Annotated in this window: 58 protein-coding genes, 1 pseudogene, 1 riboswitch and 1 other annotated feature (2 of these 61 running past the window's edge); of the genes and pseudogenes, 26 read left to right on the forward strand and 33 right to left on the reverse strand. The window is 37.5% G+C overall.

Annotated features, from left to right (window positions below):
* Both ACYQ73_RS12705 and ACYQ73_RS12710 read left to right on the forward strand, forming a co-directional pair.
* A protein-coding gene (locus tag ACYQ73_RS12705) for a methyl-accepting chemotaxis protein (RefSeq protein ID WP_460012822.1) crosses the window boundary here: on the forward strand, nucleotides 1-1,237 show its 3' portion. It extends 473 nt beyond the left edge of the window; 1,237 of the gene's 1,710 nt are visible here — the last part of the coding sequence; its start codon lies off the left edge, out of view; its stop codon occupies nucleotides 1,235-1,237.
* 333 nt (nucleotides 1,238-1,570) lie between these two features.
* On the forward strand, nucleotides 1,571-1,774 hold the full coding sequence (locus ACYQ73_RS12710; protein ID WP_460012823.1) for a hypothetical protein: 204 nt from the start codon (nucleotides 1,571-1,573) through the stop codon (nucleotides 1,772-1,774).
* 388 nt (nucleotides 1,775-2,162) lie between these two features.
* Here the strand turns inward: ACYQ73_RS12710 and ACYQ73_RS12715 are convergent, their stop codons facing one another.
* Entirely contained in the window at nucleotides 2,163-2,534 is a 372-nt protein-coding gene (locus tag ACYQ73_RS12715) for a winged helix-turn-helix transcriptional regulator (protein ID WP_460012824.1), read from the reverse strand.
* Nucleotides 2,535-2,700: 166 nt separating this feature from the next.
* On the opposite strand from ACYQ73_RS12715, the gene ACYQ73_RS12720 reads away from it, so the two are divergent.
* Complete coding sequence (locus ACYQ73_RS12720; RefSeq protein ID WP_268636047.1) at nucleotides 2,701-3,417, forward strand: 3-ketoacyl-ACP reductase; 717 nt, start codon at nucleotides 2,701-2,703, stop codon at nucleotides 3,415-3,417.
* Nucleotides 3,418-3,904: 487 nt separating this feature from the next.
* Nucleotides 3,905-5,023 carry a hypothetical protein gene (locus ACYQ73_RS12725; RefSeq protein WP_460012825.1) on the forward strand — a complete coding sequence of 373 codons (1,119 nt, stop codon included), beginning with the start codon at nucleotides 3,905-3,907 and terminating at the stop codon, nucleotides 5,021-5,023.
* Between the two features lie 535 nt (nucleotides 5,024-5,558).
* Here the strand turns inward: ACYQ73_RS12725 and speB are convergent.
* Entirely contained in the window at nucleotides 5,559-6,431 is an 873-nt protein-coding gene (gene speB / locus ACYQ73_RS12730) for an agmatinase (RefSeq protein WP_460012826.1), read from the reverse strand.
* 387 nt (nucleotides 6,432-6,818) lie between these two features.
* Between speB and ACYQ73_RS12735 the strand changes: the two genes are divergently transcribed.
* Nucleotides 6,819-8,873: a transglycosylase domain-containing protein gene (locus ACYQ73_RS12735; RefSeq protein ID WP_460012827.1), complete on the forward strand. Its 2,055-nt coding sequence runs from the start codon at nucleotides 6,819-6,821 to the stop codon at nucleotides 8,871-8,873.
* A 345-nt stretch (nucleotides 8,874-9,218) separates the two neighbouring features.
* Here ACYQ73_RS12735 and ACYQ73_RS12740 read toward each other — a convergent pair whose 3' ends face one another.
* Nucleotides 9,219-9,734, reverse strand: coding sequence for a YwhD family protein (locus ACYQ73_RS12740; protein ID WP_460012828.1), 516 nt, complete (start codon nucleotides 9,732-9,734; stop codon nucleotides 9,219-9,221).
* Between the two features lie 358 nt (nucleotides 9,735-10,092).
* Between ACYQ73_RS12740 and ACYQ73_RS12745 the strand changes: the two genes are divergently transcribed.
* Nucleotides 10,093-10,278, forward strand: coding sequence for a 2-hydroxymuconate tautomerase (locus ACYQ73_RS12745; RefSeq protein ID WP_053484500.1), 186 nt, complete (start codon nucleotides 10,093-10,095; stop codon nucleotides 10,276-10,278).
* Between the two features lie 225 nt (nucleotides 10,279-10,503).
* A complete protein-coding gene (locus tag ACYQ73_RS12750; RefSeq protein WP_460012829.1) occupies nucleotides 10,504-11,172 on the forward strand; it encodes a class A sortase in 669 nt (222 codons plus the stop codon).
* A 50-nt stretch (nucleotides 11,173-11,222) separates the two neighbouring features.
* Here the strand turns inward: ACYQ73_RS12750 and ACYQ73_RS12755 are convergent, their stop codons facing one another.
* Nucleotides 11,223-16,463, reverse strand: a complete 5,241-nt coding sequence (locus ACYQ73_RS12755) for a collagen binding domain-containing protein (RefSeq protein ID WP_460012830.1) — start codon at nucleotides 16,461-16,463, stop codon at nucleotides 11,223-11,225.
* A gap of 494 nt (nucleotides 16,464-16,957) precedes the next feature.
* Complete coding sequence (locus ACYQ73_RS12760) at nucleotides 16,958-18,331, reverse strand: HD domain-containing protein (protein ID WP_460012831.1); 1,374 nt, start codon at nucleotides 18,329-18,331, stop codon at nucleotides 16,958-16,960.
* A 101-nt stretch (nucleotides 18,332-18,432) separates the two neighbouring features.
* On the opposite strand from ACYQ73_RS12760, the gene ACYQ73_RS12765 reads away from it, so the two are divergent.
* Both ACYQ73_RS12765 and ACYQ73_RS12770 read left to right on the forward strand, forming a co-directional pair.
* Nucleotides 18,433-18,654 carry a hypothetical protein gene (locus ACYQ73_RS12765; protein WP_460012832.1) on the forward strand — a complete coding sequence of 74 codons (222 nt, stop codon included), beginning with the start codon at nucleotides 18,433-18,435 and terminating at the stop codon, nucleotides 18,652-18,654.
* Nucleotides 18,651-18,839: a hypothetical protein gene (locus ACYQ73_RS12770; RefSeq protein WP_460012833.1), complete on the forward strand. Its 189-nt coding sequence runs from the start codon at nucleotides 18,651-18,653 to the stop codon at nucleotides 18,837-18,839. Before ACYQ73_RS12765 ends, ACYQ73_RS12770 begins: the two co-directional genes overlap by 4 nt.
* Before the next feature lie 150 nt (nucleotides 18,840-18,989).
* Here ACYQ73_RS12770 and ACYQ73_RS12775 read toward each other — a convergent pair whose 3' ends face one another.
* Nucleotides 18,990-19,214 carry a YuzB family protein gene (locus ACYQ73_RS12775; protein ID WP_049667962.1) on the reverse strand — a complete coding sequence of 75 codons (225 nt, stop codon included), beginning with the start codon at nucleotides 19,212-19,214 and terminating at the stop codon, nucleotides 18,990-18,992.
* A gap of 239 nt (nucleotides 19,215-19,453) precedes the next feature.
* On the opposite strand from ACYQ73_RS12775, the gene ACYQ73_RS12780 reads away from it, so the two are divergent.
* Nucleotides 19,454-20,101, forward strand: a complete 648-nt coding sequence (locus ACYQ73_RS12780) for an RsfA family transcriptional regulator (RefSeq protein ID WP_370082788.1) — start codon at nucleotides 19,454-19,456, stop codon at nucleotides 20,099-20,101.
* 45 nt (nucleotides 20,102-20,146) lie between these two features.
* Here the strand turns inward: ACYQ73_RS12780 and ACYQ73_RS12785 are convergent, their stop codons facing one another.
* Nucleotides 20,147-20,980, reverse strand: coding sequence for a lipoate--protein ligase family protein (locus ACYQ73_RS12785; protein WP_460012834.1), 834 nt, complete (start codon nucleotides 20,978-20,980; stop codon nucleotides 20,147-20,149).
* A 157-nt stretch (nucleotides 20,981-21,137) separates the two neighbouring features.
* On the opposite strand from ACYQ73_RS12785, the gene hemQ reads away from it, so the two are divergent.
* Complete coding sequence (hemQ, locus tag ACYQ73_RS12790; protein ID WP_460012835.1) at nucleotides 21,138-21,887, forward strand: hydrogen peroxide-dependent heme synthase; 750 nt, start codon at nucleotides 21,138-21,140, stop codon at nucleotides 21,885-21,887.
* 484 nt (nucleotides 21,888-22,371) lie between these two features.
* Nucleotides 22,372-22,707: a cyclic-phosphate processing receiver domain-containing protein gene (locus ACYQ73_RS12795; RefSeq protein WP_460012911.1), complete on the forward strand. Its 336-nt coding sequence runs from the start codon at nucleotides 22,372-22,374 to the stop codon at nucleotides 22,705-22,707.
* Between the two features lie 435 nt (nucleotides 22,708-23,142).
* Here the strand turns inward: ACYQ73_RS12795 and ACYQ73_RS12800 are convergent, their stop codons facing one another.
* The 4 genes and pseudogenes from ACYQ73_RS12800 to ACYQ73_RS12815 all read right to left on the reverse strand — a co-directional run bounded on the left by ACYQ73_RS12800 (nucleotide 23,143) and on the right by ACYQ73_RS12815 (nucleotide 25,187).
* Nucleotides 23,143-23,499, reverse strand: a complete 357-nt coding sequence (locus ACYQ73_RS12800; RefSeq protein ID WP_460012836.1) for a DUF3221 domain-containing protein — start codon at nucleotides 23,497-23,499, stop codon at nucleotides 23,143-23,145.
* Between the two features lie 214 nt (nucleotides 23,500-23,713).
* The gene (locus ACYQ73_RS12805) at nucleotides 23,714-24,187 is read right to left on the reverse strand and encodes a hypothetical protein (protein ID WP_460012837.1); all 474 of its coding nucleotides are present in this window, start codon (nucleotides 24,185-24,187) and stop codon (nucleotides 23,714-23,716) included.
* Nucleotides 24,153-24,839 (reverse strand): annotated as a pseudogene (locus ACYQ73_RS12810) (site-specific integrase); the annotation flags it as partial. The pseudogene ACYQ73_RS12810 and the gene ACYQ73_RS12805, both read right to left, overlap by 35 nt.
* 165 nt (nucleotides 24,840-25,004) lie before the next feature.
* Nucleotides 25,005-25,187 (reverse strand): hypothetical protein, encoded by a 183-nt coding sequence (locus ACYQ73_RS12815; protein WP_460012838.1) that lies wholly within the window; start codon nucleotides 25,185-25,187, stop codon nucleotides 25,005-25,007.
* Between the two features lie 903 nt (nucleotides 25,188-26,090).
* On the opposite strand from ACYQ73_RS12815, the gene ACYQ73_RS12820 reads away from it, so the two are divergent.
* Together ACYQ73_RS12820 and gerQ are read left to right on the forward strand one after the other, a co-directional pair.
* The gene (locus tag ACYQ73_RS12820; protein ID WP_460012839.1) at nucleotides 26,091-26,516 is read left to right on the forward strand and encodes a cell wall hydrolase; all 426 of its coding nucleotides are present in this window, start codon (nucleotides 26,091-26,093) and stop codon (nucleotides 26,514-26,516) included.
* Nucleotides 26,517-26,537: 21 nt separating this feature from the next.
* Nucleotides 26,538-26,879: a spore coat protein GerQ gene (gene gerQ, locus ACYQ73_RS12825; RefSeq protein WP_082172840.1), complete on the forward strand. Its 342-nt coding sequence runs from the start codon at nucleotides 26,538-26,540 to the stop codon at nucleotides 26,877-26,879.
* A 276-nt stretch (nucleotides 26,880-27,155) separates the two neighbouring features.
* Here gerQ and ACYQ73_RS12830 read toward each other — a convergent pair whose 3' ends face one another.
* Together ACYQ73_RS12830 and ACYQ73_RS12835 are read right to left on the reverse strand one after the other, a co-directional pair.
* Entirely contained in the window at nucleotides 27,156-28,334 is a 1,179-nt protein-coding gene (locus ACYQ73_RS12830; protein ID WP_460012840.1) for a M20 family metallopeptidase, read from the reverse strand.
* A gap of 224 nt (nucleotides 28,335-28,558) precedes the next feature.
* Nucleotides 28,559-28,939, reverse strand: a complete 381-nt coding sequence (locus tag ACYQ73_RS12835) for a DUF423 domain-containing protein (RefSeq protein ID WP_460012841.1) — start codon at nucleotides 28,937-28,939, stop codon at nucleotides 28,559-28,561.
* Nucleotides 28,940-29,180: 241 nt separating this feature from the next.
* Here ACYQ73_RS12835 and ACYQ73_RS12840 point away from each other — a divergent pair, with 241 nt between their 5' ends.
* Nucleotides 29,181-29,330: a hypothetical protein gene (locus tag ACYQ73_RS12840; protein ID WP_460012842.1), complete on the forward strand. Its 150-nt coding sequence runs from the start codon at nucleotides 29,181-29,183 to the stop codon at nucleotides 29,328-29,330.
* Nucleotides 29,331-29,340: 10 nt separating this feature from the next.
* Here the strand turns inward: ACYQ73_RS12840 and ACYQ73_RS12845 are convergent, their stop codons facing one another.
* From ACYQ73_RS12845 to ACYQ73_RS12855, 3 genes are all read right to left on the reverse strand, one after another.
* The gene (locus ACYQ73_RS12845; RefSeq protein ID WP_370082800.1) at nucleotides 29,341-29,607 is read right to left on the reverse strand and encodes a YwdI family protein; all 267 of its coding nucleotides are present in this window, start codon (nucleotides 29,605-29,607) and stop codon (nucleotides 29,341-29,343) included.
* Nucleotides 29,604-29,783, reverse strand: a complete 180-nt coding sequence (locus tag ACYQ73_RS12850; RefSeq protein ID WP_068985233.1) for a uracil-DNA glycosylase — start codon at nucleotides 29,781-29,783, stop codon at nucleotides 29,604-29,606. Before ACYQ73_RS12850 ends, ACYQ73_RS12845 begins: the two co-directional genes overlap by 4 nt.
* A 133-nt stretch (nucleotides 29,784-29,916) precedes the next feature.
* Nucleotides 29,917-30,594 (reverse strand): uracil-DNA glycosylase, encoded by a 678-nt coding sequence (locus ACYQ73_RS12855; RefSeq protein WP_460012843.1) that lies wholly within the window; start codon nucleotides 30,592-30,594, stop codon nucleotides 29,917-29,919.
* A gap of 158 nt (nucleotides 30,595-30,752) precedes the next feature.
* Here ACYQ73_RS12855 and ACYQ73_RS12860 point away from each other — a divergent pair, with 158 nt between their 5' ends.
* Entirely contained in the window at nucleotides 30,753-30,878 is a 126-nt protein-coding gene (locus ACYQ73_RS12860) for a hypothetical protein (RefSeq protein ID WP_460012844.1), read from the forward strand.
* Between the two features lie 196 nt (nucleotides 30,879-31,074).
* Nucleotides 31,075-31,905 (forward strand): bifunctional hydroxymethylpyrimidine kinase/phosphomethylpyrimidine kinase, encoded by an 831-nt coding sequence (gene thiD, locus ACYQ73_RS12865; protein WP_460012845.1) that lies wholly within the window; start codon nucleotides 31,075-31,077, stop codon nucleotides 31,903-31,905.
* 57 nt (nucleotides 31,906-31,962) lie between these two features.
* Here thiD and ACYQ73_RS12870 read toward each other — a convergent pair whose 3' ends face one another.
* Nucleotides 31,963-32,487, reverse strand: a complete 525-nt coding sequence (locus tag ACYQ73_RS12870; protein ID WP_460012846.1) for an acyl-CoA thioesterase — start codon at nucleotides 32,485-32,487, stop codon at nucleotides 31,963-31,965.
* 184 nt (nucleotides 32,488-32,671) lie between these two features.
* On the opposite strand from ACYQ73_RS12870, the gene ACYQ73_RS12875 reads away from it, so the two are divergent.
* Entirely contained in the window at nucleotides 32,672-33,007 is a 336-nt protein-coding gene (locus tag ACYQ73_RS12875) for a hypothetical protein (RefSeq protein ID WP_460012847.1), read from the forward strand.
* Nucleotides 33,008-33,105: 98 nt separating this feature from the next.
* Here the strand turns inward: ACYQ73_RS12875 and ACYQ73_RS12880 are convergent, their stop codons facing one another.
* The 3 genes from ACYQ73_RS12880 to exaC are packed head-to-tail and all read right to left on the reverse strand — an operon-like array spanning nucleotide 33,106 to nucleotide 35,305.
* Nucleotides 33,106-33,396, reverse strand: coding sequence for a hypothetical protein (locus ACYQ73_RS12880; protein WP_460012848.1), 291 nt, complete (start codon nucleotides 33,394-33,396; stop codon nucleotides 33,106-33,108).
* A 4-nt stretch (nucleotides 33,397-33,400) separates the two neighbouring features.
* On the reverse strand, nucleotides 33,401-33,763 hold the full coding sequence (locus ACYQ73_RS12885; RefSeq protein ID WP_460012849.1) for a DUF779 domain-containing protein: 363 nt from the start codon (nucleotides 33,761-33,763) through the stop codon (nucleotides 33,401-33,403).
* A gap of 21 nt (nucleotides 33,764-33,784) precedes the next feature.
* The gene (gene exaC / locus ACYQ73_RS12890; RefSeq protein WP_049667948.1) at nucleotides 33,785-35,305 is read right to left on the reverse strand and encodes an acetaldehyde dehydrogenase ExaC; all 1,521 of its coding nucleotides are present in this window, start codon (nucleotides 35,303-35,305) and stop codon (nucleotides 33,785-33,787) included.
* A 282-nt stretch (nucleotides 35,306-35,587) separates the two neighbouring features.
* Between exaC and ACYQ73_RS12895 the strand changes: the two genes are divergently transcribed.
* Together ACYQ73_RS12895 and bshB2 are read left to right on the forward strand one after the other, a co-directional pair.
* On the forward strand, nucleotides 35,588-35,938 hold the full coding sequence (locus ACYQ73_RS12895) for a YojF family protein (RefSeq protein WP_460012850.1): 351 nt from the start codon (nucleotides 35,588-35,590) through the stop codon (nucleotides 35,936-35,938).
* Between the two features lie 13 nt (nucleotides 35,939-35,951).
* Entirely contained in the window at nucleotides 35,952-36,641 is a 690-nt protein-coding gene (gene bshB2, locus ACYQ73_RS12900; protein ID WP_460012851.1) for a bacillithiol biosynthesis deacetylase BshB2, read from the forward strand.
* 51 nt (nucleotides 36,642-36,692) lie between these two features.
* Here bshB2 and ACYQ73_RS12905 read toward each other — a convergent pair whose 3' ends face one another.
* Complete coding sequence (locus tag ACYQ73_RS12905) at nucleotides 36,693-37,436, reverse strand: TerC family protein (protein WP_460012852.1); 744 nt, start codon at nucleotides 37,434-37,436, stop codon at nucleotides 36,693-36,695.
* 244 nt (nucleotides 37,437-37,680) lie between these two features.
* Here ACYQ73_RS12905 and ilvA point away from each other — a divergent pair, with 244 nt between their 5' ends.
* Nucleotides 37,681-38,943 (forward strand): threonine ammonia-lyase IlvA, encoded by a 1,263-nt coding sequence (gene ilvA / locus ACYQ73_RS12910; RefSeq protein WP_460012853.1) that lies wholly within the window; start codon nucleotides 37,681-37,683, stop codon nucleotides 38,941-38,943.
* A 211-nt stretch (nucleotides 38,944-39,154) separates the two neighbouring features.
* Here the strand turns inward: ilvA and ACYQ73_RS12915 are convergent, their stop codons facing one another.
* From ACYQ73_RS12915 to ACYQ73_RS12935, 5 genes are all read right to left on the reverse strand, one after another.
* Nucleotides 39,155-40,114 (reverse strand): nuclease-related domain-containing protein, encoded by a 960-nt coding sequence (locus ACYQ73_RS12915; protein ID WP_460012854.1) that lies wholly within the window; start codon nucleotides 40,112-40,114, stop codon nucleotides 39,155-39,157.
* Between the two features lie 195 nt (nucleotides 40,115-40,309).
* Nucleotides 40,310-41,104 (reverse strand): ABC transporter ATP-binding protein, encoded by a 795-nt coding sequence (locus ACYQ73_RS12920; RefSeq protein ID WP_460012855.1) that lies wholly within the window; start codon nucleotides 41,102-41,104, stop codon nucleotides 40,310-40,312.
* Nucleotides 41,097-42,125, reverse strand: a complete 1,029-nt coding sequence (locus ACYQ73_RS12925) for an ABC transporter permease (RefSeq protein ID WP_460012912.1) — start codon at nucleotides 42,123-42,125, stop codon at nucleotides 41,097-41,099. The genes ACYQ73_RS12920 and ACYQ73_RS12925 overlap by 8 nt, the downstream gene beginning before the upstream one ends.
* A gap of 248 nt (nucleotides 42,126-42,373) precedes the next feature.
* Entirely contained in the window at nucleotides 42,374-42,640 is a 267-nt protein-coding gene (locus tag ACYQ73_RS12930) for a hypothetical protein (RefSeq protein WP_460012856.1), read from the reverse strand.
* Nucleotides 42,641-42,844: 204 nt separating this feature from the next.
* Nucleotides 42,845-43,867 carry an ABC transporter substrate-binding protein gene (locus ACYQ73_RS12935; protein WP_460012857.1) on the reverse strand — a complete coding sequence of 341 codons (1,023 nt, stop codon included), beginning with the start codon at nucleotides 43,865-43,867 and terminating at the stop codon, nucleotides 42,845-42,847.
* A gap of 599 nt (nucleotides 43,868-44,466) precedes the next feature.
* Here ACYQ73_RS12935 and ACYQ73_RS12940 point away from each other — a divergent pair.
* The 4 genes from ACYQ73_RS12940 (at nucleotide 44,467) to trpB (ending at nucleotide 47,559) form a co-directional block, all read left to right on the forward strand.
* Nucleotides 44,467-44,712, forward strand: coding sequence for a hypothetical protein (locus ACYQ73_RS12940; RefSeq protein ID WP_460012858.1), 246 nt, complete (start codon nucleotides 44,467-44,469; stop codon nucleotides 44,710-44,712).
* 68 nt (nucleotides 44,713-44,780) lie between these two features.
* Nucleotides 44,781-45,176 (forward strand): DUF1259 domain-containing protein, encoded by a 396-nt coding sequence (locus ACYQ73_RS12945; RefSeq protein ID WP_460012859.1) that lies wholly within the window; start codon nucleotides 44,781-44,783, stop codon nucleotides 45,174-45,176.
* A gap of 331 nt (nucleotides 45,177-45,507) precedes the next feature.
* Nucleotides 45,508-45,552, forward strand: a riboswitch (PreQ1 riboswitch).
* Nucleotides 45,553-45,558: 6 nt separating this feature from the next.
* Nucleotides 45,559-46,041, forward strand: coding sequence for a QueT transporter family protein (locus ACYQ73_RS12950; protein ID WP_460012860.1), 483 nt, complete (start codon nucleotides 45,559-45,561; stop codon nucleotides 46,039-46,041).
* Between the two features lie 93 nt (nucleotides 46,042-46,134).
* Nucleotides 46,135-46,335 (forward strand) — a binding site (T-box leader).
* A 60-nt stretch (nucleotides 46,336-46,395) separates the two neighbouring features.
* Nucleotides 46,396-47,559: a tryptophan synthase subunit beta gene (gene trpB / locus ACYQ73_RS12955; RefSeq protein WP_460012861.1), complete on the forward strand. Its 1,164-nt coding sequence runs from the start codon at nucleotides 46,396-46,398 to the stop codon at nucleotides 47,557-47,559.
* 44 nt (nucleotides 47,560-47,603) lie between these two features.
* On the opposite strand, the gene ACYQ73_RS12960 is transcribed toward trpB, so the two are convergent.
* The 4 genes from ACYQ73_RS12960 to ACYQ73_RS12975 all read right to left on the reverse strand — a co-directional run bounded on the left by ACYQ73_RS12960 (nucleotide 47,604) and on the right by ACYQ73_RS12975 (nucleotide 52,852).
* A complete protein-coding gene (locus tag ACYQ73_RS12960; protein WP_460012862.1) occupies nucleotides 47,604-49,229 on the reverse strand; it encodes a long-chain fatty acid--CoA ligase in 1,626 nt (541 codons plus the stop codon).
* 302 nt (nucleotides 49,230-49,531) lie between these two features.
* Complete coding sequence (locus tag ACYQ73_RS12965; protein ID WP_460012863.1) at nucleotides 49,532-49,726, reverse strand: hypothetical protein; 195 nt, start codon at nucleotides 49,724-49,726, stop codon at nucleotides 49,532-49,534.
* Nucleotides 49,727-49,902: 176 nt separating this feature from the next.
* The gene (locus ACYQ73_RS12970) at nucleotides 49,903-50,856 is read right to left on the reverse strand and encodes an L-threonine 3-dehydrogenase (protein ID WP_460012864.1); all 954 of its coding nucleotides are present in this window, start codon (nucleotides 50,854-50,856) and stop codon (nucleotides 49,903-49,905) included.
* 325 nt (nucleotides 50,857-51,181) lie between these two features.
* The gene (locus tag ACYQ73_RS12975; protein ID WP_460012865.1) at nucleotides 51,182-52,852 is read right to left on the reverse strand and encodes a methyl-accepting chemotaxis protein; all 1,671 of its coding nucleotides are present in this window, start codon (nucleotides 52,850-52,852) and stop codon (nucleotides 51,182-51,184) included.
* Between the two features lie 450 nt (nucleotides 52,853-53,302).
* Between ACYQ73_RS12975 and ACYQ73_RS12980 the strand changes: the two genes are divergently transcribed.
* Complete coding sequence (locus ACYQ73_RS12980) at nucleotides 53,303-54,487, forward strand: FtsW/RodA/SpoVE family cell cycle protein (RefSeq protein WP_460012866.1); 1,185 nt, start codon at nucleotides 53,303-53,305, stop codon at nucleotides 54,485-54,487.
* 167 nt (nucleotides 54,488-54,654) lie between these two features.
* On the opposite strand, the gene ACYQ73_RS12985 is transcribed toward ACYQ73_RS12980, so the two are convergent.
* The 3 genes in view from ACYQ73_RS12985 to ACYQ73_RS12995 are tightly spaced (at most 24 nt apart) and all read right to left on the reverse strand, a layout consistent with a single transcriptional unit that may run on beyond the window.
* Nucleotides 54,655-56,007, reverse strand: a complete 1,353-nt coding sequence (locus ACYQ73_RS12985) for an aminotransferase (protein WP_460012867.1) — start codon at nucleotides 56,005-56,007, stop codon at nucleotides 54,655-54,657.
* A gap of 24 nt (nucleotides 56,008-56,031) precedes the next feature.
* The gene (locus ACYQ73_RS12990; RefSeq protein ID WP_460012868.1) at nucleotides 56,032-57,561 is read right to left on the reverse strand and encodes a CoA-acylating methylmalonate-semialdehyde dehydrogenase; all 1,530 of its coding nucleotides are present in this window, start codon (nucleotides 57,559-57,561) and stop codon (nucleotides 56,032-56,034) included.
* Nucleotides 57,562-57,585: 24 nt separating this feature from the next.
* Nucleotides 57,586-57,671, reverse strand: partial view of an amino acid permease gene (locus tag ACYQ73_RS12995; RefSeq protein ID WP_460012869.1) — the 3' portion only. It continues 1,324 nt past the right edge of the window; the window shows 86 of its 1,410 coding nt (coding positions 1,325-1,410); its start codon lies beyond the right edge, outside the window; it ends in the stop codon at nucleotides 57,586-57,588.

Raw genomic sequence — 57,671 nt, forward strand, 5'->3', positions numbered from 1 at the left:
TATGGCAAATGATGCACGCGAACTTATGACTCTAAGCTCTGAACATGCCAATCAGCTAAATAAAACAAATGAGCAAAATCAATTTACTACTATTATTATTTCAATCATTCTCGCTGTTGTCGCAATTATTTTCTTTATTACATTGGCAACATGGATTGGACGTTTGATTGTAAATCCAGTTAAAGAGTTGCAGGCTAATATGTTAAAGGCAGGCGACGGTGATTTGACTGTGCAAGGTACCTATTCATCCATGGATGAACTCGGTCAATTAACCCAATCATTTAATTCGATGATTAATAATATTCGTAATACAGTAACAAAAGTCACTGAAACTGCTACTCATGTAGCCGCAGCATCTGAAGAATTGAATGCTAATGCAGCAGAAACTACAAAAGCAACAGAGATGGTTGCCAATACGATGGAAACTATCGCTCATGGATCAGTAGAGCAACTAAAAAATGTTTCTAACACATTCAATACAGTTAATGAGCTTTCGACAGGTGTTCAACAAGTGGCTGGAAATGCACAAGCTGTAAGCGAACTTTCGGGGGATTCATTATCCTTGGTGATAAATGGTATAAATGCTGCAAATCAAATAAATCAACAAATGATAGACATTACAGATCGAGTAAAAGGCTTATCGGAAGTTGTCGACTTGTTAGGAAAACGATCTAATGAAATTGGTCAAATTATTGATTCAATTACAGCGATTGCTGAACAAACAAATCTTCTTGCTCTGAACGCTGCAATTGAAGCCGCACGTGCTGGCGAGCATGGAAATGGCTTTGCTGTCGTTGCAGATGAGGTTAGAAAATTAGCAGAACAGTCTGCTGTTTCTTCTAACCAAATTGAAGTGTTGATTTCAGAGACACAGAAAGATACTCAAAAGGCTGTTGAATCAATGAAGTTAGTAACAGCGGGAGTTACAGAAGGGATTAAAACAACAGAACATACACGTACAACTTTCGCATCAATTCAAAATGCCATTCAAAGTGTTACAACGCAAGTAGAAGAAGTATCAGCAGCAGTCGAGCAAATGGCAGCGGGAACTGAGGAAATTGTTGGTAGTATGAATACAATCCACACTATAACTAAATCTACTACCGCAGGCACAGAGAGTATTTCTGCTACGTCCGAAGAACAAATGGCATCAATGGAAGAAATTTCATCATCCGCTTATGCACTCGCTAACTCGGCAGAAGAGTTAAGAAACTTGGCAGCTCAATTCCGAGTTTAATATGATTATCACGGACAGCACCACTTTTAACATTTAAATATGACTTTACATATCTTCAGCGATAGGTCATATAAAAAAAGATACGGCTAGAACTAAAATGTACCCTATAAGATAGACACTTAAAAAGGTCTCTTACAGGGTACTTTTATTTATAGTGAATACGACGACTAGATGGAGCAACTGGTCTAGAACAAAAATTACTCAAGAAATATCCTTATGTTAAGGCTGTTAGTGAACAAGGAATTACTTGCACAGATGAATTTAAAGCAATAGCCATTGCAGAATATGAAAAAGGAAAATGTTCACGTGAAATCTTTGAAGATGGACGTCCACTTGAAAGCTAAAGAAGAAAACGCTAGATTCGAAGCACAAATCGCCCTTCTACGTACAAAAAATGAATTTCTAATAAAGCTAGAATTAGCAGAAAGTGTGTTGAGCAGGAGAAAGAAAAAAAACAAAACTAACGCGGAGCAAAAATCCCAACTGATATACACCGTCATTAAAAAAGGCATTTTTATCTTTTCGAGTGTTGTATAGTCTTGTAAAAGCCGCTGGATTACCTGCTACTACAATTCAAGGATTAGCTACGGTTCTAATGAGTAATGGTATCTCTGTAGAAACCATTGCCGAAATATTAGGAAATACGCCTGAAATGATTCATTCAGTTTTCAGGAGATGTAGGCAAAACGGTATTTGTATTTAGGGAAAGTGGGGCTAGCTCATAGCTCCCCCCCACTAAAACAGCTTCTTATCGCCTAAAATCATTTCTCTTAATAACTTTGAAGCTGTGTTTGTGACTAGCGTTTCACTTTCGTCGCAGAATGCATTAGTAATTGTTTCTGGCTTTTTTAAAACTTACTTCTCTTTCTCTTAAATTCTAACAACGCCGGAAATTTAAATCATTGAAGATGGCCACGTTATTTTCCTAATTGCTTTCTTGTTTAATTTGATCAATTCTCTTTTTGCCCCAATCATACATCATCTCAACGATCGGTAATAACGTCATCCCAAGTTCTGTCATGGAATATTCGACTTTTGGAGGAACTTCTGGAAACACTTCTCGATGAACAATCCCATCTTCCATCAGTTCACGTAATTGGTTTGTTAATATCTTATGAGATATTTTCGGAAAAAGTCTTTGAAGCTCACTGAAGCGATGAGGTCCTTCTACACCTAAATGCCACAAAATAACAACTTTCCATTTCCCACTAATAATTGATAAGGTAAGTTCCTTTTCACAATGGTAATCGTTATTTAATATTCTCTCTTTTATCTCTTCTCTTAATTTATCTGACATAGAGCTAACTCCCTTTTCGTATAAGTAACTTTTAGTAACCTCCGCACCAAAAAGTGCACTCTTCACAATGTATAAAACCATAGTAAAATGAGGATAGTCTTAAAGACAAATTTTAATCTATTTTTTCGTCTAAATAAAATAATCTCAACTAAGGGAGAGAAAAAGCATGCAAACAATCGCAGGAAAAGTGGCGTTAATTACAGGCGCTGGGCGTGGAATCGGACGTGCAACAGCAATAGCTTTTGCACAAGAAGGTATTCACGTAGGTCTTGTTGGGCGTACTCTTGAAAATTTACAACAAGTAGCAGAGGAACTTAAGCAGTATGATGTGAAGGTTGCAATCGCTGTGGCAAATGTGGCGGATTTAGACTCTATTACTACAGCCGTTGAATCTATTCGCGGAGAGCTTGGCGCCATCGACATTTTAGTAAATAATGCCGGCATTTCAAAATTCGGTAGCTTCATGGACTTAACGCCTGAAGAATGGACAAATATTATCGATGTTAACGTAAAAGGTGTATACTACACAACACGCGCTGTATTACCAGAAATGTTAGAGCGCAATACAGGCGACATCATTAATATCTCATCAACAGCTGGTCAAAAAGGTGCACCGATTACAAGCGCATACTCGGCTTCAAAAGCTGCGGTTATCGGACTAAGTGAATCATTAATGCTTGAAGTGCGTAAGAAAAACATTCGCGTTACAACATTAACGCCAAGTACAGTTGCTACAGATATGGCGGTTGAGCTTAACTTAACAGACGGCAATCCAGAAAAAGTGATGCAAGCAGAAGATTTAGCAGATTTAATGGTTGCACAGCTAAAACTTCATCCGCGTGTTGTATTAAAACATGCTGGACTTTGGTCAACTAACCCTTAATAGAATGAGGCGCTATCCGATGTATTTGGAATGGCGCCTTTCTTTTTTAACAATATGCTCTATGAGATCTATACAGCTTATGGCTACTTTCCCTAGGAATTGGATGAGCAAATAATATCTGTAGTTAGAGCTTAAAGTTAACCCCGCTCACCCGCTTCATTTCGAAAACCTACTTACTTTACCATTCTGATTACTACATCATATAAACGTTCTTCTTTATTAATAAATCGAAGTACTTTACTAGCACCTTCTTCCAGCACCCCACTTAAGCCCTAATCCATCATTCATTAAATGTATAGCTTCTTTTTTCGCCTTCAATTTAACAACCATCCCTCAAATGTTCGGGTAGTCAAAAGGGAAAAGTTTAAGTATTGATCTATACCTTCCAACTATTTAAAAAATTTTTTTAACTTTAACTAACTTTTTATTTATGGAAATACGTCTAATAATTAGTAATTCAACCATTTAAATAAAAGGAGAAATCATTATGAAAAAAACAATTAAAAAATCTTGGATGATTGTATCAGCACTAACAATAGGAATGGCTGTCTTCACGCCACATCAAGCTGAGGCAACAACAGCAAAAACAACAAACGAAATAACTGTTAAAGCTGAGCAGCAAATTAAAGGAACGATTAAAAGCGTTTACGGAGATAGCATCACAATTAAAGGGAAAGATGGCAAAAACTATTATATCGACCTTCAAAAATTTTCAGATAAGCAATTAGAAAAAATGAACTTAGTAGAAGGTCAGGAAATCTCTGTAGAAGGTAGCTTAGTACAAGATTATTCAGACTTCTACACGTTTGACGTATATAAAAAAAGCTTACCTAAAGAAATAACAAAAGAAGACCTAGCAAAATTAGAAAAGTTGTTTAATCAAACGAAGAAGTTAGAAAAAGAAGAGAAATATGATGAAGTAGAAAAAGTTAATCTTGAAATGGATAAAATCACAAAGCCGTATATTTTAGCCAGCTGGGTACCTGCAACCTTTGAAGAGTTCATTGAAGCATATGGATTTAGTGAAAAAAATATTGTTATTAAAGAAAAAGATCAAAAACAACTGAAAGATATTTATCAACAGTGGATAAAACTAGAGAAATCTGGTAAAGAGGAAGACGCACAAGTAAAATTTGATGAATTCCAGAAGGTTCTTCAACCTTACTTAGAAGTTCTAAATCCACCGTTAACATTTGAAGAATACATCTCAGATTTGGAATTAGATATTCCGGCTGAAGCCATGCCAAAACTAAAAACTTTATACAATAATGCTAAAAAAGCTGATAAAGATAATAATCATCAATTAGCTGAAAAGCTATGGGGTGAATTCGATGAAATGATTAATCCTTATTTTAAGCCACTTAGCTTTGAAGATTACTTGTCTAACTTTGATTTCGAAATCAAGGCAAATGATCAAAAACAATTAAAAAAGCTTTATGAAGAAGCAACAGCTCTTGATAAAAAAGGTGACTATGAAAAATCTAAGGAAAAATGGGATGCTATCGACAAAATTTTAAATCCATATTTTGAAGCAAATAAAGAAATACTAATCTCAGCTTCTAAAGTAACGATAAACGGTAAAGTTTATAATTCAAAGCATAAATAAATATATTTCGGGGTTATCCCAAAAGTCATTAAACAATGATTTAGGGATTAACCCCTTTCTTGTTTCCTTATAGAACCGCCCTAGACGCTCAATGTGAGTATTCCCTCGCCATAATTCCGTGGTCATTACGAGTCTGTAATTTTGTCAAGTCCCAAATTGTCCCTTTCAACTACCCTTAAAATTCCGAGTTGGTGACAACTTTGCGCTAAGCAAAAAATGGATTACGGTATACACATACTACGATTCTAATGAATAATGGTATCCCCGTAAAAGCCTTGCCGAACGATAAGGAAATACTTCTGAAATGATCCATACAGTTTATGGACACATATTCTAGGATACGGAAGCACAAACGGTATTTGTATTTAGTCAGAGTTTAAAGGAAAATGGGGCTAGCTTATCGCTAACCCCACTCCAACCGCTTCATTTCGAAGACCCTACTTATTTAATCCAACCCAAAATCATTTCTCAACTCGCTGTATTTGCGACTGGCGTTTCACTATCGTCGCAGAATGCATTATGAGTGTTTATTGCTTTATTTTACCCAGCCTAAAATCATTTCTCTTAGCAATTTAGAAGCTGTATTTGCTGTCATTTCGGATGAGTCGTAGATTGGCGCTACTTCAACTAGGTCAAAGCCCACTACATTGACGTTACTTGCTGCAATCGCATGGATTGACGCTAGTAATTCTTTTGATGTAATGCCTCCGCAATCTACTGTTCCTGTACCTGGTGCATGTGCTGGGTCAAGTACATCTATATCAATCGTTACATAAACATTACGTCCTGCTAAAGACGGTAACACTTCTTTTAATGGTTCTAGCACTTCAAATTTCGAGATGTGCATGCCATTTTCCTTCGCCCATTCGAACTCTTCCTTCATACCTGAACGAATACCAAATGAATAAACATTTTTTGGTCCGATATGTTCTGCAATTTTGCGAATTGGCGTTGAGTGAGAAAGTGGCTCCCCTTCATATTCTACACGTAAGTCTGTATGTGCATCGAAGTGGATAATTGCTAAGTCATCATATTTTGCAGATACAGCTTTCATAACAGGCCACGATACTAAATGTTCGCCACCCATACCTACAGGAATCTTGTCATCTGCTAAAAGCTTCTCGATATACTTTTCAATTTCATCTAATGAGCGCTGTGCATTGCCGAATGGTAACGGTATATCACCCGCATCAAAATATTTCACTTCATCTAGCTCACGGTCTAAATATGGGCTATATTCTTCTAGCCCAATAGATACTTCACGAATACGTTGCGGTCCAAAACGTGAGCCCGGACGATAACTAACTGTCCAGTCCATTGGCATACCATAAATGACCGCCTGAGCATCCTCATATGTAGGATGACTTTTTATAAAAACATTACCTGAATAAGCTTCATCAAATCGCATTACTCAACCTCCACTTTATTAGAAATTAATCCTATTAAATTCATTTTCATCACTATAAATTAACTTATCCAAATGGCATACGTTTTAGCAAAATATTATCCAAAACTTTCAGTGATGAACCTTTTTATCATTACTCTATTAAGGACTTACAGGAATGTAATGAAACCTCTATCCTTGTATCCTCGTATACATTATTGGAACGTCTAGCAGAATTCGATTAAAATCAACAATGTGTTATTTTTTTGTCGAACACTAGCATTTCAAACAGTACAAAAAAAGTATAGATGTTTTTGAATAAAGTGCAATAGTTTTTACCAATAATTTCGATTAAATATGAATGTTCAGACACATACTATACGCAAGTGTGAGAAAACGAGGTGAAGTCGGATGCAGAGAAAAAGCTATCAACGTAAACAAAAGCGTGTAAAGCGTACGCGTAAAGCACTTACCCTTTTTATCGCCTTTACATCTGCAATTGTAGTAGCATTTATAGCTTTACGCGTCTATGTTCAAGTGGCTGGTGCCCCACCTTTAACCGTACCTAAAGCCTCTATTTTCTTAGATGAAAATGAGAACCAAATTGGGGATCACTTTACGAATGAACGACGTTATTGGGTTGGGCGTGATGAGATGTCCCCCTATTTAGCAAAAGCAGTAGTTGCTGTTGAGGATAAAGATTATTATAAGCACAGCGGTTTTGATTTTTCTCGTATCGCTGGTGCAGTATTAGTTGATATTAAGGCTGGAGGTAAGGTTCAAGGAGCAAGTACAATTACGCAACAGTATGCTCGAAATCTATATCTTTCACATGAAAAATCATGGACACGAAAATTAAATGAAGCACTGTATGCTTATAGATTAGAAGTTTTTTATGATAAGGATGAAATATTGGAAGGCTACTTAAATACTGTTTACTACGGACATGGTATGTACGGCGTAGAAGCAGCTAGTCGATTTTATTTCGGAAAGTCAGCAAAAGATTTAACATTAGCAGAATCTGCAATGTTAACAGGAATTCCAAAAGGGCCAAGTATTTACTCTCCTATTGTCAATTTAGATAAAGCAACTAATCGCCAACACGTTATTTTAAAACTGATGGCCGATCAAGGTGCTATTACGCAAGATGAAAAAACACGTGCAGAAAGTGAAAAGCTTGTCTTAAAGAATGATAGCTGGGTAGCAGCAAAATCTGTAGCACCATTTTTCCTAGACGTAGCATGGCAAGAAGCTAGTGAAATTTTGAAATCAAAAAATCTCGATATTAGTGAAGGTGGCTGGACTATCCAGACAACTCTTAATCTAGAACACCAAAAGGCAGCAGAAGAAGCTGTAGCCAAACATATGCCTGCTGATGATCTTCAAACTGCTTTTGTTAGTATGAAATCCAAAACAGGCTCCGTTACAGCATTAGTTGGAGGTCGTGACTATGCTGCAAGTTCATTTAACCGAGTTACACAGGCAAAACGTCAGCCAGGCTCAACCATTAAACCTATTTTATATGCGGCAGCTTTAGAGAATGGTTATAACCCTTTAACCTATTTAAATGTAGGTGAGACAACTTTCACTTATGATAAAGGACGGGCCACATATTCACCCAAAAATGTTAACGGTAAATTCGCAAATCATGATATGTCAATGGCCCAAGCTATTGCTATTTCTGATAATATTTACGCTGTGAAAACTTTAGAGGAAATTGGATTTAAAGCATTCCACGAAATGGCTAATCGCTTCAACGTGAATATCGGTACTAAGGACAATTTATCCATCGCGCTTGGAACGACTGAAACAACATTATATGAAATGACGAATGCTTATAATATTTTAGCATCGCAAGGTAAAAAAACTACGCCTACTACTATTGTTTCTATTAAAAATGCTAATGGCGATATCATCTATGAAAATAAAGAAGTTGATAAAGAAGATGAGACTGTTCTATCAAAAGAAGATACGTATATCTTAACAGAAATGATGACGGGTATTTTCGATCCAGTCTTTAGTGATTATTCTCCAGCTACAGGGATTGGCATTCGCTCTCGCATGACGCATACGTATGCAGCCAAATCTGGCTCTACAAATAGCGATCAGTGGCTAATTGGATTTACACCTAGCTTAACTGCTGGCGTGTGGAACGGCTATGACCAAGGAAAAAATCTAACAGCAAGAGAAGATACTGCATCTACAAAGCAAATTTGGATCGACTTTATGGAGGCTGTTAATAAAGGAACAAAGAACGAAGATTTTGCAAAGCCTAAAGGCGTTAAAGGTGCGGTCATCGATATTGAATCAGGTAAGTTAGCAACAGATGCCTGCCCGAAACAACGTCTCGTCTATATGGATGCGAAAGATGTACCAACTGAAAAATGTTCTAACTTCGATATTCTCGATACGAATACGTGGGGAAAATTCTGGAACATGCTTCCATTCTCCATTTTTAAAGATTAACATGCGGAACCTTTCTCAGAGATAGACGTTTTAATTAACGAAGGCTCTCGACAAAGTACAGACATATACGAAAAAGAAAAGCTTTCTCTTCCCCGGAGCCGTGTCCGTGGGAACAGAAAGCTTTTCTTATTTATGGTTCGCGAAGTAGATGAGCATCATGGGGCATTCGGCTTGGGTTTAGGTTGTTCAAATGCCGCATAGCGCTCATCACATTCGCAGAACCAAGTGTCCTAGCTTACTAAAATGTAAGCTCTGCATCAAGTTTACTTTGTTTCAAATCCACTTTCAACCTTATATCGAAAGCGATTGCAAAATGTCACAGATTGTTCAATCATTGTAGGTCTATTAGACAAATAAATCTTGACGCAATTGCTCCTCACTACGTGCCCACAAATCCGGATTAAGCTCTTCTAGGAAAGACGCTAACACCTTTTTAGATGGTGCATCCATATGTTCTACAATAATATGACGCTTCATAGATTTATCCATTTTATTCACATGATCAGCTAAAATTTTAAAGCCACGACGTTTTTCACGATTGACTACCATTTCACACGCCGTTACACCCGCGTAGTAAGGTCCATCCGCTTTATGGTCTATTGTCACCCATACCAACCAATACGATTTCCCACCTTCTGAATCAGCACGATCTGTCGTAAATTTAATACCTCGTTCCACATCACTACGAGCATGCATAGCACCAATCTCAACTGATGCCGTCCCCTCTTCTATATCGATAATGACTGGCGATACGTTTTCAAGCGAAAGCGAACCGATACCAAATCCCTTATGTCCGTCTGTTGGGTCATTTTTAATAATCGTAAAGCCCATTTTTTGTTTTGCTTTTTCTTCATTTGCCATACTTTAACTACCTCCGTTCTGCTATTATAAAAGTAAAGCATAGTTAAGCGCATTAGCACCGTAATGAACACGACACTGGCATTGCGCATATGCCTATATACAAGTAAGAAGTTTATACTTTCTTATCAATTTCGCCTTGGCGTAATTGCGTCTGGATTTTGAATTGTGCACGCACAATTCATTCCTTTCAAAATCCATGACATCCCGCCGGAGGCTTTATCTTCATTCAGTTGATGTTTGGGCACCCACTGAAAAGGAATCACGCTTGCATTCATCTTACCACCTTAAGAGGTTGAAGTCTTCTACTGAATGGAGATAAACTTACTATACAACATTATTCAATAAAGGAGGCAATATTATGCCATACGTAACAGTGAAAATGCTTGAAGGTCGTACAGAAGAACAAAAACGCGCACTAGTAAAAGAAGTAACAGAAGCCGTTTCTCGTACAGTTAATGCGCCACCAGAAAATGTAACAGTCTTCATCGAAGAAATGTCTAAAAACCATTACGGTGTTGCAGGCGTGCGCTTCAGCGATAAATAAAGAGTAGATTGGCACGGGTAGAGCACATAAAGCTCTACCCATTTTTAACGTATGGGTATCGGTGTTTTTCAGTTTTAGCGGCGGTACTTGACTTTTTAGCGGCGATTCTCACGGTTTTAGCGGCGGTACATGGCCTTCTACCAGTGATTCCCACGGTTTTAGCAGCAGAACAGGATCTGTTGTACCGGCAACTCGTAATTTCAATACTAGGATGTGATTTATGAAATGAATAAATTTAAACTATCACTACTTATTTGTATGCTCATCGTTGGCCTCTTACTTATTTTTATTAATCCCATTCAAAATGCAATTATCGCTCATTTGAGTAAACAACTAAATACAACTGATTACAGTGTAGACGATATTGAAAAAAACAATAATGCGGATGCCGATTTTGAATTTGAAGCAGTGCAATCTCTATCCATTGCTGAAGTTTTAAAAGCTCAAACAACCGCAAATAAAATGCCTGTCATTGGTAGTATCGCTGTTCCTAGTGTTGGTATGAAACTTCCTATCGTCAAAGGAGTTGGTAATGCCTCTCTTGCCGTTGGAGCAGGCACTATGAAGCCTAATCAAAAACTCGGGCAAGGAAACTACGCATTAGCAGGTCATTACTTTGAGGAAAAAGATATTTTATTTAGCCCCTTATACAAAGCGAACATCGGAGATACGATTTATTTAACGGATTTAACGAATATTTACGAGTACAAAATAACGATCAAGGAAATCATCGCTGCAACGGATGTTTATGTTATTAATGACACCCCTGATAAAACTATTTTAACCCTCGTGACATGCGCTGATAGGGGTACGAAACGACTTGCCGTACAAGCAGATTTTGTCGAGCAATATCCATTCGACCAAGCACCTGCAAAACTATCAGAAACTTTTTAGTATAAGAAAAGCCCCAAGATTTTATCATCTTGGGGCTTTCTTATTGAAAATTATTTCACTTCTGCATTGCGACGACGCAATAAGAATAATGCGCCTAGAACGAGAGCCACACCAATTAGTGTAAGAGCTGTTTGGTTTGCCCCATTTGTTTGTGGCAGTTTACCTTGCGCCCTTAACTGCGCTTCCATTTCTTTAGCATCTGCTTTGATTTTGTCAATATCAAGAGATTTTGCTACTTCTTCCTGTTCCTCTTTAGATAACTTGTTGTATTTATCGAGGAAATCCTTATATGCATCTAAAGTGTCTTTATTTGCTGTAGAAGGATTGTATGGCTTTAAGTCTTTCCCTTGGTCAATGACTTCTTGTACAGATGGTTTTCCAGGTTTAGGTGTTTCAGGTTTTCCAGGATTTGTTGGATTTTTCGAATCTGTTGTTGGGTTACCTGGATTTTCTGGATCAACTGGTTTCTCCGGATCTGGATTTGGTTTGTTTGGATCAACCGGTTTCTCTGGTTCTGGATTTGGTTTGTTTGGATCAACTGGTTTCTCTGGTTCTGGATTTGGTTTGTTTGGATCAACCGGTTTCTCTGGTTCTGGTTTTGGTTTGTTTGGATCAACTGGTTTCTCCGGTTCTGGTTTTGGCTTGTTTGGATCAACTGGTTTCTCCGGTTCTGGTTTTGGCTTTTCTGGATCAGGAGTCCAGCCACCGCCACCTCCACCGCCTCCACTTGTTGATGAAGGTTTTACTGATGCAGAACATTTATCTTTTACAGTAAATGATCCAATTAATCTACTTCCCTCATATACATAGTACGTACCTTGTTTAATGGCTTTGTTTGGTAATATAACCGTTCCGGCAATACTAGTTGTAAGAACTTCATTGTCGTCTACACCTTTAACGATATTACCTTTAGCATCTTTTATTGTTATCATTGCATTCGCATTAGGCGTACCAAATTCAGTTAGTACTGTCAATGTAAATGCAGGACAAGCAGGTGCTGCTGATACTTCTGTATTACAACTTTCTGAGTATTTAACAGTTATGTTACCGATGAATAGATCACCTTGATACACACTATAGTCACCTGAAGGAATTTCTTTAGGGTCAATAGTAATTTGACCTGATTCATTTGTTGTTTTGTTTGTGGCAATAATTGCACCTGTTGTTACATCTTTGATTGTGATATTGCTAACTTCAGAGAGCGGATTGCCATTTTCATCCTTCACCGTTAATGTAAATAGGTCACATTTTGGTGCTGGTTGAACTGTTTTTTCACATTCGATATTTGTTTGGAAGGTACCAATTTTTTCACCATCAACTTCAACTGTATAAGTATCTGGTTCTAAATTCGTTAATTCAATAACGCCTGTCTTAGTTGTCGTATTAATAATTTCTTTACCGGCAGCATCTTTAACAACGATTTTTGTAGTATTATCAGTAATTTTATTACCATCAACATCTTTTACAGTTAATTTGAACTCTTCACATTTTGGTAATTGTTTAACGATAAATTCATGCCCACAGTCTTTTGTATACGTTAAATTTACTGTTCCTAAGAATTGTTTACCTTCGTACACCAAATACTCACCTGGCTTCACGCCATTTTTAGGATTATTTTTGTTTGATTCAAAAATAAACTTTCCTGATGCGTCAGTTGATGCTTTTACTTCTGTAGTACCTGATTTTAATGTTAACTCTTTAATATTTGTACGGATATTTCCTTCTGAATCTTCAACCACGATAGTGAAGTTATCGCATTTAGGTGCTGGTTGAATATTAACACTACACTTGTCACTGTACTCAACTGTAATCGTTTTTGTCACACCATCATAAACAACATCGTACTGACCTGCTTTAACTTGGTCTGGAGTAAAAGTAGCTTTACCGTTTTTTACGATATGCTCTTCTGATAAACCCGTCGCTTTACTTACTAATGTTACTGTTCCATCTTTAACTAATTTACCGTCAATATCATATACCGTTAATTCAAATTCTGTACACGCTAAACCACTTAATGGTTTGTTTTCAATTTCAATCACTTGGAAACCTGCATACTTACCTGATGTTTCGATTTTATTAGCATCAAGTTCAAATGTTTTTGTTAATGGTTCATAACCTGGCTGCGTTTCTTCAATTACTTTATATTTCTTACCAGCAGTACTTGGTGCTAATTTTAAACCGTAGTTTAAATAGCCCTCTGCATCAGTTGTTTTTGAGGCTAACACTGTGTTACCTGTGTATGGTCCTTGTAAGTCAAACTTAACGTTTTCCATTGGTAAACCTGTTGCTGCATCTGTTTTAATAATGACGAATGGTACTTTACCAACTTTACCACCACCATCATAAGTGAAGTTTGCTTTATTAAACACATCAGTGCCTTGATTACCCTCTTTACTAGTATAAGCAACATTTACTGTGTTGTTTAAATTCTCACCTGATGCTCCCATAAATACTGTAGAGTACGTAACATAATAGGCTTTATCACCATCAGGTAATTTTAATGTAAATGTACCTTTTTCAATATCAACATTTAAATTAGCATCTGATAAAGTAATTTTTTGACCACGAGTTGGTGTTGAATTAGTCCCTTTAAAATTCATTTCATATACTTCAAATGAATCTTTTAAAATTAATTGGTTGGGATTACCTTCGCTGTCTTTACCTATAGTGTCAGTAATAACGATGTTATTTAACTGTGACTGCGCATAGTTAAACTTAAAATTCCAGTTAACTTGCGGAGAAGTACCTACTTGATTTCCTGTTTTATCTAAGATTTTCTTAGTATGAGCAACCGGTACATCTTTCTTCCATTCTGCGTTTGGTGTCGTACTTGTTGTCCCTTCATACAATGCTGCTTTATTACTAATAACAATGTCTGAACCATGTGGGAATACACCATCAGCGTCTACTGATGTATACGTCACCTTATAAGGTCCTTTAATCGGTCCTAATACAAGTACTATTTCATGATCGTTACCTGAAGTATTAGGGATATTTTTTGTTGAGCCTGGTACAAATTGTCCTGCCGCATTTAATGTGCCTTCAGTTACTGTAATACCAGTCACTTTTTGAGAAGGATCTAGTGTATCTTTAAATACCGCTTCCTTGAACTCATTGTAGTTAAAGTTTAGCTCAACATCCCAATGGAATGTTTTTGTTTCGTAGTCGTAATAACCATCTTTTTTACCATTTGATTTTTGTTCATCTTTAATTGTTTGCGTTGCTGTATCAGACGACTCCTCTGTAAATACCCCAGTGTCTTTCAATTTCACAGTATTAGTGTAAGTACGAGTATTTGTACCAGCATCTTTAATTTCATAGTCTGTTGTATACTTAATTTCAATTACACCACTAACATCTTTATTCAATTCAAGAATAAATCCTGTTTCTTTACCATCAACTACTGTTGTATTTAAAGTGAATTCTGTAAAATCAGCACCATCAACAGTGACTGTTAAACCATCTTTTAACGTTAGTAACGAACCATCATACGTATCTTCAAATGTTGTACCTGATTTCAACGCATATTTCGCTTGGTTCGCCACGATCTTCCATGACATTGTTTTGTTATGATAGTCAACGCCCACAGGAGATTTGACTAATACTAGAGCTTTCTTTTGATAAGTAGAATATGCAATATTTTTTAGACCTGTGTAATCAGTAATATCCGCACGAATAACTGTATTTGTTACTGTTAAGTTCTTTGTTGGATATACACCGTCGGAAGGCTTTGTTTTATATTTAATAACATATGCTCCTGTTACATCGCTATTAAATGACAATATGAAACCATTTGTTCCATTAGGAGTTAATTTATAACCTCCAGTAACACGAGTGCCATTTTCTTCATAAACCTCTACATCTCCAGCTAAGATTTGAGTATCGTCCCATGTATCAGTTAATACTGCTTGGGCTGCTGGAATATTACGTTTATTAAAGTTGTATTTAATTGTCCATTCTGTTGTTAAATCAGCAATATTAGGACCTGAACTTGACTTTTCTAAAGGTGTACCGAAATTAACAGGTACATTTATTGTTGCTGTTGGTGTTCCATTATAATTAGCGACGTTACCAAATTCCGAACGATTAACATTACCTGGGTCACCAATTTTTGTTGTGTAAGTAATACGGTAACCTGTATGCTCTTTATTAGGTAAGTCAATTGACATTGTATTACCACTAATTGTTGTCGTTGGTGCTGGTGTTAATTCGTTACCTTCTGTTATAGCCCCTGTTGGAGAAATGCTCAATTCTGTTATAGTTGGGCTACCTTCGAAACTATGTTGACCTGTTAACGTGTCAGTAAATGTTGTATTACCAGTGCTTGTATCAACATTTAAGTTTGTATTGACATCTACTACCCATTTAATAAATTCACTGTTTTGACCATCACGGTCTGCTGTACCTAATTTAGTAATTGTTTGACCGCTATTAGCTGGTTTGAAATTCAGTTCAATTGTCTGGAATCCTGGCACTTCGATATTCTGTAACCAATCATTACCTACAGATTGTAGTTTACCTTTAATAGTGAAATAAACATCTTCTACTATTGTACCCGCATTAACTTCATCACGAATTTTATCCGTGAATGTAAGTGTAGCAGTTTGCCCTGAAACTACTACGTTACCAATTAAAACACCTTGATAATATAAAGGTGTGTCTCCACTTAGACCTGCAAATTGACTCGGCAATGTATAAGTTAAAGTAGAGCCTGCACTATATTGGTGACCTGGGACTAAACCTAAATCCACTCTAAATTCTACGAAATCTCCAACTTTGCCTTGTGCCGATGTTCCTGAAACTTCTGCCCCATTAATTTTTAAAGTGATTGTCTCTTTAAAATTAGGGTCTTCTCTATCAACAGGTAAACCCGGTGTTGTTTGTTCATTCGATAGCTGTGGTGATTCACCTTCTACTGGTATTTCAGCATCGGCCCCTTCTCCCTTAAGGTCATCTGTGCTTGGATTTTTATCTTCTGTACTTGGATTTTTATCATCCTCACTCGGATTTTTATCGTCTGCACTTGGATTTTTATTCTCCTCACTCGGATTTTTACCGTCTGCACTTGGATCTTTATCTTCTGTGCTACCTTCTTCTTTTGTGATACTAGTATTATCACTAGGTTTTCCGCTATCTGTTTCAATTTCTTGGTTATGATCCACTTGTTGCTCTATCTCTGACGGTGTTGAAGAAGTGTCTTCAATCGCAAACACTGATATCGGTGATAGCACTGTTTGGAATACTAGTAGCATTAAGATCATTGCTATGTTTAGTTTTTTTAATTTCCTCATGTTTCTCTCCTTTTCTAAGATCAGAGGGATACCTGTTGGTGTTTGGCTGACGACGTTGCATCCTTTCTGCATGTTGCCAAAGTATGCCACAAACAATCGGTTGGTCTCTCTTTCCTTCTATCCAGATGTCGTCATACATTCTATTAAGTACTCACGAGTAGGTATTCATGATGACTTATGTATGTTCGATGTACAATTCGAATGTATATATAGTACTTTTGTGACACCTTCAATAATAGGCCTCACCCCCTCTTAGGGTTTTAGGCTCATTATAAAAGATAATACTAAACATTTTCTAAACAATCACGGACTTTCTATTTAAAAAATTCTAAAAAAATCTATAATTTTTCCACTATTTTCATCTTTATACACGACAAAAAAACAGTGAAAATAACTCAATTAGAGTACTTTCACTGTTTTTCACTATTTGTATGTTGGAATACTATTTAATTTAATTATTTTGTATACATATTTTTATACATAAAAAAATTTTTTTAATTTTTCCCTTTTCCTTGTAATAAGGCTAATATTTGCTTCTTACTATCGGAATGGGTACTGTTGTCTTCTAAGAAATCTAGTGGGAAATAGACTTTATGATCTCGCTTCATGCGGCCAGAAATAGAATCAACAATAATAGATTCACGCGATAGTTCTCTTAGCTCTCCATTTTTCATTTCTAAGAAAATAGGAACACGCACTTCTTCCTCTCCAGGTCGATAAAAGTCATAAGGTAAATCTGCCGTCGTATCGTGGACAAGGTAATATTCTGGATTTAAATCAGCTTGCTTGAAGAGTTCTTGGAGTTTTTGATATTTATCTAGCTCTACACCTGGGTCTAAATCGATGTATTGAAATAACTTTCGATTAACAAAACGGCGGCTTAAGTCACTTAATATAGCATCTTCCTCTTGCATCCAAAGCTGAAAATATGTAAAAAGAATACTTTCATCTAATGCAAGATAGTCCTCAAGGGTAATTGAGTTGCGGAAAAACGCTAAAAAGTGTGTAGGCTCGTGTTTAAATATGTAGCCTTCCAAGTTTAGTTGTTTAGCACGTTTTAAAATATTATTTAAAACAACCTCTGCGCTGCGAGATACTGGGTGGAAATAAATTTGTAAGTACATTTGATAGCGGCTCATTATATAATCCTCTACCGCATGCATGCCCGTCGTCTTAATAACGACCTGATTTTTTCGTGGACGCATCACTCTTAAAATACGTTCCATATCAAAATGACCATAACTTACGCCAGTGAAATAAGCATCACGCTGTAAGTAATCCATACGATCTGCGTCTATTTGGCTCGATATTAAACTGACGACCTGCTTATTCGGATATGTTTTTTCAATTACTTGTGATACTTTCTCCGGAAAATCAGCCGATACTTTTTTTAATACTGCATTCACTTCTGTATCGCCAAGCAAAATTTGTCTTGTATAAAATTCATGATCAAGCTCAAAGACATTTTCAAAAGCGTGTGAAAATGGCCCATGCCCTAAATCGTGTAATAGGGCTGCACAAAGCACAAGCAATCGTTCATCCTCATCCCATTCAGGTCGACCTGCAAATATATCATCTACTATGCGGCGTACAATTTCGTAAACGCCAAGCGAGTGACTAAAGCGGCTATGCTCCGCTCCATGGAATACTAAAAACGTTGTACCGAGCTGGCGAATTCGCCGTAATCGCTGAAATTCTTTCGTGCCAACTAGATCCCAAATCGCTTGATCCCGTACATGCACATAGCGATGCACTGGATCCTTGAATACTTTTTCCTCTTGTAATTTAGCTTTTGCATAATGTGTCAATTGTACAGCACCCCCGTTTCCTATTTGTTCTATTATATGCGATAAATATAGGACTAGCATACATATTTACTTTTAATTATAGAGACTATCAACCTAACTCGCTGTATTCTCGTCTTAATTTAGGATTCTATTGACCTAATTTCCATGCTCACCACCATAACGTGGGGTTGATTTCCGTTCCAACTGGGCGCTTTCTTGAGGGTCTATCCGTCGCTCTGACTCTTCTTTCCGTCACTCTGATGATTTTATCCGTCGCTTCGATGATTCTTTCCGTCACTTTGATGGCCTTCCGTCGCTTTGACCCTTCTTTCCGTCACTCTGATGATTTTATCCGTCGTTTCGACTCTTCTTTCCGTCACTTTGATGGCCTTCCGTCGCTTTGATGATTCTATCCGTCGGTCCGGCTCTTCTTTCCGTCGCTTCAATGATTCTTTCCGTCGCTTTGGTTCTTCCTTCCGTCACCACAGAGTCTTTCCGTCGCTCTGACCCTTCTTTCCGTCACTTCGATGATTTTATCCGTCGTTTCGACTCTTCTTTCCGTCACTTTGATTGCCTTCCATCGCTCTGACTCTTCTTTCCGTCACTCTGATGATTTTATCCGTCGCTTTGACTCTTCTTTCCGTCACTTCAATGATTCTATTCGTCGCTATATTAAAAATGCAGAAAAAAACAAAAAACTATCTCCAACTAGACTAGTGAAGATAGCGTTTTGTTTTACTTATTTTTTTAACTTTGCTAAAACCTTTTCCATTAGTTCTTCTTCCGTTAATGCAGCAACAGGACGGCTATTTACAAATGTAAATGTTTTTTTACGTCCTGGGCCACAATAAGAATGACAGCCAATTTCGATGGTTGCATCAGGATCGATTTCCTTTAATTTTGGAATTAACGTTTTTAAGTTAACGGCCTGACATTCATCGCAAACTTTAAATTCGTTTGCCATTTTGTCAACAACCCTTTCTATATAGTATTTTTTTCAATCAAAAGTCGCTTCTATTGAACGTATGACTTTCACATAGTTAAGTATGTAGCATACGTACAAACCTACATCGGGTATTGTATCGCATTTTTCCCCTTGTATTCAAGCATAATAATTCCTTTCACATAGATGAATAAAAGGTTAAAAGATTGGTCATGCTAGTTGTAAATAAAAGTTCCAAATAAAGGTGGGAGGATTTTAATATGAGTAAAGTAAGACAAGATGCTTGGTTAGAAGAAAACGATGAATTATTAGCAGAGGCGGTCATTCGCCATGTGACGGAAGGTAGTACACAATTAAATGCCTTTGAAGAAGCTGGTGATGCTTTAAATCGTACTGCTGCTGCATGTGGTTTTCGTTGGAATGCTGTTGTTCGTAAAGAATACGAGGAACAATTATCAGAAGCCAAGAAAGAAAGAAAAGAAAGAATGCGAGTGTTAGGAGCTCCAGCAAGACGCCGTGCTTCTAGTATGTTTACAGTTAATAGTAGTGCTGCAGAGGGTAAATCAATTCCTCTTTCTGCATTAAATCTTGATATTGTTATAGCCTATTTACTACGTTTACAGCACTCTGGTGAAATAGGTAATGAGTCTTCAAAATGGAGACAACTAGTACACGTAACATCTGAGAAAAATAAAAAACTAGAGAAAACAATTACACAACTAGAAGAGGAAAATAGAGCTATTCGAAAAGATTACGAGCAATTTGTTCAAATTATGAACCGTGCTAGACGTCTAGTAACACTAGATGAAGAGGAAGAACGAATTGCACCTGTTTTCAAAATGGAGAAAAACGGAAATCTTGTTGTAAGTAGCACTTATACACAAGAAAATGGCGATGCGCTTAATTAGCAGCATCGCTTTTTTCTTTGAACGTGGTACTCTCACTGATTATGCTTACTTTGGTTCAAGCATTTTCTTATTCCGATCTAAAACACGTTGTAAATAAAACGCATATAGCGTCAATTCTTCATCATGAAAAGATTCAGCTCGAATTTCTTCTGCCATATTGTGAAGAAGCTGCTGTAAACGAATAACAACGGCTTCCACTGTTAATGATGCATCAATAAGTTCAGATAATGACGCCATCACATCAGGGACAATGTTTGGATACGTAAATTTTGTTTCTTCTCCTCTAAGACTTTCCTCATAAAAGTCACGAATGAGTGCAGCTCGATCCGAACCGCTTCCTTCAACACATAAATAAATTTGCACTGCTACCCCTTGACGTAAGCGTCTCTGAGAAATACCAGCAAATTTCTTTCCTGCAATACTTAAATCATAGGAACCTGGACAATAGGAGCCTACAATTTCATAGGCTTCAATTTGATCTGCTACTTCAGGGAACAATCCTTTTACTAGAGCTACCATGACATCATAGCCATCATCAATGCTTAGCGCTTCCGTTTGTTCAGATAAAACAATAGAAATATTCAGTACACCTTCATCAAGCACAACTGCTAATCCGCCTGAATTGCGTACAATAGGATCATAGCCACGTTCTTTAAGCAAGTCCATGCCCTGCTGCACATATGGTAAACGGTGATCCTGAATACCAAGCACAACCGATGCATCATGTACCCATGTACGAATAGTTGGTGGAGAAGCTAATTGCCCTACTAACTGACATAAAGTATCGTCTGTTGCAAAGGATTCAAGTGGCGATCTTTGCTTTGCGCTAATCGATTGATCGTAAAAACGCCAAATCGGCTGTTGTAAAATACTTTTCATGATTGGAACTCCTCTATCTACATCTATTCTCTTTAGAATACATTATCTATGGAAGGTGTCAAATTCGTGAAATGCAATCATGAACTTAGGGAATTTGAACAAACTATGATAAACTAAAATTTGAATGGTATTCACTTATAAAGGAGTGTTTTTAATAATGAATGAAGCAGCAATTACTTTAGATGGTTGGTACGCTTTACATGATTTTCGCTCAATTGACTGGGCTTCATGGAAACTAGTTTCAGCTGAGGAACGCCAAGCAGCAGTAGAAGAATTCATTGCATATTTAGAAAAATTAAATGAAGCTGATATCGCTAAAACAGGTGCTCATGCATTTTACGCAATCGTTGGTCAAAAAGCTGACTTTATGATTATGACATTACGTGAAACAATGGATGAGCTACAAGAGCTTGAAGCTGAATTCAATAAATTAGCGATTGCTGATTTTACAATTCCTACATATTCATATGTATCTGTTGTAGAGCTTTCTAACTATTTAGCAGGTGATTCAGACGAAGATCCTTACCAAAATCCACATGTGCGTGCTCGTCTATATCCTGAACTTCCACGTGCTAAGCATGTATGCTTCTATCCAATGGATAAGCGTCGTCAAGGCGATGACAACTGGTATATGCTTTCAATGGATGAACGCAAATCTCTAATGCGTTCTCACGGTATGATTGGTCGTGGCTATGCTGGTAAAGTTAAACAAATTATTACTGGTTCTGTTGGCTTCGACGATCACGAATGGGGCGTAACACTATTCGCAGATGACGTACTACAATTCAAAAAATTAGTATATGAAATGCGTTTTGATGAAGTTTCAGCTCGCTACGGTGAGTTTGGTGCATTCTTCGTTGGTAACCTTCTTGATAACGAAAAACTTGTGAAATTCTTAACTGTCTAAAATACTTTTAAATATCAATTTCGCCTTGGCGTAATTGCGTCCGGAGGCATTAGGCCAACGTGATGTTGGTCACTCAGTCGTGTGTTGCTGTCGCTTCGCTTTCGCACAGATAAATTGCCACAGGACGTTGCGTTCTTAGACTGAGTTCCTCTATTTCAGTAGATGTTTGGAAAAGGAACCCTATCGGCATTCATCTCACTGACTTCATGAGGTGGGAGTCTTCTGCTGAATGAAGATAAAAATGCGAGTCCATAGTAGTTTTATTAAAAGTCAAGTTATTTTCTACTATTCAAGATTTAACAACAGGACAAATAGAATGTTACACATTATAATCACTTTTTGCAGAATTAGTTGAAGGACTAATTCTGCTTTTATTTTTATATAGATAAGCATCAATCTATACTGTAAAATATTAGTGATTCTAGTAACTACGTATTTGAAACCTATTGTGAAGAAAGGAATTAATATTTTGATTAATGTATATATGGATGATTTAAGAGATTGTCCTATTGGTTTTGTCGTGGCAAGAACGTTTCAAGAAGCAATTCACTTACTTGAAAATCACGAAGTAGATATCCTTTCTCTTGATCATGATTTAGGAGAAGATCTACAAGGTAATCTATTGCCAACAGGTTATGACTTAGTTAAATATATTTGTGAAAAAAGGTTACGGGCAAACAAAATATATATTCATACGGACAACCCTGTTGGTAGAGAGAATATGTATCAAACACTACATGAAGCGAAACGAAGAGGTTTCATTGATTCAGATATTGAAATTTACCACTATTCTATTAAAGAAAATAAATATACCGAATGAAGTAATACTAATCAATTTGAACATTAAATAAAAGTTAAGAAATTGGAGAGTGAAAATAAAGAGCTAAAGGAGCAATTGAAATTTGCTTACGCAGAGGGTGTATAAAGAGTTATGATGAAGAACAGCCATATTTGATGTTTTAAATAGGTGAGTCTCAAGAATTATAACTCTAAGGTATATACACGATTTTATACAAAGGGTAGAACAAACCAAGATAGTGAAAATACTGATATATCAACTGTTTCCACCTTTGCATAAATCAATGTATAAATAATGTTCATAAGAAAAAGCAACAACCTCTGTCCAATCAGTGTTTGTTACTTTTCTTTACGTAACCAAACTTTCATTGGGAACGTTATTTAAAATTTGTTTGTATACTATATAATCTTAAGAGAGCTAATGTGCTTTTAAGTTTAATAAAAATAGAAATGTTGGTTATTTTGATATTATATCTACTTTATCTAATCCACGTTGAGGGGGATTAGAATCTAATTGGGAACCGTCCCAATATACAATTACATGGGTTCCAACTTGTAAATCCACATATTTCCCTATTTCAAAACTATAATATGCTCCGCCCTTTTCCTGAGCAAGCTTTATTAATTCGTCCAGCTTCTTATTAGAAATATCTTCATGAAGAACATTTGGTACAACTAAAATTTGGTTTATCCCATCTGAAAGCTCTTTTATATCTACAATAATGCCTTCTTGATGTTCCAAATTTGTTGCTTCTTGTCCACAACCAGCTATTAGGAAACTCAATGCAATTGCTAAAGCAAGTAGTTTTTTCATAAATCTCCCCTCCTATTGAAATTGACTTTTTTAAATAGTTTAAGTTACAACTTATAATAAATAAATCTCCCAAAGCGTCGTTTAGTCATTTTTTTGTCCTTTAATTTATTTATCTTTTTTAAATTTTAGTCTTGATAACGAACAAATTGTTTAGTAAGGAACGAAAAAAAGAATGGGCAGTCCACCACTTATTACGAATGTCCATATTTTTTATTTATTTGAACTGTTCAAAATGATTTGCGACCCATCTTTCTTGATTTTCAGCCACATATTGTTCAACTGCTAGTAAGCGATTCACTAACTCATCTTTAGAAAGCTGCATATATTTTTTCTTAGCATTATTTATATCCCGTTTAGAAGAAATCCTTCTTAATGCAGTTTCGTCAAATTTAGAAGGCATGACTGACTTTTTATGCGTGTTCTTTACTTTAAAGGTTCTGCTATACTGTTGATAATAGGCATGTAGTTCCTCATTACGCTTAATGGTATTCATATGGATGCCCTTTCCTTTATCATCAAAGGCTTTCGAATGCTCGCTAATGTTATGATAGGTTACAGGAATTCCTTGAGTTACAAGAAAGTCAATGGTTTGTTTACCGATAGAAACAGAACGCTTCTTACGTTGCTGATGTACTTGATCAAGCCACTGATGTTTATCTAAATGGATTCCTTTTGGTGATTGGTTCATAGCTACGTTCCTCTCTACATTGCTTAATTAAATCAATCTCTTTCAATTCAATCTTCGCTTGCTTTGCCATCTCTTTCGCTTTTCGAACTTCGACCTCTAATCCCATTTGTTTAAATCGTCTTTCCATATCTTTTGATAACTGAATGACTTCTAATAATTCATCCTCTTGGTCTGGTTCGGGTATTTTTGCTTTGCAGCCTAAACACTGCATTTTAGTAGGGCAAACATAATCTGTAACACAAGTACCACCTAATACTTTATTGAATACACCGACTTTTTCTGCATGGGCATCAAATTCTTTTTGTAACTCTTGTGGACTTCTTAAATAGACATCATCAATGTCTACATAACTTGAGATGACATCATGAAGCTCACTTACTGATTCTGCGATTTGTGTAGGTGTAGGTGTAGGAGCTGAATAATACCCTGTAACATTCAAATCCTTCTGATGTAGCATTTTTGCGACAATATCAATCGGCATTTTTTGACGCTGAACAGCTTCTGTCGCAAATGCATGGCGTAATAGATGTGTTTTTATAGTTACAGCTTTTCCTTCTTGCATCTCAAATAATAATCCATGAAGGAAAAATCGAATGGAACTGTATAAAGCATCTCTTTTTAATGCTTTACCTGCATATTGAAAATAATAAGGCATGTAGAGGATAAAGATAGTCAAAATAAAAAGCACATCACTAAAATTTGCATTTAGTAATGTGCATTTTTATTAAATGTGTAACATTATAAGTGAAAAACGATTAAATAAGACTTCATGTACAATTACTTGTACTTAATCTTACATAGTATGGACTCGCATTTTTTAAATTTCATTTTCTTCGCTGTTCTCTGATTCCAATATTAAAATAATTGTATGAATAAAAAAGCCAGTTAGAATCATAAGGAAAACTAAATACCAATTATATGGTTGATGATAGTATTCTGCTATACCAACGGCCATGAATGCACTTATGATAATTGCTACAAACGTACCAAAACTATGCATTATAACACTCCTTCATGAAAGCAAAAAATAATTTTCAACTTTAGTATGTCACAGTTTGTTTTTAATATACTTGCAAAACATTAGATTTCATCTACTTAATCAAAAAAAATTAACAAAAAATAAGAAAGTGTCACCAACTACGATGACACTTTCTTATATTCATACCTCAAGACCTTTCATCCTTAACCTTCAAAATTAGTATGATCGTATGGATGAAAAATCCTACTACAGTTATTAATATAAAGAGATACCAATGGAGTGGCTGTCCGTAAAAACTCCCTACTAAAAATGCCAGCACAGCACTCAACAAAATGCCTACCCAAACACCAATCTCCATACCCTATCACCTCACATGTATTCAATACACATGCAATTTCCTATCTCACGTTCCCCATTATATTTTTATCTCTATTTCCTTATTTTTATAAAATTTAGGCTGTGGGGTTGATTTCCGTTCTAGCTAGGCGGTTTCCTGAGGACGTCGGAGCAAAAAATGCTTTCTGTGTGAAAGCGTAGTGTAACAACGGGATGTTCATCACAAGGCGTTACCACAGGACTTGATGCTTTTAGCCCCCGCCCCCTACTCGCTTGCGCTCCAGGGTCTCATCTGTGACGCTGATTCACAAGGGGCCCAACCTCACTCCACTCCAATCAACTTATATACATAGCATACGTTTGGTGTTGAACATCTAAAATTTTTTAAAAGTCTACCCCTCTTTTACAGACTACTCGTTAGTACTAATATATGCGAAGCTTTTTTAAATTGTGAATTTCTTTCAATCAATTATGCCTCGGCATAATTGTAGCTGACGCTTCGCTTTCGCTACAAAAGACATCTGCTGAAAAAAGTTAAAATTGAACATGTCTACAATACCATCATGCATATACTGTCTGCGAGGAGGAGTGAAAATCGCCGTTATAAAGACGAATGATGCACAAACAGCCATGCTAGAAAGGCTTATGCGCTCTGAGGCAGAAGGTGAAGAAAATTTAGGTATGCTGAGGGTCGGCAATGTTGGCGTCAATCGTGTACGAGCCGATTGTTTAGATTTTACGGATGTTCGTACAATTGAACAAGTGGTTTTTCAGCGTCCTAGGGGCTTTGAAGCGACACAAAAAGGCTACTTTTATCAACGAGCACGTGATCAAGACCTTCGATTAGCGAAGAGAGTTATTCAAGGCGAAAGATTCCATCCGGCGACTCGTTCGCTATGGTTTTTCAGACCTGAGGGAGATTGTCCAGCACAATGGTATGGTCAATGGAACACGGGAAGATTCAAAGCACATTGCTTCTTCTCGCCAACCGAAGAAGATTGTCCTCAAATCTAAAAGAAAGAAGGTTGATAACTTATGATGCCTTATTATTGGACACCAACAACGCAACAACAAATGCCTCCACAGGTAATGCCTCCACAGACGACTGGAGCACGACCACCTGGACGGGAGCAATCGTATATTGAAAATATTTTCCGTTTGAATCGCGGAAAGCCTGGTACTTTCCATTTTTCCTTCGAGCATGCGGTTGAGCCAGGAAAAAACACGAAAATTGTGCGAGGCGTTGTAGAAGCTGCTGGACGAGATCATGTTATTTTACGTGAACTCAAATCGAATCATCGTTTCCTATTCCCAATGATTTACTTTGATTTTGCTGAATATGATGAAGAAATGGCTTATTTTAACCAAAATCCATAAGAAATTAGCTATTCAAAAATTCATATTTTCTTATATGGTAAAATCCCGCTCCTCTATATGCGAATAAAATAAGAACAAAATATCGGTTTGCTCCTTCGCTCCGTTTTACTCACGCTTCGTCGCATTGCAAGTTTCGCTAGACTGCTAATTGGGTCTGGTGTTCTTGCTTGCACTGTAAATATTTTCGTATGTAACGTGGAATCTGCGTGGATATTTGCCATTAGATCAAAAGAATTGGCATGTTAGGATACCTCCTAGCATGCCAATTTTTATTTACTATTGATTTTCTTGTAAAAACTGTAATGTTGCTTTTCCTAATGTTTTGGCAGCAATCAACATTGCACGTTCATCAAAGTCAAAGCGTGCATGGTGGTGAGGATATGCTACTTCCCACTCTGGCTTTTTAGCTCCTGTGAAGAAAAATGTTCCTGGTACACTCTCTAAATAATACGCAAAGTCCTCACCAATCATAAATGGTGGGCACGTTATAACATTTTCTACTCCTGGTATATCTGCTGCAAGTTGTGCAATAAATTCTGTTTCTTTCACATGGTTATACACAGGTGGATAGCCTCTTGTATAACGATAGTCATAGCTTGCACCGAATGCCAAACAAGTGGCATTTAAAACTGCCTCAAGTTCTTGCTCCATCTGTTTACGTACCTGTTCTTCAAAAGTACGGACTGTTCCGGCTAATACTACCCGTTCAGCAATAACATTGAAAGGATTAATTGCCTCCAAATGACCAATTGTTAAGACGGCTGATTTTAATGGATCAATACGTCGAGATATAATCTGCTGTGCATTGACTACAAACTGTGACGCAAGAGTAACTGCATCTATAGAATGATGCGGCTCCGCACCGTGACCACCTTTGCCATGAATCGTAATTTCCACTTTATCCGCAGCAGCCATAATTGCTCCATCGCGCACCAATATATCCCCTAACGGTGTTGGTGCCCATAAATGAGTACCGAAAATAACATCTACCCCGTCTAGACAACCATCTTCGATCATAGGCTTTGCTCCACCTGGCGCCATTTCTTCGGCATGCTGATGAATAAATACTACATTGCCCGCAATATCATCCTTTATAGCATGAAGTGCTTTAGCAAGCCCTAGTAATGTTGCAGTATGACCATCATGTCCACATGCATGCATTTTACCATCCACTTTTGATTTATAAGGGACGTCATTTTCCTCCTGAATAGCCAGTGCATCAAAATCAGCGCGCAATGCCACTGTTTTACCTGGCTTCCCTCCACGTAAAGTAGCAACAACACCACGTTCACCTACATGCTCACGAACCTCATGTCCTAATGCTCGATGAAAAGCAGCTACATAGGCTGGAGTTTCCACTTCCTCAAAGGACAATTCCGGGTATTCGTGTAAATGACGACGAATTGCTACCATTTCATCATAGTTATTATCTAGTAAAGTAAAAAGCTTCTCCATATCATAAACCTCACTTCCTATTTATCGAACTTATTTGATAATTACAGTGTACTATAAATCCTTACAAAAACAATAGGGATTAAAACTATCCATTCTATAGTAATTATATTGTTCATTACGAAGAACAATTCTCTTGATCCGTTACTAGTAGTTTCCAATAAAACAAAAACTCCCTTACATATAGTGCAAAGGAGTAACTTAGAAAGAGTATTTATATTCAATTTTTATCGCGCATGTTTAAGGGCAGCAACGATAATTAGAACCCAGCCAGTTAAAAATAGAACACCACCAATTGGCGTGATGGCACCTAGAACTTTAACGCCGCTGATTGCCAGTACATATAAGCTTCCTGAAAAGAAGACAATACCTAGGTTAAAAAAGATTCCAGCTAAATTTAACTGCTTTACTTCACCTAGTAGTTTCGAGCTCATCAATATGCCAATCACCAGTATAGCCGTGGCATGAAACATTTGGTACTGAACAGCTGTTTCCCAAATTCCGCGACTATAATCGTCTAGAACCTCTTTTAAAGCATGTGCACCGAATGCACCCAATGCCACTGCTATAAAGCCGTGGAGTGCACCTGTTACGATAAATTTTTTCATGTCATTTTCCCTACCTTTAATCAATTTCGTCTTGGCGTAATTGTAGCTGACGCTTTGCTTTCGCTACAGAAAACATTTGCCGCCGTTGCTACGCTTTCGCGCAGATAAACAATAGTCCGGATTTTGAATTGCTTAGACCTGCACGATGCAGGTCAGTTAGCCGTTTTCGCAGGATGCGAAGATTTTAGGCTAACATCCTTGTATTTATTCCTTTCAAGATCCGTGACATCCGTCGGAGGCTTTGGGCCAACATGATGTTGGTCACTCAGTCGTTGCCACAGGACGTGGCGTTCTTAGACTGGGTTCTTCTATTTCAGTAGGCGTTGGGACACCTACTGAAAAGGAACCACATCCGCATTCATCCACCTTCAGAGGTGGGAGTCTTCGCTAAATGAAGATAATTAAAAGTCAAAAATTGAATCACCATTTGCTCCGTCTTCTTCTTCAATTTTTGCAGTATATAAGCTTGTTTGCTTTGGTTCTGACACTAGCATTTGTGGCAGATGTTTTGACTGGGCTTTAGAAATGCTATCAGAAGAGTCTAATACTACATCACATAATGCTCGTATTGCCGTTAAGGCTTCACGAATTTGCTGTTCGTCTCCAGCATTTTTAACACCAGATAATTGTTTTTCAAGTTGTTGTATAACGGCTTGATAAGGAATCATTGCATTCTCCCACTTTCTGCTTTTGGCACAAATTTTAGGCAGTCTGTGCCAGAGGATTGTTTAACGACAACAGATGGTATTTGCTTCGTTTTAAAGCCATATGCTACACAGGCCCGTGGAGTTTGTGGGTCCCACGTTACTTTAAAATATTGACATTTAAAACAATTTACCTTCATCGTTGTTCCCCACTTTCTTCTATTATTAACTGTAACACGAAACGATGAGTGATGTGCATCAATTTCGCCTTGGTATAATTGTAGCTGTCACTACAAAAACATTTACTGAATGAAGATAAAGATTTGCGCCAGTCTAAGCTAGACTCCAATCAATTGGTTGCTCTCCCCATTCCACTAACTGTGCATTGATCTTCGAATATGGTTTACTGCCGAAAAAACCTCGATAAGCACTTAGTGGACTTGGATGAGGTGCTTCTAAAATTAAATGTGATGTTGAGTATTGACGAATTAATTGTTTTTTACGTTGTGCTGGTTTACCCCAAAGCACAAAAATAATGGGTTTATCTCTTGATGCTAATTTATCGATTACAGCATCCGTAAATTGCTCCCATCCTTGTTCTTTATGAGAATTCGCCTGACCTGCTCGAACAGTTAATACAGTGTTCAGCAACATTACCCCCTGCTGTGCCCATTTTGTTAATGTTCCATGTTGAGGGATTGGACAGCCAAGATCATCTTGTAACTCTTGTAGCATATTTCGTAGGCTTGGTGGATGTTTGATTCCCGGCATGACCGAAAAGCTTAATCCATGTGCTTGGTTTGGTCCATGATACGGATCCTGACCTAAAATTACGACCTTTACATCTTGATAAGCCGTCGTATTAAATGCATTCATTATGTCATTTATCGGGGGATAAATTGTTTCTGTTGAATATTCATCATCTACAAATTGAAGTAACTTTGTGTAATATGTCTTTTCTATTTCTTCTGCAAGTATTGCTTGCCAATCATTCGGGAATACTTGTTTCATTGTAATATAAGCCCCTTTCTCTTCTTACAACGGTACAAAAAAACAATGTTGAATTCAAGTATCCAGTTCAATTATGCCTTGTCATATTTGCGTCTAGAATCGGCTTTGTGCTTAGACCAGTAGATATTTTTTGCGCAAAAGCGTAGCGGCAGTAGCAAATGTTTTTTGTGCGAAAGCGTAGTGCTAGCGTAGCTGCAGCAACGTATCTTTGTCTGTGCAAAGCGAAGCGACAGCAATACAGCACCGATGCAGGTCAGTTAGCCGTTATCGCATGGATGCGATGATTTTAGCCTAACATCCTCTAAGAACTCCTTTCCGATTCTGTGACATTCGCGGAGGCATTAACTTCTTTCAGATGAAACTGAAAGAAGTTAAACTGACCTTCTAAAAATATCAAATTCTGACTATTTTTATAGAATCAGAATAAGACTATACTAGATGGTAATTTTAAAACTTTCATCTATAAAGGAGATCTTCCACATGGCTCTTAAAAAAACTTTAACAATTGCTGGTTCAGATACATCAGGTGGCGCAGGGATGCAAGCCGATCTTAAAACATTTCAGGAGCACGGCACATATGGCATGGTGGCATTAACAGTTGTCGTAACAATGGATCCAAACGGTTGGACTCATAACGTAACGCCATTACCATCAGAGCTTTTGCAAAAACAAATCGATACTGCTCTCTCAACAGGCATTGACGCTATAAAAACTGGTATGCTGTCAACGGAAGAAATTATTCGTATCGCAGGTGATGCTATCGCAAAATCTGGTACTGCAAATGTTGTCATTGACCCTGTAATGGTATGTAAGGGAGAAGATGAAGTATTGAACCCCGGTAATACAGATGCAATGATTCAACATCTTTTACCATTAGCTACAGTTACAACTCCTAACCTATTTGAGGCTGGGCAATTAGCTGGAACTGGAACACCAAAAACAATCGAGGAAATGAAAATCGCTGCTCGCAAAATTCACGACCTTGGTGCCAAAGCCGTTGTGATTAAAGGCGGAAAAGCGTTAGCTACTAAAAAAGCAACTGACTTATTCTTCGATGGTGCAAAATTCTACTTATTAGAGTCTGAAAAAGTCGCTTCTACTTATAACCACGGGGCTGGCTGTACATTTGCTGCTTCAGTAACAGCAAACCTTGCGAACGGTCTTTCAGTACAAGAGGCTGTAATTGAAGCAAAAGAATTCGTTTCAGCTGCAATCGCTCACGGTTGGGAATTAAATGACTATGTAGGACCAGTTATGCACGGTGCAAAATCTCGTTTTGGTGCACCACAAGTAACAGTGACAGAAATCTAAAAACGTAAAGGCATCTGATTAGTTTCAGATGCCTCTTTTACATATAGTCGTTCTCCATCATTTCGAGCAATCCCATGGATCGTTCGAAATGAATTGAGCCAATGCCTTACTTTCCTTTTTACGCTCTGCACGCGCCTTTGCTCGTTCAGATGCCGTTTCATGTAGTTTTGTCTCCTCTACTGTTTCTGGAATAACAGATGGAACTGGGGTTGGTTTATTATTTTCATCTAATGCAACAAAGGTTAATAACGCTGTTGCCGCTACCTTACGTTCTCCCGTTTTCAAATTCTCAGAAATGACCTTCACGAAAACTTCCATGGAAGATGTCCCTGTCCACGTTACATAAGATTCGAAATAGACAGAATCGGTCGGGCGTATCGGATGCAGGAAATCTACAGAATCCGTTGAGGCCGTCACACAATCTCTACGACTATGTTTAGCAGCGGAAATTGAAGCCACTAGATCGATGTCACTCATTAATCGACCGCCAAACAGTGTATTATGATTATTAATATCATTCGGAAAAACTCTACTTGTACGCATAACTCTAGATTCTTTACAATATTTAAAGTCCTTGTTCACATCCATTCCCCCTAAAACAATTATTTATTTCTACAATATTGATTTATTTTTCCATAATAATCAATTTAAATACTAGAAAATTATGAATATTTATTTTAACAGAGGTTTATTTCTTCTAATGCTCGGGACAAGATACACTACTACTTCATATGCCATATATTAGCTATATATGGGAGGGAGAAAAATGGCAAGACGTAGACAACAACAAGACCCAAATCCAAATACGCAAGCAAGTTTCCTAGGTGCTCAAGAAGCAGGTCTCCTAGGTGAAGACACAGGTGTCCAAGGTGGAAATATAACCTCTACGAAAGTAGAATTAATATCTTCAATGGTTTTGACAATAGGGTATTCATTAGCAACCCTCTCCAACATTTTAGCATTGCAGGAAGAAGAGGCAATTGAACAATCAAGATCATCAGACGCGCAAAATCAAAATGTACTTTTTAGACAAATGCATAGGCATCTATCACATCTCAACAATCGTCTAGATTCCATTGAACGAAAAATCAACCGATATTAATAAATACATACCCAAAAATACCGCTAATTATAAAAAGCCGCGATTCTCCGTCATAAAAGAGAATCGCGGCTTTTTTACTATACTATGATAATGAGCTTTCAGTCTTCTTCCCTAATTACAGCTATACATACCCATGTTGAAGGAACGTCATCTATTGTACCAAGATAGAATTCGTTATTACCTAGTTTAAAATTCCCTTCAACATCATGCGCTGCCTTTCCGTCAGTTAAGGAAGAAATCATGGTCAGTATCTTTTCATTTGTGAAACCGTATACAATACAAAACGACACATTTTGTACAAAATTGCTTTCACACTCATTATATTGATATATTTCTATAATTTTTTCAAGAATATTGCTTAAAAAATCTTCATAGATTAAAAGATGCAATCAATTAAAAGAGCTTTATTACTTCTTCATACTCTTCTGTTGTGAATACTCTAGAGTTTGTAATGAAATGCCTATTTTCAACACTATCTAAAGAAAAACTTGCACCTCTGCCCTCAATCGCATGAATAATCAATTGCGTATGCTTAAAATATTCATATTGCGCTCTATGAATGTAAAAAGGAACGTCACCTATTGTACCAAGATAGATATCGTTTTCACCAATTTTAAAATCTCCTTCTACATAACACATCGGTGCAGAGCCATCACAGCAACCTCCAGATTGATAAAACATGATAGCGCCATGCCTACTCTTAATTAGCTCTATCAAATTTAAAGCCTCTTTTGTTGCAATCACTCGTTCTGCCATGTTGTTATTCATCCCTTGGTATTAGAAAAATCCTTGTGCTTCTTTTTTGTAGCTCACTAAAAGACATTTAGTTTGTTGGTAGTGATCTAACATCATTGCGTGGTTTTCACGACCGATACCAGAAAGTTTGAACCCACCAAATGCAGCACCCGCTGGATATTGATGATAAGTGTTTGTCCAAACACGACCAGCTTGAATAGCTCGACCTGCACGGTAAGCAATGTCACCAGAACGTGACCAAACACCAGCACCTAAACCATATTCTGTATCATTTGCAATTTCCATTGCTTCATCGAAATCTTTGAATGTAGTCACGCCAAGCACTGGACCAAAGATTTCTTCTTGGAAGATTCGCATTTTATTGTGACCTTTGAAAACTGTTGGTTTAATGTAGTTACCTCCTGCAAGGTCGCCTTCAAGAATATTTTCTTCTCCGCCTATTAAGCACTCAGCACCTTCTTCTTTACCAAGTTTTAGGTAAGAAAGGATTTTTTGTTTTTGTTCGTTAGACGCTTGAGCACCCATCATGACTTCTGTATCTAATGGATTACCAATTTTAATAGCTTTTACGCGTTCTAATGCAAGTTCAATGAATTTATCGTAAATGGATTCTTGAACAAGTGCACGTGAAGGACAAGTACAAATTTCACCTGAGTTTAATGCGAACATCACAAAGCCCTCAATTGCTTTATTTAAATATTCATCATCTGAAGCCATTACGTCCTCAAAGAATACATTTGGTGATTTACCACCTAGCTCTAACGTTACAGGAATAATATTTTCAGTTGCATATTGCATAATTTGGCGACCAACAGCTGTTGAACCAGTAAAAGCAACTTTTGCAATTCTTTTGTTCGTTGCAAGTGGTTTACCAACTTCAACACCAAAGCCGTTTACAATGTTAAGTACGCCTTTTGGTAGAATGTCTTGAATTGTTTCAATTAACACTAATAATGAAACTGGCGTTTGCTCAGCTGGTTTCATCACGATACAGTTACCTGCTGCAAGTGCAGGAGCAATTTTCCAAGCAGCCATTAAAATCGGGAAGTTCCAAGGAATGATTTGGCCAACTACACCTAGTGGCTCTTGGAAGTGGTATGCAACAGTGTCGTTATCTAATTGTGTTGTGCGTCCTTCTTGTGCACGGATAACACCTGCAAAATAACGGAAGTGATCAATTGCTAAAGGAATATCTGCGTTTAAAGTTTCGCGAACTGCTTTACCATTATCCCATGTTTCTGCAACAGCAATCATTTCTAAGTTTTCTTCAATACGATCTGCGATTTTATTTAAAATAGATGCACGCTCAGTTGCGCTTGTTTTACCCCATGCATCTTTTGCTGCGTGTGCTGCATCAAGAGCAAGCTCAATATCTTCAACTGTTGAACGAGCTGCTTTTGTGAAAACTTGACCTGTTACTGGTGTTTTATTTTCAAAGTATTGACCTTTTACTGGAGGAACCCATTCGCCACCGATAAAGTTATCATATTTTTCTTTGAAATTTACTACTGCACCCGGAGTATTAGGATTTGCATAAATCATAGTATCAATCTCCCCATATTTTATTTATGAAACCGCATACAAATTATAACGACACAATTCAATTTATATTAATCTGTTTCATGTGTCCTATATTGATACATCAAAATAGTTTTTTCAAGTAATTAACCCTGTTAATAGTGGAAAATAGTTTTTTTAAAATAAAGAAATTTCTGTATTTCATTAATAACATTTATGATTTGGTTGGCAACAAAGCCTTTCGATTTCCCTTTGTCATCTTTTTTAACTATACTTAAAGGAGAAATAATCGAGAGGAGTGTTAAGATGCAAGAAGTACATGTAAAGACGTTGCAGGAATTATTGAATTCTTTCGCCAATAAAGACGTTTATATTCATCTTGAGACGACAAACGGTTCTTATGCAGCACACTATGATGAGAAATTTTTCAATGCAGGTGCTTTTATTCGCAATGCAAAAATCAACTATGAACTTGCTAAAGTGGTAGATGATTCACCCCATCGTGTCGGATTAAAAATGGCACATGGCTGGGTTTATGCTCAAGGCATCACACATTTTGAATTAGATGATTTAGGCCGTTTATTAATGGCTGGACTAGACTACTCAGGTAAATTGGCGATTGCACTCGAAATTAGCGAAACGCCATTTACTTACTAAGGGGGACGGCTTTTTGAATTCACAACCACAACGTCATATTTTAATTGTTTACCCTCACCCAGATGATGAGGCTTTTTCAGTTGCTGGAACAATTGCCTATTATACAAAGAAGATGAATACACCTGTTACATATGCCTGTTTAACTTTAGGTGAAATGGGACGTAATTTAGGAAATCCACCTTTTGCAACACGTGAATCTTTGCCTGAAATTCGACGTAAGGAGCTTGTTGCAGCAGCAGAGGCTATGGGAATACAAGATTTACGTATGCTTGGTTTCCGTGATAAAACGATTGAATTTGAAGACGACGAAAAAATGGTAAAGCTTGTTGAAGGTTTAATAGAAGAGTTAATGCCTTCTCTTATCATTACATTCTTGCCTGGTTTTGCAGTGCATCCTGACCATGAGGCGACAGCACGTGCCGTAGTGGAAGCTGTTCGACGTATGCCAAAAGCTGCACGTCCACAAGTGTTAGGCTGTGCCTTTGCAAATGATACGATTGAAAAAAATGGAGAGCCACATGTTGTCAACGATATCAGTGAAATGAAGATGGATAAAATTAAAGCATTACAAGCACATGCATCTCAAACTGCTTGGATGATGCAAGAAACAGAAAAACGTGTTGATGACGGTGAGCCAATGAGTGAAAGCTGGCTTAATATTGAAAAATTCTATATTGTGAATCCTGATCAATATGTAAAATAATAATAAAACGGTTCTGTCCTCTTTCTTCATTGAGAACAGAACCGTTTTATATTAAGCGACCTTCATCTTTTTTAAAAAATGAATAGTGAAAGTTATAAAGAAAATAATAATTAACACAACAAAAAACATATAATGCGGAACGTGAATACCGATGACGCTGGCCAGCATTTTCAATGCAATAATCCCAATAATAATAAATGCTGTTGCCTCTAATTCAGGTATTTTTTCAATAATGATTAAAAATAAGCCCGCAATAGTTCTCATCATTAAAATACCTAACATCCCCCCAATTAGTAATATCCAAATTTGATTGGATATCGCAAAAGCGGCAAAAATCGCGTCAATTGAAAAAGCAATATCCATCAGTTCTACAGAAATAACCGTTGCCCAAAATGTTCCAAAAAGACGAACCAACAACCCTGTTTTTTTCATCTCCTTGGTACTATCTGCTTCCCCAATCTGTAAGAAATGAGCAACACATAGCCAACCTAAATACAGGGCTCCTAGCAATTTAATAAACCAAAATTCTACCAAATAAACACCTATACCAATAAATAAAAATCGGAAAAAATAGGCCCCTAACATACCGTACATTAATGCTCGTTTACGTTGCTTGTTTGGCAAATGCTTCACTAGCACTGCTAACACAAGTGCATTATCTGCTGAGAGTAAACCTTCTATTATAATTAGTGTTGATATTAACCCCCAAGATACAGGGTCAGCTAAGATCTCTTTCCACATCTCCCAATTGAAAAATTGCATGTATGTAGATAGAATTCCTTGAATGATTTCCAATTACATACCCTCCTACTTGTCCTAAGGTATTCTATTATATGCTTGACCATTTTTGTTATGAGGAAATGTGTGCATCCTTTATTTCTACAAAAAATTCTCGTAGAAATTTAATTATTCTGCATTTTGTAGTTTTCTAGCAGAAATAGACACCGAAAATTTAGAATTTACTAAAAATTAATAACAAAAAGCTTATAATATGTGCTATCATAGATAAATGTTTTAACGTATACGGAGGATGAATATTATGGAAGCTGCTGACACTAGAACTGTGCAGGTAGAAAATATCTTGATTGCACATCATTTCTTAAAAGACGTAGTGGTGCACACGCCGCTACAAAAAAATGACTATCTATCCGAGAAATATGGCGCTAATATTTATTTTAAACGCGAAGATTTACAGCATGTACGCTCATTTAAACTTCGTGGTGCCTATTATAAGATTAAAAAAATTGAAGAAGAGGCTCGTAAAGTTGGCGTCGTTTGCGCGAGTGCGGGTAATCATGCCCAAGGCGTGGCCTACGCTTGTGCTCAATTGAAAATTCAAGCAAGTATTTTCATGCCTCAAACAACACCTAAGCAAAAAATTGACCAAGTGCGTATGTTTGGTCGTAATTATGCAGAAATTATTTTAGCAGGTGATACCTTTGATGATGCTGCAGAAAGCGCATTTGCTTACTGTGATGAACACGATAAAATCTTTATTCACCCATTTGATGATTTTGATGTCATTGCTGGACAAGGAACGGTCGCAGTTGAAATTATGAATGACATGGAGGAACCAATCGATTATGTGTTTGGTAGTATTGGCGGCGGTGGCTTAATGTCAGGTGTTTCTGCCTATGTGAAAAACCTTTCCCCTAACAGTAAAATTATCGGTGTAGAGCCTTCTGGGGCGGGCAGTATGAAGGCTGCATTTGCTGAAGGCGGTGCAGTGGCACTTGATTGGATTGACAAATTCGTAGACGGTGCTGCGGTAAAGTGCGTCGGTAATCACACATATGATGTTTGTCGTCGCTACTTAGACGACATCGTACTAGTACCAGAAGGAAAAGTATGTACAACGATTTTAGATCTTTATAATAAACACGCTATTATCGCAGAGCCCGCTGGAGCATTATCAGTAGCAGCACTCGACTCCTATAAAGAGGAAATTAAAGGGAAATCAGTCGTTATCATCATTAGTGGTGGTAATAATGACATCGGTCGTATGCAGGAGATTAAAGAAAAGTCTTTAATTCACGAAGGCTTACTATACTACTTCATCGTTAGTTTCCCACAACGTGCAGGCGCACTTCGCCAATTCCTAACAAGCGTGGTAGGACCAAATGATGACATTACAACTTTCGAATATACAAAGAAAAACAACAAAGAAAGTGGTCCTGCCCTAGTCGGTATCGAGCTTGGCAATCGTGAAGACTATGAAGGATTACTCGCTCGCATGAATGAATTCGGCTTCAAATACAAAGAAGTAAACAACGACATTCAACTATTTGGCTTACTAGTCTAAACGAAAGGGTCACACTTGCTATGTGAGTGTGGCTTTTTTAGGTTTATCGGGGCACTTTTGATTGTTTATCTACCAACTTTTTTAATTTATCTACCAACTTTTTTAGTTTATCTACCAACTTTATCGATTTATCTACCAACTTTCCAAAAATATCGACATCTACCTTACAGGCGACACTATCTGACCGCACCGATAGTTTGGTCGCTTACATTTAATCTAACAATTTGGCAGGAATTACATATTTTCTATTTTTATTTTCACCAACCGCTTCAAACTTTAACTTTTTCAATAAGTAATGAGCTATTCTCTCTGAGTCAATATCAAAAAACTCCCGAAATTGAGCATTAGAAATATTGTTTCCCATCATTAGCTGATAATCTTGTAATGCTACTAGCATCGATTTATTATCTGTCCGTTGACAATTGCTGCAACGCCATTTCCCAAAGAAATACTGCACTTTATGCTGGTACTCACATTGTGAACATAATGCCCCTTTTCTTAGTACACCCCAGTCGATCTCTGGTATCCATTGTGTTGGTTCATGCTTCATTAGGATGTGCTCAGCGATTTGTCTCAAATCTTTTTCACTCAAACAAACTTGTGAATGTCGTAAAAACAGCTGCTCCATCTTCTCAGCCAAACCACTCACATGAATAATCGGTTGCGCCGACAAACTTGACGTCATAATCATATTCGTATTTGCAGAGACGATCATATAGACAATAGGTATAGGATAACCTGCCTTTTGAAAAATCTGACGCAAAAACCTAGCATGCCGCTTCACTTGATCAAAGGGATTTCTAAAGCCATCTACTTTGCCATCAGAAGTAATTCGAATAAATTGATGATGATCTTCCATATATTCTATACGCCCAACGATATTTTTGATTTCCACTATTAAAACAAAATTTCGCGACATAAATAATGTATCCATTTGATGTATTGCTCCACCTTCAGCATTAAGCTGTACATCATGCAATAAATAATGCGCATGCTCCAAATAGATTTCCCGCCATTCTCGATCTACTCTTTGCTCGCCAGCATACCCTGCTCTTGTTCTATTTAGCATTTCTTGATAGTAAGTAGATTTTGGGTGAGATTTCGGTAACCTCCTTTCAAGCATTTCTAATGTGAGTTGCTTCGATGATACTTCGCGCCTTTTTAGTAACATAGTTTCACCCCCTTTAGCCAGATTATAATGCTCTTTCGAAAGAGTTTGCTTATTTATCGAGAACTTTTGATTGTTTATCTACCAACTTTATTGATTTATCTACCAACTTTTTTAATTTATCTACCAACTTCCCAAAAATATCGACATCCAGCAAAAAAAACGCCCACAGTTCAACTATGAGCGTTCTAGCATTTATTATCCTAGTAGCGCACGGTCTGAGTTCATTTTCTCTCCGCGGATACGTTCGAACTCTGCCATTAAATCTGGAATGGTTAATTCATGCTTGCGATCCTCGCTAACCTCTAAAATGATTTGACCTTTATCCATCATAATCAATCGATTTCCTAAGTCTAATGCTTGTTGCATATTGTGCGTGACCATCAATGTCGTTAAGTTATCTTTCTCAACTAAATATTTCGTAATACGTGTGATTAACTCTGCACGAGATGGGTCAAGTGCCGCCGTATGCTCGTCTAACAATAAAATCGAAGGCTTCGTAAATGTTGCCATTAAAAGAGATAAAGCTTGACGCTCCCCTCCCGAAAGTAAGCCGACTTTTGCAGACAATCGATTTTCTAGATTTAAACCCAACATCTCCAACGATTCCTTGAAAAATTCCCGACGCTTTTTATCAACACCGAAGCGCATGCCTCTACTCTTATTACGTGAGTAAGCTAATGCTAAATTTTCCTCAATTGTCATTGTTGGTGCTGTACCAGCCATCGGATCCTGGAATACGCGACCGATATAGTGAGAACGCTTATATTCTGGTAAAGTAGTAACCTCATTCCCATCAATTGAAACCGTGCCAAAGTCTGGTGTTAACGCGCCAGAAACCATATTCATCATGGTCGATTTACCAGCACCATTACTGCCGATTATTGTGACAAAATCCCCTGGCTTTAAGTGCAAATTAATTTCTGCAAGTGCCACTTTTTCATCAGGCGTACCTTCATTAAAAATTTTATTAATGCCGTTCAATTTAAGCAAGGCGCTTCCCTCCCTGCTCAACCGTCTTTACTCGTGTCCTCTCTGTTGCGCGCTTCACCTTACGTTTGCGTTCCTTACTCTTATTGATAAATTGTGGTAAAACCAACGCTATAATAACAATGATAGCTGTTATTAATTTCATATCTCCTGAATCAAGGAAATCTACTCGTAATGCTAATGCTAAAATAATGCGGTAAATGATCGCTCCAGCAATGACAGCGAAAGTTGTGCGCATAATCGTTTTTGTACCGAAAATGGCTTCGCCGATAATAACAGAGGCAAGACCGATCACAATCATCCCAATCCCCATACTGACATCTGAGAACTTTGAATATTGAGCGATTAGAGCTCCAGAAAATGCAACAAGCGCGTTAGAAAGTCCTAGCCCTAGAATTATAAGTGTATCTGTATTGGCCGAGAAGCTACGAATCATACGCTTATTATCACCGGTTGCTCGAATAGCCAATCCAACCTCTGTTTTTAAGAACCAGTCTGCAATGAACTTAATTAAAATCGTAATGATTAATACGACGATTATCGTACTCCATGTTGAAGGTGGTTGCTGAACGCCGAAGCCTTTTAGTAGGTTATTTAATGCACTATCGATTCCTAAATTACTCCAAAATGCTTGAAACTTTGAAAATAAAGTCTCTGAATTTAATAGTGGAATATTCGGACGACCTATCGTATTTTCTGCAGTGGATCCCATAATTCGTAGGTTAATAGAATACAAAGCAATCATCATTAAAATCCCCGATAATAGAGGATTAATTTTTCCTTTTGTGTGAAGAATTCCTGTCATACATCCAGCAATAAATCCAGCAACAATTGCCACTAAAGTCGCTAAGATTGGGTGGTAGCCAAGCATAATCATCGTCGCTGCTGTAGCCGCCCCTGTTACAAAGCTTCCGTCAACCGTTAAGTCCGGAAAATCTAACACGCGGAATGTTAAATACACACCAAGTGCCATAATTGCATAGATGATCCCTTGCTCCATCGCGCCAAATATTGCCAAAAACATAGTTGAATCATCTCCTAATAAACAAATTTTTATTAATAATTCTTCTTGAGATCCATTTCCTAAATGATGGAGCTCAACACTAATAAAGACCATTGAAAGCCATACATAATAGAATCAATTATTTTTAAGGTTTTAGCACGACGGCTTGTGATAACTTCTTGTGAAGCCCAGTGCTTTAATGGCTCATCACCAAAAGTTGGAGATGATATTTATTAAAAAGTAGATAAGTTGAATGGAGACTGGGCGACTCATTGGGGATCAGCGTCACAGATGAGACTCTGAAGCGAGCAGGCAGAAGAACGAAGGCGAAAAAAATCACGTCCTGTGATAACGCTTTCGTGACCAACATCCTGCTGCTGCTGACGCTTCGCTTTCGCGCAAAAATATCCTGCTGCTGATGCTTCGCTTTCGCGCAAAAAACATCCTGCTGCTGACGCTTCGCTTTCGCGCAAAAACATCCTACTACTGACACTTCGCTTTCGCGCAAAAAACATCTGTTGCCCCAAGCCACTCATCGGACGGCCTCAGGAAGCTTTGCTCTGTGCGAAAACGAAGCGACTGCAACAAAGCGCCCAATCAACCTTACGTTATGATAATGAGCCAATTTAATAGAAATTTCACATGAACTCGTCATCGACCTAAAGTACTTAAAAAGTAGATAAAGCGGGGGCAGCTATAGTTCTCCCCCGCTTCACTCCAATGATGATCATGTCAGGTCATTACTTTTCTAACAGCTCTGCACCCCAAGAATCTTTAATTTCGATTCCTAAATCATCTGCTACTTTTTTATTGATTAATAGTTTTAGTTTTTGTGGGTATTGCGCTGGTATATCAGCAGGTTTTGCTTCACCTTTTAGAATCTTCACAGCCATTTGTCCCGCTTCATAACCGATGTCATAATATTCAAAACCATATGCTGCTAAGCCGCCACGTGCAACAGAGTCAAGCTCTCCTACAACTAGTGGTAATTTATTAGAGTTTGCTACATCAATTACAGACTCAAGAGCCGAAACTACTGTATTATCAGTAATGATATAGAATGCATCTGCTTTACCAATTAATGATTCAGCAGCTTGTTTTACTTCTGCAGAAGTTGCCGCAGATGCCTCAACTACTGTTAGGCCTTGCTCAGCCATAACTTTTTTCACTTCTTTTACTTGTGCTACTGAGTTTTGCTCACCAGCGTTGTAAACCATACCTACTTTTTTCGCACCTAATTCCTTTAAGAATGCTACTGTTTTCGAAATAGTATCAGGATGTAAATCAATCGTTCCTGTTACATTTTTCGCTGGCTTCTCCATAGATTCAATGAGCTGTGCGCCAACAGCATCCGTTACAGAAGTGAAGACAATTGGAATATCACTAGTAGCAGTCGCCGCTGCTTGTGCAGATGGCGTAGAGTTAGCAAAGATTAAATCTACGTTGGCACTTACTAAATTGTTTGCAATCGTCGTGTTAAGACTGTTATCCCCTTGCGCTATTTGTGGATCGTAATCAACTTTTAAGCCCGATTCTTCAATTGCTTTTTTGAAACCTTCAGTTGCAGCATTTAAAGATGGATGTTCAACAATTTGAGTAATCCCGATTTTATACGTTTTGTCATCTGCATTGCTACTCTCACTTGCATTATTCTTTTCTTTCTCTTTCGAATCTGATGAATTAGAACCACCGCTACCACAAGCAGCAAGCATTAAAACTAACCCAAATAACAGGAACGAAAGCTTTTTTAAATTGCTTTTCACAAATAATCCCCCCCGATATTATCTCTGATAGTTATCACACTTTATCCAAACAAAGTGTGAATGTATCGCTATATTATCTTTATTATATCGGTTCGTCAACAACATTATGAATGTTCTGACTATTAAACTTAACTAAATATTTTTTCTTTTCTCTCAATTTGTCGCTTTAAACCGCTAAACTACGCTGTTTTTACAAATTGATTTCTTTTTCTAACATAACAAAAATTTTTTTGACAATTTTCGCAAAATTATTTTTCAGAGATTTGATTTTCAAGAAATTTATATAAACCCAAAAAGCCTGACATTCCCCATAAGAAATGTCAGGCTTTCATAACATTATTTATTCGCTATTACTTCTTCAAGATATCTACTAACCAACTTCTGTAATGGGATTTCTGGAAAGCACACATTCGTTTGAGCCCTCCTTGATTGCTGAGTAAAAACACCCCGCGAGTGCTTTAGAATTGCCCTCTCGTACTCTCTCTTAATGGTTCATTTTTTTGCTAACAAGATTGATCTACACGTTTCAGTCTCCTTTTTTACATTTAATGCATATGATGCAAATGAGACTAGTGCCGTTTTCAAAAAGGAGGAATACCATGAACAATGAAGAAATCGATTTAAATCAACCTTCTGAGAAGCAAAATGCAAAAACAGGAGATATTGACACAATCATTTCTAATCTTTGTGACAGTCTATTCGAATTCGCTCTAGATTTTGCATTAAATGCCTTAGAATATACAAAAGACTTAGATGAAGAACTAGAATATACGGATGAATTTAAAAAGCAACTGGACGATTTAATTTTAGAAATAGAAGAAATTAAAAATGTTTTAGATGAGTAGTTTCAAATCAGAACCCTTACTACTTTCGCTCCAAGATATCTCAAATATTAAAAAGTAGAGGTGTCTAAATGCAAAATCCCCAAGAAATGTGTACGAAATTTGCTCAGATTGCCAACGGAAAAGCTTCAACGGAACATGGTGTATGCTCAGTAAGACTTAATCGCAATCTTAATGTTATGATTCAAGGTCGCCCAAGTCGTAGTGCACTTCATGCTGGGATCACATTCGAATCACTCGATATATATGGAAATGCACTTAACTTAGGTGAAGTTGTAGTGCTTCAAGAGGAATTACCTCCATTTGTTAAGGTACTTGCAGAAAATAATTTGATTATAAGTGCTGTTCATAATCACTGGATTTATTCAGACCCAGTTATTTTATACGTTCACTTTCAATCAATAGAGCCTCCATTAATCTTTGCCCAAAAATTTGCTCAAGCATTTAGTGTTTTAAAAAACTACTGATAACTACACTTGTTAAAAGAACTGCTTAGAACAGTTCTTTTTGACATGACTGGATAGCTCCATCACCTCTAAGGTTCGAGGTTACTTCTCATCTATAGACCGTCTGCCGAAGAAGAATTTAGCGCTGCTATTTCTGCATAAGTTTCTTTCGTATCTTAGCAAGTGTACAAGCCCCCCTTTTTTATGGATTCCAAAATTCGAATCCTATTCACGCACACTCTAATGAGCAAATAACAAGAGCTAAATATTACCTTTAGCACTATGAATTTCTGCGTTTTTTTTACACATCGCTATTTACAAGTAAGCATGAACATTGATATGATTGCATTTGCTTCCCGTGGTTCGTAACCATCCCACGTAAAAAAACTAAGGAGAAATGAATATGAAAATAAAATTTTTAGCAACGAGCGGCATTATTGCAGCTCTCTACATTGCTGTTACATTATTAGTCGCACCATTCGGCTTTACAGAGGTGCAGTTCCGACTATCTGAAATGTTTAACCATCTAGTTGCCTTTAACCCTCGTTTTGCCGTTGGAATTATTATTGGTGTATTTATCTCCAATATATTTTCACCAAACGGCATTATCGATTTGTTTTTCGGTGTAGCCCATTCGATGATTACCCTTGGGTTGTTCATTCTTATTTGTAAATTTGTCAAAAATATTTGGGCTCGTTTAGTCATCAATACATTGTTATTTACATGCACAATGTTCATCATTGCCTTAGAATTAAACATAGCATTAGAATTACCATTCTTTTGGACATGGTTGACTGTTGCTGCAGGTGAATTTGTTGTTTTAGCAGTCGGTGCACCGATTATGTATTTATTGAATAAACGCTTAAACTTCAAAAATTTAATTTAATTTAATTTAAAAGACGGATCTTATTAGATTCGTTTTTTTCTTGCTTCCAAGATACCTTGACACTATTCTGAAAATACTTTACAATTCATTTCAATAAATGCTAAGAAAAAGAATAGTAGCAAGCGATAGTACTTAAAGAGAGCTGATGGTTGGTGCAAATCAGTAGTACTTACTTGTGAATGGGCTTTGGAGCAGCCTCATCAAATGTGAGGACGAATTTACTCCCCGTTACCGGAGTACGAAAGCGCGCAATTTTTGCGAATGAAGGTGGCACCACGGTTACTCGTCCTTTTTACAGAAGGATTGTAGTGACTTTTTTTTATGGAAAAATGAGAAAAGAGGAGTCGAGAGAAGATGAGTATAGTAGTAGAGAAAAAAGGATATTTCGGTGAATTTGGCGGTAGCTTTGTTCCTGATGAGCTTCAAAATGTATTAAATATTTTAGATGAAAACTTCCAAAAATATAAAGATGATGAAGACTTTAATAAAGAGCTAGATTATTATTTCCATGAATATGTTGGGCGCAAATCTCCACTTTATTTTGCTGAAAATTTAACAAAACAATTAGGCGGCGCAAAAATTTATTTAAAGCGTGAAGATCTTAACCATACAGGTTCACATAAAATTAATAACGTTCTTGGACAGATTTTATTAGCAAAGCGCATGGGTGCTAAACGTGTGATCGCTGAAACAGGTGCGGGTCAGCATGGTGTAGCAACAGCAACTGCTTGTGCAATGTTCGGGATGGAGTGCACAATTTATATGGGTTTAGAGGATACAAAGCGTCAAGCATTAAACGTCTTCCGTATGGAGCTTCTTGGTGCAAAGGTAGTAGCTGTTGATAAAGGCCAGGGGCGACTAAAGGATGCTGTGGATGAAGCATTTGCTGATTTAGTTGAAAACCATGAGACGACTTTCTATTTACTAGGTTCTGCTGTTGGACCTCACCCATTCCCTTTAATGGTGAAGCATTTCCAATCAGTCATTAGCCGTGAAAGTCGCGAACAAATTTTAGAAAAAGAAGGAAAGCTACCAGCAGCAGTACTTGCTTGTGTCGGTGGCGGTAGTAATGCGATTGGTGCCTTTGCAGAATATATTGCAGATGAAAATGTTCGCCTTATTGGCATTGAACCAGATAAGGCAGCAACATTAAATGAAGGAACACCGGGTGAATTACACGGCTTCAAATGTTTAGTACTGCAAGATTCAGAAGGCAATCCACTACCAACGTATTCGATTGCCGCTGGACTAGATTATCCTGGAGCTGGTCCAGAGCATAGCTATTTAAAAACAATTGGTCGTGGAGAATATGTAACGGTGACGAATGAAGAAGTGCTTGAAGCATTCCAAGTATTGTCGAAGGTTGAAGGAATTATTCCTGCACTTGAAAGCTCCCACGCAGTTGCTCATGCACTAAAGCTTGCGCCAACATTATCTCCGGAAGAGAGCATTATTATCAACATTTCCGGGCGTGGAGACAAAGACGTAGAACAAGTATTCCAAATGTTAAATAGATAACAAAATGAAAGAGCGACTTCCCTTTATGGAAATCGCTCTTTTAACTATACGAATGAAGCTAATTTTGGATAAATTTCTGCCACATTATCTCGAAGCTTGGCTTTCAAAAACTTTCCAACTGATGTTTTTGGAATTTCATCTAAAAATACCACATCATCTGGTACCCACCATTTCGCAAATTGACTTTCTAAAAATGCCAGAAGTTCCTCATCACTTGCTGACATTCCTTCCTTCAATACTACACAAGCTAGCGGGCGTTCTTGCCATTTGACATGCGGAATTGCAATAACCGCTGCTTCCAAAACAGCATCATGGGTCATTAACGCATTTTCTAAATCCACTGAGGAGATCCACTCCCCACCCGATTTAATTAAATCCTTTGTACGATCCGTTATTTTAATAAATCCATCCTCTGTTCGTACCGCAATGTCCCCTGTATATAACCAACCGTCTCGATACGCATCATTTGTACGTTCATCACGATAGTACTCGTGTGAAATCCATGGACCTCGCAAGCGTAACTCACCCATCGTCTCTCCATCCCATGGTACTTCTCCTTTGTCATTAACAATGCTCGATTCAATACCAGCCATTGTCATTCCTTGCATTGCTCGCGATTCAATCTGCTTTTCAATTGGCCATTCATCCATCCAAGACATATAATTTGATAACGCTACAATCGGCGTTGTTTCAGTCATTCCATACACCACGATATATGGAATGCCATACTGCTCTTCAAATGTACGAATAAGTCGAGTAGGTGAAGCAGAGCCACCACAACAAATAGCTCTTAGCGAACTAATATCTCGCTCACGCTTCTCTTGTTCCTGCAACGCACCAATCCAAATGGTCGGCACCCCAGCTGTTAATGTAATCTTCTCCTGCTCCACTAAATCTAAAATGATTGCCGATGTGAATTGTGGACCAGGCAATACTTGTGTAGCACCCACATTGACACTTGCAAACGGTAAGCCCCATGCATTTGCATGAAACATTGGTACAATCGGCATCACGACATCACGTTCAGAAATGCCCATTGAATCAGACATACTCAGCATCATACTATGTAGCACTAAACCTCGATGTGAATAAACAACCCCTTTTGGATTTCCTGTTGTAGCACTTGTATAGCACATGCCAGCAGGCTCCTCTTCCCCTATATCTTCTGGGAACTGATAGTTTTCATCTGCTGCTGCTAATAAATCCTCATATGATAATGCATTCGGTAATGTCGTTTCTGGCAAAGTATCTTCATCCGTCATAATAATATAATGTTTCACTGTCTTAAGCTCGGGTGCAATGTTTTCTATAATTGGTAGCAAATCCACATCAATCATTAAAATTTCATCTTCTGCATGATTAATAATATAAATTAAATGCTCTTCTGATAAACGAATATTCACCATGTGCAAAACAGCACCAGAACACGGTACCGCAAAATAAGCCTCTAAGTGGCGATGCTGGTTCCAGGCAAAGGAGCCAATTTTCATTCCTCTTGTCATCCCCAACTTTGTAAGCGCATCTGCTAAGCGACGTGTTCTTTTCGCCCATTCTCCATATGTTAAGCGGTGAATCTTCTGTGGGCTCGTCCGTGAAATAATAGTCTTTCTAGCAAAATAGCTTTCTGCTCGTTTAAAAAAGTTTGTTAATACTAACGGCGTCTGCATCATCTAAACCATCCATCCCTTCGTCTTGTGAACTCCCTTTTTTACCTTTGTGAAATATTAATAGAAACATTTTAACTGAATACTATTAATATTCTGAATATGATTATATTGCAAAATCACAAAATATGCTATATATTCCAATAATTTTCTTTTTATTGTTAACTTTTTCTAAAATAATAATAAATGAAAATAAAAAGAGATGAAGAAAACTAAATTGTTTTCTTCATCCCTGTTGTTGAAAAACTATTGTAAATCTATTTCGCTTTCGCACAGACAAACCTTTGTTGCTAATGTTCGTTTTAACACTATAAATTAGAGTAACACAATAAAAGATACACGCTATGTGAAGTGGTTGATTGGAGTGGAGGATGGGCGACTCCTTGGGGATCAGCAATAGAGGAACGAAGGCTAAAACCATCACGTCCTGTGATAACGCCTTCGTGACCAACATCGTGTTGGCCCGAGACCCTGGAGCGAGCAACGCGAGTGAAGCGGCTCATCGGACGCCCCCAGGAAAGCGCCCAGCCGTAACGGAAATCAACCACACGTTTTGCCGAAGGGTCATACTTTATTGTGCCATAGCATTCACAAAGATTCCCTTAACCTTTTTGTTTTCCAACACAAAAAGATGAAGAAAATTATATTGTTTTCTTCATCCGCTTTTAGGAATTTTTATTTATGAACAAGCTTTTGTCTGTAGTTTGATTTTTAATTTATCTAGCATATCAACTGTCATTTTTGCTAGATCATACTGTGCTTTAAAGCCCCATTCTTTTTGTGCCGCTTCTATATTTAAAGAATCGGGCCAGCTATCTGCTATCGCTTGACGTACTGGATCTACATTATAATCCATACGGAAATGTGGCAAATGCTTTTTAATTTCCGCCGCAATTTCAGATGGCTCGAAGCTCATTGCAGTGATATTAAAAGCATTGCGATGTATTAGTTTGCTACTATCAGCTTCCATTAAATCTACAATAGCTTGCAATGCATCTGGCATGTACATCATGTCCATGTACGTACCTTCTTGAATATAAGAGGTATACTTCCCTTGCTTGATCGCCTCATAAAAGATCTCTACTGCATAGTCTGTCGTACCACCGCCTGGAGGAGTTACGTATGAAATTAACCCCGGGAAGCGTACACCGCGAGTATCTACACCAAAACGATTGAAATAATAATCACATAACAGCTCACCAGCAACTTTATTTACCCCATACATTGTTGTTGGACGCTGTAATGTATCCTGTGGTGTATTGTCCTTCGGTGTCGATGGACCGAACGCACCTATTGAGCTCGGCGTAAAAAATTGCAAGCTTAACTCACGGGAGACCTCCAACGCATTCATTAAACCACCCATATTTAAATTCCACGCCAGCAAAGGATTTTTTTCTGCTGTTGCTGATAATAACGCCGCTAAATGCATCATTGTATCTGCACCAAAATCCTTCGCTAAATCATGCATTCTTTGTCCATCCGTCACGTCCAATACTTCAAATGGACCTTTAGAATGCTCAAGCTTCCGAATATCTGTCGCTAATACATTGTCCTCTCCATAAATACTACGAAGTTTTTCTACGAGCTCAGAACCTATTTGACCTAGTGCTCCTGTAACCATTATCTTTTCCATTTCTCCAAACCTCCACCTGCGAACAGTTGTACTTTCCGAAAGTACAATATTTTATAAATAAACATTGATTTAATAACACTTCTGATGAATTTCATTATAATGTGTTCATATTAAAAATACAACCACAATATTTTTAATTTTTAAAAACAGAGCGTAAAATCCTTTATTATCAGTATATGAGGCCTATAAAATATTGTGCTAGAAAAACCACCGAAATACATATGTACGTCTCAAAAAGACATTTATAAGCAGTATTAAATTTGTTTGATACTAGTCCAAAAAAAAGAACCTTCTTTGCATTCAAAGAAAGGTCCGTTTGTTCATGTTAAATTGAGAAACGCTTTACGGCTATTTGTAAAACTTTTGATACTTTATGTAGCTCTTTAATATAATCATGGAATTGCTGCTGTGCGGTTAATTGATCGGCTGTTAAAGTAGCTACATGTTTAGTGGATGCTGCATTCGTATCAGAAAATGATGTTAACATTACCGCATCTTCACTCACCTTTTCCGTATGGTTGGCAATTTCTTGAATGGTTGCAGATACTTCCATTATATATGGCTTCATTGTATGTACTTTTTCTAAAATTTGATCGAAGCTTGTTGCCGTATCTCCTGTAACCTGCACACCCTTTTCAGTTGCGACTAATACACCCTCCATCATTTGCACAGCATAGTTAGAATCTAAATGAATATTTTGCACAATGGACGTAATCGTTTGGGTTGAATGAACTGTTTGCTCTGCAAGCTTGCGAACTTCATTGGCCACCACCGCAAATCCTTTACCATGCTCCCCTGCTCTAGCAGCCTCAATAGATGCATTTAAGGCTAGGAGGTTTGTTTGCGCGGTAATTTTTTCAATCACTTCAATCATTTGATCGATTGTAGCTGCTCTCTCTACAAGATTAAAAATGGCTGTATTCGATTTTTCAACTGCAAGTTTAATAGCCTGTATTTGAGTTAAATTCGCCTGTACAATTTCCGTACCACTTTCTGCATCACGCGCAGTTTTATGAGCAAAATTTTCAACAACGTGCACTTTTTCTAAAATTACTTGTACACCATTTAGCACTTCCTCTAGAGATGCTGTATTGGAGGCTAATTTTTTAGTAGAGGCAGCAGTTGAATCTGAAATAGACTGCACATCCTTTGCAATTTTGTGCGTCGTATTAGACGATTGTTCGGAGGATTCCTGCAGTTTCCCAGTCATTTCTTCAACCTCGTGTGCACTATTTGAAACTGTATGAAGTAGTCTTTTTACCTCTGTTGCCATCTGATTGTAAGACAATACTACCTCGCCAAGCTCATCTTGCGCCACATAACTGGCATTCGCTGTGAAATCACCCTGCTCTGCACGCTTTAATAATGACTTCAATTGACGTGTTGGTATATTTACAGCTTTTGCTGCTATAAATCCTATACAAATTACTAACAAAACAACTAATAAACATACTCCCCCTAATAGCCAATAACCAAATTGCACATCTTTCTGGTATGCCTGTTGCTGTTCCTTAGCTCTCTGAACCAAATAGCTTTGAGTTTCTTCTAATAATGAATGACTTTGCTGGCTTACAGGTAAATAAGACTGACCATAAAATTGTTGCTGTTCATTTTGGCCCAATTGTTTATAGTTATTAATCAATTCTACCTGCTGTGCTAGTAAGGTCTTAAATTTTTTCATCTGATGGTTCATCTTTTTATCGATTTCTAGACTTTCTAAATGATTTAAAGGCTGCTCAGCGTTTTTTAAAATGACAGTCATTTCTTGATAAGCTCCGGCTGAATCCACTAAATAATCTAATTGTCGTTGTGATTCCTCTAGTTCATTTAACCATCCAATCGGTACAAGTCCTTCAGTATAACTTTCACTGGCATGCCATGACATTTTCCGTAAATAATCAACACTAAAAATACCTAGCAATACATTTGATAGTACACAAACAATCATCAGTATAAGTAACTTGTCCTTCACCATTATGTATCGAAAAAAATGCATCATCTTTGGCTCCTTCTCCCACTCTTACCAATAATGATAGTATGAAGATATAAAGCCAGTGTTATGTTTTTGTAAAGATTGTACGAAGAGTTGTGAAATTAATCCCATTACTCCTAATATAATAGGCGCATATTCCCCTCGGAGGTAACGTGATATTAGTCCTCATTAAATACCTTCAGGAACATACCCGTTCGATTCGGAAATTACCTCCACATTATGGTGAAAAGCTTCACTTTCCCCGTAACCTTCCACTGCTTTACTTCTGTACATAAATCAATCAAACGTCACCTTGGTAATCCTACGAATTCACTCATATAGCATCAAATGTAAAATTAACAAAATAGTAAAATTGGTTTATAATTTAAAATAATCATAATAATCATTTATCTTGCAACCTTCTGTATTTCCAATCGTTGTCTATTAATAGTTCAGTAAAAAGGAGGTGTTTGAATGTTACAGTTTAATAAATTACAGTTCAATAAATTAGATAAAAGTTTAGTCATTAGCTTGTCTTTGCTCGGAATTATTAGTTGTCTCTTTGTTCATTCCAGTAGTACGGTGTTTGAGCAGTATACAAGCTCGTTTATTATAAAGCAGTTTTTTTATTACCTAATTGGATTTTTAATTATGTACGGGGTAGCAACACTTGATATTGAGCAACTAAAAAAGATTGGCTGGCCATTTTATTGGGCGATGGTCTTGTTAACATTTGGCTTATTTATTGCACCCGAAAGTATAGCTCGGACTGTCAATGAGGCAAAACGTTGGTATCAAATCCCAGTGTTAGGATCTATTCAGCCGTCAGAGTTTTTAAAGTTTGCGTTTTTAATCGTTGTCAGTAAGGTCGTTGTTGCACATCGAGAGAAATATGAGCGCCCAACCTTTTTAACGGATATGCGACTACTTTTAATCATTGCTCTTATCACCCTTCCACCTACGCTTGCTGTTTACAAGCAACCTGATACAGGCATGGTCATGCTCTATATGTCGATGATTGTACCGATGATTTTCTTTTCAGGTGTACAAAAAAAATTACTTATAATCTTTACAGCCATTCCGGTATCAATTCTCAGCGTTGTGGTTATTCTTTATGTAAAATTTAATGATTTTTTTACAGATGAAATTTTAAATAAATTATCAGGACATCAAATTTCTCGTATTTATGGCTGGTTGCAGCCTCATGAATATCCGGACTCATCTTATCAAACAAGGCAAGGATTTTCGGCAATTGGTTCAGGGCAGTTTACCGGAAAAGGTTACATGAACAATGATGTCTATGTTGTGGAAAAGCATACCGATTTCATTTTCGCCAACATTGCTGAAGAGCTCGGGTTCATTGGAGCGGCATTTGTTATTACGCTTCTATTTTTTGTTATTTACCGTATTGTTCTCATTACAGTAGAAGCAAAGGACCCATTTATGACGCTGATGGGAGCAGGTATTGCAAGTTTATTAGCCTTCCAAATTACACAAAATATCGGTATGACAATTGGACTTTTACCTGTAACAGGTATGACATTGCCATTTTTAAGCTATGGCGGTAGTTCCCTCATATCAAATTTCATGTTAATGGGTATTGTGATGATTATCTTTAATTCTTATAGCGGCTACATGTTTAAAACAACTAAAGAATAGGTGAAGGTGTGTATGAATGATACTTTAAAAAAGAGAATTTTATTATTACTATTTCTGGCAGGAGTTATTTTGTTCATACTCATAGTGCGCCTCGCCTTTCTAATGCTGTAAAATACTCAAACAGCTGTCTCAAAAGTTTTACTACAACTTTTGAGACAGCTTTTCATTTAAATTTTATGAATACTATCAATGACAACTTTTAATATTGTATCAAGATCCTCTTGTACAATATTAAGTGGTGGAGATAATGTTAATACGTTATTAAAGCCTGCAACAGTTGCACCGTTTTTCCCAATGATGACACCCTGCGCTTTACATGCCGCAATAACAGCATTTACTTTATCTACTGGTAAAGGCTCCTTCGATGTTTTATCTGAAACTAACTCGATGCCAATTAATAAACCTTTGCCTCGAACATTCCCAACATTCGGGTGATTACTCAATGCTTGCTGAAGTGCTTGCAGAGTAGTAGCTCCAACCTCACTAGATCTTTCAAATAATGCTTCTTGCTGAAGAATCTCAATATTTTTCAATGCGACCGCACATGCGACTGGTGATCCGCCAAATGTATTGACATGACGGAAATAACCGTATGCATCAGACTCGGTAAATGCCTCATAAATTTCCCGTTTTACCGCTGTAGCTGATAATGGTAAATAGGCACTTGTAATTCCTTTTGCCATTGTAATAATGTCTGGTTTTACACCGTAATTCATAAATCCAAATGGCTTACCTGTTCGACCAAAGCCACAAATTACTTCGTCTACAATCATTAATGCTCCATGCTTTTTACACACTTCTTCAATGCCCCTTAAATAATTTTCCGGAGGCATGATGACGCCCCCGCCCGTAATAATCGGCTCTAAAATCATTGCGGCTACTGTTTCACTGAGCTCCCACGTCATCGTCTTATCTACAGCCTTGACGCTTGCTAAGTCTGTTGGGGCAAGTGTATCACTTTCATGTTCTCGGTATTGATCAGGTGGTGCTACATGGATAAAGCCAGGAGATAGTGGCTCATATTTATATTTTCGTTCCGCTTGCCCTGTCGCAGCCAATGCTCCAAAAGAACTTCCGTGATATGCACGGTAGCGAGAAATAATTTTATAACGAGAATTTTCCCCTTTTTGTTGATGATACTGACGTGCCATTTTAAACGCAGTTTCATTAGCCTCTGATCCACTATTAGAGAAGAAAATAACATAATCTCCACCAAGCATCTCATTAATCTTTTCAGCCAGTTCAACTGCTGGTAAATGTCCCTGCGATAAAGGAGCATATGCATTTTTCATCATTTGCTCATGTGCAACATCTGCTAATTCTTTGCGACCATAGCCTACATTTACACACCACAATCCCGCCATTGCATCGATGTATTCAACGCCATCTGTATCAACAATCCTTGCACCATTTGATTTTTCTACTACATATGTTGCTTGTGGATTGTAGGGTTTCATTGAATGCCAGACATATTGTTCATCTTTCTTTAAAATATCACTTTTAAGATTTACTTGAACCATATCTATACACCCCTTTATATTTTTTCACTTATTCACATCGTTATTACTTGGGAACGCAAATGAACTTGTCGTATCCTCTGTTTCATCTGGCCAGCGTTCAGAAATTGTTTTCGCTTTCGTAAAGAATCGCGCTTGGTCTGGTCCAAACATATGCCCTTCACCAAACTTGGAGCGCTTCCATCCTCCAAAATTGTGATAGCCAACTGGAATCGGAATCGGAACATTAACGCCTACCATACCTACTTCAATTTCTTCTTGGAATTTGCGCGCTGCCGAACCGCTTCCCGTAAACATTGTGACACCATTTCCAAGTTCATGATCATTAATTAAATCAATAGCTTCTTGTAAAGTTTCAACGCCTACAACAATACGTGCAGGGCCAAAAACTTCCTCTTTAAAAATAGTCATTTCTCGAGTTACATTATTTAACAATGTCGGACCAAGATAAAAGCCTTTCGACGTTTCGCATATTTTCGGATTTCGACCGTCCGTTACAACATTAGCCCCTTCTGCAATAGCACCGTCGATATATCGAAGAATGGTATCTTTTGATTGCTGCGTAATAACTGGGCCAAAGTCTACCTCGTCATCTGTATATGGACCAACCTTTAATTTTAAAATTTTCTCTTTTAATATCTCTGTAAAGCGTTGTTCAGTATCTTTCCCGACGACGATTGCTCCTGAAATAGCCATACAACGTTGAGACGCCGCTCCATAGGCTGCACCTAAAAAGGCATTAGCTGTTTGCTCTAGGTTTGCATCTGGCATGACGATCATAAAGTTCTTTCCGCCACCAAATGCCGCGACTCGCTTATTATGCTTCGTTCCTGTTTGGTAAATATACTCCGCAACAGGTGTTGATCCAACAAATGAAATTGCTTGTATCTCTTTATTTTCTAGCAGTTCATTAACCGCCTCTTTATCACCATTTATAACTGTCCAAATCCCATCTGGCAGTCCTGCCTCTTTCCATAAGTTACTTAAATATAAGGCTGACATTGGCACGCGCTCAGACGGTTTTAATATAACTGCATTCCCTACCGCAACTGCCATACTTGTAATCGCCAGTGGAACCATAACTGGGAAATTAAATGGAGCAATTGTTGCCACAACTCCAAGTGGTGCTTTTGCAGAAAAGGCATTAATATCGCCGCCTACATTTACCGAGTATTCCCCTTTCAGCATTTGTGGGGCACTTATTGCCATATCTACGGATTCAATGCCACGAACAATTTCGCCCTTAGCATCTTCCTTCGTCTTCCCACTTTCCTCACAAATTATTTTGATAAGCTCATCTTGTCTTTCAACTACTAACTGACGGAAACGATGCAAAACCTCAACCCGTTTACCAATCGATGTCTTTTTCCATGCAGGGAAACCCGCCTTCGCTTGCTGGATAGCCTGCTTCACCTCATCTCTAGTCGCTAACGGAACTTGCGCAATGACCTCTCCTGTTGTTGGATTATAAACTTCCGAGTAACGGCCACTAGTACCTGCTGTTTCAACACCATTGATAAAATGTGATAGCGTTTTCACTTTTTGCTGAACTGTCATAATTTCCCCACTCCTTATTTATCGTTATTCAAAATCCAATTCTTCCTTTTGAAAAATAGAACTTGCTTCCTCTACTCGGTTTGACGACTTTTTCCTTTGTGTAATTAAAT

The organism is Lysinibacillus sp. CTST325 (assembly GCF_054665055.1).

Excerpts from the sequence above, each read along its gene's own strand:
- ACYQ73_RS12945 (WP_460012859.1), top strand. The coding sequence starts at position 44,781 with ATGCAAAATCCCCAAGAAATGTGTACGAAATTTGCTCAGATTGCCAAC.
- ACYQ73_RS12895 (WP_460012850.1), top strand. The coding sequence starts at position 35,588 with ATGCAAGAAGTACATGTAAAGACGTTGCAGGAATTATTGAATTCTTTC.
- ACYQ73_RS12990 (WP_460012868.1), bottom strand. The coding sequence starts at position 57,561 with ATGACAGTTCAGCAAAAAGTGAAAACGCTATCACATTTTATCAATGGT.
- ilvA (WP_460012853.1), top strand. The coding sequence starts at position 37,681 with ATGGAAGCTGCTGACACTAGAACTGTGCAGGTAGAAAATATCTTGATT.
- ACYQ73_RS12970 (WP_460012864.1), bottom strand. The coding sequence starts at position 50,856 with ATGGAAAAGATAATGGTTACAGGAGCACTAGGTCAAATAGGTTCTGAG.
- ACYQ73_RS12875 (WP_460012847.1), top strand. The coding sequence starts at position 32,672 with ATGGCAAGACGTAGACAACAACAAGACCCAAATCCAAATACGCAAGCA.
- ACYQ73_RS12745 (WP_053484500.1), top strand. The coding sequence starts at position 10,093 with ATGCCATACGTAACAGTGAAAATGCTTGAAGGTCGTACAGAAGAACAA.
- ACYQ73_RS12815 (WP_460012838.1), bottom strand. The coding sequence starts at position 25,187 with ATGCATAGTTTTGGTACGTTTGTAGCAATTATCATAAGTGCATTCATG.
- ACYQ73_RS12860 (WP_460012844.1), top strand. The coding sequence starts at position 30,753 with ATGTTTTTTGTGCGAAAGCGTAGTGCTAGCGTAGCTGCAGCAACGTAT.
- ACYQ73_RS12960 (WP_460012862.1), bottom strand. The coding sequence starts at position 49,229 with ATGATGCAGACGCCGTTAGTATTAACAAACTTTTTTAAACGAGCAGAA.
- ACYQ73_RS12755 (WP_460012830.1), bottom strand. The coding sequence starts at position 16,463 with ATGAGGAAATTAAAAAAACTAAACATAGCAATGATCTTAATGCTACTA.
- ACYQ73_RS12740 (WP_460012828.1), bottom strand. The coding sequence starts at position 9,734 with ATGGCAAATGAAGAAAAAGCAAAACAAAAAATGGGCTTTACGATTATT.
- ACYQ73_RS12915 (WP_460012854.1), bottom strand. The coding sequence starts at position 40,114 with ATGTTACTAAAAAGGCGCGAAGTATCATCGAAGCAACTCACATTAGAA.
- ACYQ73_RS12925 (WP_460012912.1), bottom strand. The coding sequence starts at position 42,125 with ATGTTTTTGGCAATATTTGGCGCGATGGAGCAAGGGATCATCTATGCA.
- ACYQ73_RS12780 (WP_370082788.1), top strand. The coding sequence starts at position 19,454 with ATGAGTAAAGTAAGACAAGATGCTTGGTTAGAAGAAAACGATGAATTA.
- ACYQ73_RS12750 (WP_460012829.1), top strand. The coding sequence starts at position 10,504 with ATGAATAAATTTAAACTATCACTACTTATTTGTATGCTCATCGTTGGC.
- ACYQ73_RS12835 (WP_460012841.1), bottom strand. The coding sequence starts at position 28,939 with ATGAAAAAATTTATCGTAACAGGTGCACTCCACGGCTTTATAGCAGTG.
- ACYQ73_RS12885 (WP_460012849.1), bottom strand. The coding sequence starts at position 33,763 with ATGGCAGAACGAGTGATTGCAACAAAAGAGGCTTTAAATTTGATAGAG.
- ACYQ73_RS12845 (WP_370082800.1), bottom strand. The coding sequence starts at position 29,607 with ATGATTCCTTATCAAGCCGTTATACAACAACTTGAAAAACAATTATCT.
- speB (WP_460012826.1), bottom strand. The coding sequence starts at position 6,431 with ATGCGATTTGATGAAGCTTATTCAGGTAATGTTTTTATAAAAAGTCAT.
- gerQ (WP_082172840.1), top strand. The coding sequence starts at position 26,538 with ATGATGCCTTATTATTGGACACCAACAACGCAACAACAAATGCCTCCA.
- thiD (WP_460012845.1), top strand. The coding sequence starts at position 31,075 with ATGGCTCTTAAAAAAACTTTAACAATTGCTGGTTCAGATACATCAGGT.
- ACYQ73_RS12735 (WP_460012827.1), top strand. The coding sequence starts at position 6,819 with ATGCAGAGAAAAAGCTATCAACGTAAACAAAAGCGTGTAAAGCGTACG.
- ACYQ73_RS12800 (WP_460012836.1), bottom strand. The coding sequence starts at position 23,499 with ATGAAAAAACTACTTGCTTTAGCAATTGCATTGAGTTTCCTAATAGCT.
- ACYQ73_RS12975 (WP_460012865.1), bottom strand. The coding sequence starts at position 52,852 with ATGCATTTTTTTCGATACATAATGGTGAAGGACAAGTTACTTATACTG.
- ACYQ73_RS12795 (WP_460012911.1), top strand. The coding sequence starts at position 22,372 with ATGGATGATTTAAGAGATTGTCCTATTGGTTTTGTCGTGGCAAGAACG.
- ACYQ73_RS12785 (WP_460012834.1), bottom strand. The coding sequence starts at position 20,980 with ATGAAAAGTATTTTACAACAGCCGATTTGGCGTTTTTACGATCAATCG.
- exaC (WP_049667948.1), bottom strand. The coding sequence starts at position 35,305 with ATGATTTATGCAAATCCTAATACTCCGGGTGCAGTAGTAAATTTCAAA.
- ACYQ73_RS12950 (WP_460012860.1), top strand. The coding sequence starts at position 45,559 with ATGAAAATAAAATTTTTAGCAACGAGCGGCATTATTGCAGCTCTCTAC.
- ACYQ73_RS12715 (WP_460012824.1), bottom strand. The coding sequence starts at position 2,534 with ATGTCAGATAAATTAAGAGAAGAGATAAAAGAGAGAATATTAAATAAC.
- ACYQ73_RS12720 (WP_268636047.1), top strand. The coding sequence starts at position 2,701 with ATGCAAACAATCGCAGGAAAAGTGGCGTTAATTACAGGCGCTGGGCGT.
- ACYQ73_RS12855 (WP_460012843.1), bottom strand. The coding sequence starts at position 30,594 with ATGAAACAAGTATTCCCGAATGATTGGCAAGCAATACTTGCAGAAGAA.
- ACYQ73_RS12725 (WP_460012825.1), top strand. The coding sequence starts at position 3,905 with ATGAAAAAAACAATTAAAAAATCTTGGATGATTGTATCAGCACTAACA.
- ACYQ73_RS12850 (WP_068985233.1), bottom strand. The coding sequence starts at position 29,783 with ATGAAGGTAAATTGTTTTAAATGTCAATATTTTAAAGTAACGTGGGAC.
- ACYQ73_RS12805 (WP_460012837.1), bottom strand. The coding sequence starts at position 24,187 with ATGAACCAATCACCAAAAGGAATCCATTTAGATAAACATCAGTGGCTT.
- ACYQ73_RS12940 (WP_460012858.1), top strand. The coding sequence starts at position 44,467 with ATGAACAATGAAGAAATCGATTTAAATCAACCTTCTGAGAAGCAAAAT.
- ACYQ73_RS12965 (WP_460012863.1), bottom strand. The coding sequence starts at position 49,726 with ATGAGCCGCTTCACTCGCGTTGCTCGCTCCAGGGTCTCGGGCCAACAC.
- trpB (WP_460012861.1), top strand. The coding sequence starts at position 46,396 with ATGAGTATAGTAGTAGAGAAAAAAGGATATTTCGGTGAATTTGGCGGT.
- ACYQ73_RS12775 (WP_049667962.1), bottom strand. The coding sequence starts at position 19,214 with ATGGCAAACGAATTTAAAGTTTGCGATGAATGTCAGGCCGTTAACTTA.
- ACYQ73_RS12760 (WP_460012831.1), bottom strand. The coding sequence starts at position 18,331 with ATGCTAGTCCTATATTTATCGCATATAATAGAACAAATAGGAAACGGG.
- ACYQ73_RS12930 (WP_460012856.1), bottom strand. The coding sequence starts at position 42,640 with ATGAGTGGCTTGGGGCAACAGATGTTTTTTGCGCGAAAGCGAAGTGTC.
- hemQ (WP_460012835.1), top strand. The coding sequence starts at position 21,138 with ATGAATGAAGCAGCAATTACTTTAGATGGTTGGTACGCTTTACATGAT.
- ACYQ73_RS12830 (WP_460012840.1), bottom strand. The coding sequence starts at position 28,334 with ATGGAGAAGCTTTTTACTTTACTAGATAATAACTATGATGAAATGGTA.
- ACYQ73_RS12980 (WP_460012866.1), top strand. The coding sequence starts at position 53,303 with ATGTTACAGTTTAATAAATTACAGTTCAATAAATTAGATAAAAGTTTA.
- ACYQ73_RS12985 (WP_460012867.1), bottom strand. The coding sequence starts at position 56,007 with ATGGTTCAAGTAAATCTTAAAAGTGATATTTTAAAGAAAGATGAACAA.